Origin of the sequence: Rossellomorea vietnamensis (genome assembly GCF_001305855.1) — a bacterium.
Taxonomy (GTDB): domain Bacteria; phylum Bacillota; class Bacilli; order Bacillales; family Bacillaceae_B; genus Rossellomorea; species Rossellomorea vietnamensis_A.
This window is the reverse complement of record NZ_LIXZ01000003.1, coordinates 1-57,671: the sequence shown is the minus strand read 5'-3', so window position 1 is coordinate 57,671 and position 57,671 is coordinate 1. Positions and strand designations below refer to the sequence as shown.

The window sequence follows — 57,671 nt, the reverse complement described above, 5'->3', positions numbered from 1 at the left end:
TTTATACGGACCGGTTGCCTTCCTTTGGATCGTCCTCGGGGCTATTTTTGCCGGAGCGGTTCATGATTACTTGACGGGAATGATTTCAATCCGTAACGGAGGAGCTCATTTACCGGAGCTTGCCGGAAGGTTCCTTGGTAAAACGATGAAGCATGTGGTGAACGCATTTTCGATTCTTTTACTTGTATTGGTAGGGACTGTGTTCGTGACAGCACCTGCAGCCTTGATTGCGAATCTGACTCCGGCGTGGATTTCACTAGGTGTCATCATCGCAGCGATTTTCATTTACTATATTGTTGCAACGCTACTTCCGATTGATAAAATCATCGGTAAAGTTTACCCGCTTTTCGGGGCACTGCTTTTGATCAGTGCAGTAGGAATCGGAGCGGGATTGGTGATCACGGGAGCGGATATTCCTGAAGTATCCCTAACGAATATGCATCCTGATTCTGTCGCTATTTTTCCTTTATTATTCTTGACGATTTCGTGTGGGGCGCTTTCAGGCTTCCACGCAACACAGTCACCGATAATTTCCAGAACGACTCAAAACGAAAAGAACGGACGCAAGATTTTCTACGGAATGATGATTTTAGAAGCAATCATCGCAATGATCTGGGCAGCAGCAGCAATGAGCTTGTTCGAGCCTGGTGAACTGAATGCGATCTTGAAAGACGGAGGACCGGCAGCGGTCGTGAGTGAAGTGTCTGTTCTGATGCTTGGTTCCATCGGCGGAACGCTTGCCATCCTTGGAGTCATCGTTCTTCCGATCACATCCGGTGATACTTCATTCCGAAGTGCACGGATGATCATAGCGGATTACATCAAAGTAGGACAAGTGAAAATATCCAGCCGTCTTTGGATCGCTGTTCCACTGTTCTTGATTTCAGTTGTGCTGACACGTATGGACTTCAATCTCTTATGGAGATACTTCTCATGGGCAAACCAATCGACGGCGATGATCGCTCTTTGGGTAGGTGCCATGTATCTGGCTCTGCAAAAGAAACCACACTGGGTCGCAACGATCCCGGCCATCTTTATGACGATGGTGACATTCACGTATATCCTGAATGCTCCGATCGGATTCGGTCTTTCAATGGGCACAGCCTATATGGGAGCTACAGTCATAACGATTGTGTCAATAATTGCCTTCATCTACACATTAAGAAAGCGCTTAAACGATGGAACCGTCATCCAGGTCGACGAAGACGTTCCACAGCCAGCAGCGTAAATGGAGAGTTTTCCGGTTATTACCGGGAAACTCTTTTCTTTTTTTGTACAAAATAATAAGGATTCACAAACTATGTCTTAGGAGTGATTCAACATGACAAAGAAAACGAAAAAAGACGGCGGTACGAAGCAAAACGGGAAACATACACCGAAACAAAAAACATCCGGTTCTGCAAACGGACAGAATGGATACCACTAGAAACCTAAGCCAATCCTTCAGAGGATTGGCTATTTTATTTTTCAGGCAGATGTCTTTATTCCGTGGGATGTATTATAATGGAGATAGTTTCAAAAATTTAGTAGTCTCAAAAGGAGATCCCATTATGTCGAATACTAATGACCAACAAATACAGCCTGAAAAGAAAAAAATCAGCCTTCAGGAAGCCATGAAGCAGCAGCTTGCGAAGAAGAAAGAAGCACAGGCAGGCGGCAAGCAGGCAACAGGCGGAGTTGCATCCAACCAACGCATGCAAAGTCAGCAAACGAAGAAGCCCAGCAATACCCGCCGGAAGATGGGGAGCTAATGTGGGGAGGAGCGCTCGGGTGGAGTGCTCTTTTTTTGTGGGTTTTTTTTAGGGAGGGGTGAATCGGTTGTGGGTGTTGTGAAATTTGTCGTTTAATGCAATAACCATCGATATATTTCTTTAGAGGTTGATAAAATCAAATTGAACTCTCCTTAGGATACCACCCTCCCTTTTCATAATCCGTCCAATAAAGTCTTTTCCCTCTTTACACTTTCCCCTTAATTATGCTACCATAATAAAAATTTCAAAAAAATGCCATGAAGAGAAGAGTATATATCCCGATTTCTTTAAAGAGAGCCCTGGAAGCTGAAAAGGGGCAGGAAGGACGGTATTGAACCAAGGCTCTGAGCAGCGCATCGGAACCGGGAACGGGGATGGTGTGACGGGAGCTCCCGTTAAGGAGCTAGGGTATAAGCCGAATTGGCCGTACCCGAAAAGGCCGGTATGGTGACATGCTGGCGAACTGGGGTGGCACCGCGATCTATAATCTCGCCCCCAAGACCAATGTCTTGGGGGTGGGATTTTTTTGTTGTACTAAAATCGCGGGGAGGAATAGTGGATGAAAAAATGGAAAGATCCTTTGTTGCTTTTATCGGGTATCGGGATTTCGAGTATCGGGGGTTGGATTTATCTGATTGCCCTTAATTTGATTGTATTGGATGAGTGGGAATCACCGGTGGCGGTGGTGATGTTATATGTGTTGAAGCCGGTTGCGGCGCTTTTCACAAACGGTTGGGCCGGGAGTTTGATTGACCGGGTCAATAAGCGGAATCTCATGGCGGCACTGGACTTTTTCAGGGCGATATTAATCGCAGTGTTACCTTTCATTTCAGCAGAGTGGTGGATGTACGCCGTTGTGCTTTTGATCAATATGGGAAGTGCGATCTTTTATCCGGCGTCGATGGCGTATATCACGACCTTGATTCCGAGGGGGAACAGGCAGCGGTTCAATGCTCTTCGGGGACTGATCGGGTCGGGGGCGTTTCTGATCGGACCCGGGGTGGCGGGGCTCATGTTCATGCTGGGGACGCCGACGTTTGCCCTTTATATAAATGCCTTTGCCCTATTATTATCGGGAATGATCACTCTCTTTTTACCGAAGCTTGCGGATGGGGATCCGGTTCACATAAACGGTATCAACTGGGAGATGGTGAAGGGTGATTGGCGAGTCGTATGGGGGTTCAGCAAGAGAGCCGCGTATGTGATGATCCTGTACGTATTGTTCACCTGCATGCTCGTAATGACAGCGGTGATCGATTCCCTTGAAGCAGCTTTTTCTAAAGAGGTGCTGCATCTCTCCAATAGCACCTACGGATATCTTGTAAGCATTGCAGGGGGAGGGTTTGTACTGGGATCCCTCCTGAATGCGGCGCTGTCTAATAAACTTCATCATATGCGCCTTATGGGTGGCGGCTCTGTGGTCGTTTCATTGGGATATATCATGTATGCATTTTCATACGACTTCATGACAGCTGCGGTTGGATTCGCTCTTTTATCCTTTGCCCTGGCGTTTGCGACAACGGGGTTCGAGACTTTCTATCAAGAAAATATCCCCGTTGAGATCATGGGACGGGTGGGGAGCCTGTATGGGTTGCTGGAAGGTGTTCTTGTCATCATTTTAACGGTACTGATCGGAGTGGGGGCAGAGGTGGTGTCAGTTCGGGCTGCCGTCGTTGCAGGTTCGCTTGTCATGATTGGGGTCACCCTCGTTTTAGGGGGAGCGTTAAGGAAGAATTCTTGGAAAAAACAGTTAAATTATAATTCTGAATGTTATAATAAATAAAAACAGAATTCTTAAAGGGGGTTCGCGGATGAAGATGACGGTGGATCAATATTGGGATAAATGGGAAGATTTGATGAGTCGGGAAGAAGCGAGCTTTGAGAAGTGGGATGGGTTGGAGGATCTGTTGTTCATCGCCCAAAAAGAAGGGGATCTCTATAAGGAATTCTGCTGTCGGTTCGGAATCATGAGAACCGTCAACTATCTTGGGGAATATGAGGAATTATTCGATCATTTCGAGTGGTGCAACGGGTTCTTTTTAGATAATGAAGAGAACCTGGAGGATTGGTTGGAAAGCTTCCTCTGGATCTATAAATGGATGGCGGAGCATCTGGTAAAGATGCCGGGCATTGAAATGGAACTTCTGAATGCTTTTTTCAGTGATTTTCAGGAAGCGTATGACCGCTACGGATACAGTCTGCGCCCTTATTATCAACATCAGCATAAACGGGCTTTGAAGACAGGCAAAGCGGAGGATGCTCACGCCTATTATCGTAAATGGCTCGCCGCAGAACGGGATTCCCTGTCGGACTGTGAAGCGTGTGAATATCAGACACAGCTTGAGTATTTCTATTTTACCGGGGAAAAGGAAAAAGCGGCTCCCATCGAAAAGCTGTTATTATCCAAAGAAGTGTGCTGCGGGGAAATTCCGCATCTTACGTACAGCAAGCTGCTCCTTCCTTATTTTGAGGACGACCGGGTGGAGGAAGCCTTACGTTACCAATCCGAGGGATACTTCTTCATCTACGATAAGCCCCACTTTCTTGTGGAGGCATCAGAACATATCCGGTTTCTTGCTTTAACGGAACCTCTTAGGGGCATCAAAGTATTGGAGCGCCACATCGAGTATGCCGACAGCGGGAAAGATCCGTATGGGATGTTCTATTTTTATATGAGTGCAATCGTCCTCCACCGGAAGCTCCTGGAAGCGGGGCATCGCCCGGGGTTCGCCGTTGATGTGATGAGTGAAGTGGCCGAGGAGATTGCGGGGGATTTTGATGCAAGGAATGGGAATGATTTCTTTGAGCGGGAAATGGAACGGTTTTATTCCCTCTAACAGATATTGACACTCCCATCAAATCTCTATATAATCATTTCAAATAACTGAAACATTGAAGAGGATCAGTAAAGGGATCTTGTCTTTAAAGAGAGGGAGCGGTTTGGTGAGAAGCTCCCATTGATGAACCTTTGAACCTGCCTCTAAGTTCTGTATCGAATGAAGATATCAGCGGTCCGAAACCGTTATCATGGAATGAGTGTAAAGCTTTGCTTTGAATCAGGGTGGTACCGCCAGAAATGGTCCTTGATGAGAAGCAGGGCTTTTTTTGTTTCTTCCGGCAGTTAGCTGATAAAACAATCCAATAAAAAATGAGGTGCTCAAAATGGCTAAGCAATTTGTAAAAGATGTAACGGGCATGGATGAAGATTTTGCCCAGTGGTATACCGATGTCGTGACGAAGGCGGAGCTGATCGACTACTCGAGTGTCCGGGGTTCGATGATTATCAGACCTTACGGATACGCCATTTGGGAAAATATCAAGAGTGCCCTTGATGCGAAAATCAAGGAAACCGGCCATGAAAATGTGTATATGCCACTTTTCATCCCGGAAAGCCTGCTGCAAAAAGAGAAGGATCACATCGAAGGGTTTGCGCCTGAAGTCGCATGGGTGACCCATGGCGGTGATGAGGAGTTGGCGGAAAGACTCTGCGTCCGTCCGACGTCCGAAGTGTTATTCGGTGAGCATTATAAAAATATCATCCATTCCTACCGGGATCTGCCAAAGCTCTACAATCAGTGGGCGAATGTGGTCCGCTGGGAAAAGACGACCCGTCCATTCCTCAGGACGCTTGAGTTCCTGTGGCAGGAAGGGCATACATGTCATGAAACGGACCAGGATGCACATGATGAAACGGTGAAAATGCTCGAGGTATATGCGGAGCTTTGTGAAGAGATGCTTGCGATTCCTGTCATAAAGGGACAGAAAACGGAGAAAGAGAAGTTTGCCGGTGCGAAATATACGTACACGATCGAGAGTTTGATGCATGACGGGAAAGCTTTGCAATCAGGGACCTCCCACCATCTTGGGGGCGGATTTACGAAATCATTCGGCATCCAGTTCACGGATCGTGACGGCAAGCTCCAATATGTACAGCAAACATCATGGGGACTCACGACCCGCATCATCGGGGCGATGATCATGGTGCACGGGGACGACCGGGGTCTTGTCGTACCGCCACGGATTGCTCCGACCCAGCTCATGATCGTGCCGATTGCCCAGCATAAAGAAGGCGTCCTTGATTTTGCCTATAACCTGAAAACACAGCTTTCAGGTGTGGCCCGCGTCGGGATTGACGCCAGTGACAAAAAGCCTGGCTGGAAGTTCAATGAGTACGAAATGAAGGGGATCCCACTCCGCCTGGAAGTCGGTCCGCGGGACATCGAAAATAGGCAGGTGATTTTAGCTAGACGTGATACCGGTGAAAAAGTCACGGTCACGATGGAAGAGCTGGAAGGGAAAGTCGCTTCACTTCTAGAAGATATCCAGCGCAATCTATTGGAAAAAGCGAGAGAACACCGTGGAGAAAAAACAACAATCGCCATAACCTTTGAAGAGTTCAAAAAGACGGTTAATGAAAAAGGCGGTTTCATCAAAGCGATGTGGTGCGGGGATCGAGCCTGTGAAGATAAGATCAAGGAAGAAACGAGCGCCACATCACGATGCATGCCGTTTGAACAGGAGCAGGTGTCCGATACATGCGTGTGCTGTGAAAAGGATGCGAAGCACTTGGTGTATTGGGCGAAGGCGTATTGAGTTCCGGATGAGCAGGGGACTTTCGGACCTTTCCGGACTTTTTCTGACTAAAGTCTTCTTTTTTCTATGTTTACTTAATAAATATAGGTAAAGGAGGCGTCGATTAATATGGATGTGGGACTCATCGTCATCTTTTTCATGGTATTCGTGGTAATCAGCCTATGGATCGTACATTCCAAGCTCAACCGGATCACCGAGCATGTTCAGCAGCTGGATGAGGAGTATCTATCCGATGAAGAAATCGAGAAAGAATTAGAGGAAGAGTGGAATAATGAAAAATAATGATGAAGGCGTTTCTCCGTAGAGAAGCGCCTTCCGCTTGTTAAAATAGTACTATTAGCCAAGAAAGCAAGGCCTGACATTTTTTCTGTTGTAGTGAAAAAAGTACGCTTGGACAGTTGATTGGAGCGGAAGGTGCTCGACTCCTGCGGGAAACGCTGGACAGGTGAGACCCCGCAGGGCAAAGCCCGAGGAGGCTCACCGCCAGCCCCGCGGAAAGCGAGCACCTGGAGCGGAAATCAACCACTACACGCTTCCTCACCAGCAACAATTTTTTCGACACCAGCTTTTGAAAAAGAACTACCATTCTACTTAAGTGGTTGGTACTATTAACATATTACATAAGAGGGAGGGCGCAGAGGATGAAGCATAAGGACTTAACCATCGAAACACCACGATTGGTGATCAGGCCCTTCGTGAATCAGGATTATGAAAACTGGTTAAGGGAACATCTGAACAGGCTCCCGTCACAGCATAAATATGATGTCGGCAATCAGGATATGAGTGAGTGCACGGAGTTTTGGTTCAGGGAGATGCTTGAGAAGCATGACGAGATGATCGAGGGAGATCAAGTATATATCCTCGGGATCTTCCTGAAAGAGAATGGCGCGAATATCGGGACGATCGATTTCTCGACGCTGATGCGGTACAACTTTAACTGGGGCAGGGCCGGCTACACGGTCCATAATCGTTACTGGAACCGCGGTTACGGGAAAGAAGCGATGAAGGCAGCTCTACAGCTGGCATTCGTGAAATTGAATTTCCACCGGATCGAAGCCCATATCAATTTGGACAATACGCCTTCGATCCGACTTGCGGAAGCGGTGGGCATGAAGTATGAATGTACGCGAAAAGGGTTCATTTATGAATTTGGGGAATGGACGGATAATCTGGTGTACTATGTGAATGCGGGAGAATAGAGAAAAGGCCGGAATCAGACGATTCCGGCCTTTTCTTTATTGTTGTAATCCTTCGATCGACATATCTTTCACAGGCAGGAATGCCTCACCTGTATCCATATATGTGACGTTTACCTTGTCATTTTCCTTTAAGTAGATCGCAAGTAAGCTGTTTTCAGAAGAAACGATATAGTTCTTCCCGTTGTCGAGGAGGAAGGAGACGACGGTGTAGTCACCGGATTTTTCTTTGTAGACACGGACGACCGTGCCGTTTGCTTTCTTCTCCTCTGCTTTCGAGCTGCCGTTGACGCTCCCGCCACCGCGTTGAAGAGCGGTCTTATAGGCTTTCAGTGCCTGATTCGGAGTATTTGCATAGGCAGAGATTTCCGGATTGGCTGCCGAGACGATGAAGTAGTTCTGTAAGAAACCATTCGCATCAAGCACCGGTGTCAGCCAGCTTGCTTCACCGTAGAAGTTATAGAGAACAGGCATTTCGCCGTCCCATTTTTTCTCGATGAATTTCTTCTGGATGATCTGCAGGGCTCCCTGGGAATCCATGTACGATTCCTCCAGGTTACCGGTATAGAACGTTGCTTCTCCGGTCCGTGAGTTCGTCAGGGAGTATCCGAGCATGGAATCGACGCCTTCTTTTGGTGACGTGAAATCAGTGAAGTAGTACATGTCACCATTTTCGTCGAAAATAGGGCTCACGTTCGCTTCCGTTCCTTCATCTGAAGGAAGTTTTACATCCGATTTACCGAAGCGGCTGTTCCAGAAACCTTTCACATAGTTACCGAAATAGCTGTTCTGCAGGCTGACCGTTTCAGGTGAAACCGCACCGTCGATGAATGCCGGTACGTCTCTGATGGCATAGGCCTTCGTTTTACCGGATTGCGGGTCGACCATAACGATTCCTTTCACTTCAAATCCGTTACGGGCGGAGATGAAGTTTCCGTATGTCTGGATATAGAACGGTTTGCCATCATCATCGATTTCAAGCTGGACATCCCCTTTGAAAATTTCCTTCGGATAATTCAAACGGATGTGACGCTCCACTTTTTTATTGAAGAAAGAAGAAGGGGTGTACACCATTTCCTCTTTGATGAATTTAGGGTTCGCGTTTGAATCCGTGGCACTCAGCTTGAAGTACCCTGGTGTCTGGTCCCCTTTGAACCATTTGAAGAAACCGGAAAATTCAACAGGGGCGATGTATACATACTCACCGTCCACTTTCTGGATCTGAAGGTTGCCGAGTTCATAATAACTTGTATTCGGAACCTGACCGAACGCTTTCTTCATTTTGTTCCGGGCGAATTGAGGAGGGACACTTGCAGGCGTCTCTTTCTCATCAAAAGCCTGGATCTCTGTTTTGACTTCCATTTTGGCCGATTCGAATTTCTCATCTGCATTGAAGACGAAAGCCGTCAGGAAGTAAGCACCGATGAAGATGCTCGCCAGGAACAGAACCCCTTTTGCCATCCGTTCTTTCCCCGTGGCAAATGCTGCCCCGAATCCCGAGGCGATGATCAGGAGGATCCATATACTCGTAAAGTTCTGATCGAGATTCGAAAGATAATAGAAGAGAAATACGACAATGGTAGTGATGAGTAATGTGGCTCCAAACAGGGCCGGGAAGGATGGATATCCCTCTTTTTTATTTTGTTTTTTCATGATGGCGATCGGTACGAGCAATAAGGCCATGACCAATCCGACAGTCAATGAAAATAGTAAGATGTTTCCCATAGTGTTCCCCTTTCAAGGTTGTGATTCTGTTTATAGTGTATATACGGATGAGGAGGCGGAGAGGTTTCATTTGTTTTTTTGCCGCATAACCCATTCATCATCCGTTATAATAGGAAGAAGCAACCATTGGGGAGGATACTATGGATATATTTGATATTGCGAGACTTGCGGGAGTGTCGCGGAAGACGGTACAGCGCGTCTTGAATGATTCGCCCCAAGTACGGACCGAGACCCGTGAGCGGATCTTGAAGATCATGGAGGAGCATCAGTATCAGCCGAATGTGTCAGCGCGGAGACTGGTGATGAAGAAGACCCATACGATCGGGCTGTTCATCATTCAGGACCCGGGGAAGGATCGGATCTATTCGGATGATCTTTTTTACAGCGTGGTGATCGGGGCGGTGATCAATGCCTGCTCTCTTAGGGGATATAAAGTGCTCGTGACGATGGCAGAGGTGGATGACCCGGCTCCTGTGTTAAAGCTTTACCGGGAAAAAAGCATCGATGCAGGAATCATCATCAGCTGGAGCAACGTCCAGTCGATCGTCGATGAAATCCTTTCCGCCGACTTTTTGGTCGGAGTCTTCGATCAGAACAATGTGACCCATCGTACCCCTTCCATCCCCATGCCTGTATTGCAAAATGAAGCGGGTGCCAGGGAGGCCACCCATCACCTTCTTCAGCTTGGTCATGAAGAGATCGGCATCATTACGGGTGAGGAAGATAACCCTGCAGCGGTGGAGCGCCTCAATGGCTATCAAAAGGCATTGAAAGCAGCAGGGATCAAGGTGAAGCCGGAGCACATATACAGGGGCAGGTTTGTGGAAGAGTCGGGAAAAGAAGCCGTCCATCATTGGATCCGGCAGGGGGAACTTCCTTCCGCCATCGTCTGTTCAAATGATCATATCGCCTTCGGGGCCCTCAAGGCATTGAAGGAAGCGGGACGGGATGTACCCGGTGACGTTTCTCTCATCGGTTTTGATAATATATTTCTGACAGAATACACGTCACCTGCACTCTCGACCATGAACGTTCCGAGAGTGGAGATGGCGGTTGCGTTGGTGGAGCAGCTGATACACAGGGTGGAAGGAAAGCCTTATGAAACGATGAATCCTTTTCAAGCTTCCTTGGTCATCAGGAATTCCTGCGCAGAGAAAAAAGCCTGATTCCCCTTGGGACGGGCTTTTTTTGGTGGGCTGAGAAATCATTATGGTAGAAAAATGTTGTCAAACGATCGTGATGGTTTTATAGTTAAATACAAATGTCCCACGTGAGACATAAATGAAACCAGGAGGAGTTCACATGTTAAAAAAAGCAGTCACTTCGTTTACCGCTGCATGTCTCATCATGACTCTGCCACCCGCGAACATAGGTAGTGCCGCACCACAAAAAGACAAACCTTATCACCTCAAAGACTCAACCTTAAAAGATAGAACGATAAAAGGAGACCTCGTGATAACTCCGGATGCTGGAAAGGATATTACTCTTGAAAATGTGACGGTACGTGGAAGAACGTTGATCAAAGGGGAAGCACCCGATACTCTTCAATTAACAGATTCCGAGTTAAAGAGCCTTTCAGTTTCAGGACCTGGTCACCTGTCGACGATCACGGTTTCCGGAGAATCGGTCGTTGAACAAACCCTCTTGGATGGAAATGTGTTATTGGAAGAAAACGAGATTACGTCTGAAGGATTTCAAGACGTTACGGTCTCGGCATCACATGTGAAAACGAAAAAAGCCGATTTGAAAGGTGAATTCAATACGATCACGACGACAGGGAAAAAGGGAGAAGCGAAGGTAGGGCTTGACGGCATTGCCGAGCGGGTAGAATTGAACGCGCTTTCAAATGTCTCCCTGACGCCTGATGGGGTGGTGAAGGAGCTTTTTGTTTCGAAAGCTGGGAAAGGGTCAGCCATCACTGGAGAAGGTTCCATCGAAAAAGCCACGCTGGATAGCGTCATCGTATGGAATGGAAAAGAAACGAGTGAAGCGTCTTCTGTTGTCACGCCATGGTCCCTCGTGTGGAATGATGAATTCAATGAGGATGAGATCGATCGTGACAAGTGGACGTTCGATATCGGCAACGGATATACCGATGCCAATGGTACTTTCATTTCAGGATGGGGGAATAATGAAAAACAATACTACACGGACCGTCCTGAAAATGCGAGGACAGAAGACGGGAAGCTTCTGATTACGGCTAAAAAAGAAAACTATCAAGGGTACGGCTATACGTCCTCCCGATTGAAGACGAAGGGCCTGTTTTCCAAAACATATGGGAAATTTGAAATGAAGGCATCCCTCCCGGTCGGAAAGGGTTACTGGCCGGCGTTCTGGATGCTTCCGGAAGATGACCGGTATGGCGGATGGGCTGCTTCAGGTGAGATTGATATTTTAGAAGCACAGGGCAGCAATCCGGGTGAAGCGATTGGGACGCTTCATTACGGGGAATCGTGGCCGAATAATAAATACACCGGTGATCACTATAGCTTTGAAGATGGATCGACGATCGCAGACGAGCATGTATACTCCGTGGAATGGGAGCCGGGGGAAATCCGCTGGTATGTGGACGGCAAGCTCCGACAGACCCAGAACAATTGGTACAGCAAAGGGACCGGCAACGCTGCCAACTTCACGTACCCCGCGCCGTTTGATCAATCCTTCCATATGCTGCTGAATTTAGCGGTCGGCGGGAATTTTGACGGTGATCCGACGGAAGAGACGATGTTCCCTCAATCGATGGATGTGGATTATGTACGCGTATATGATTTGACGGGAAGACCGTATCAAACGCCGGAACTCCCTGAATTTGAACAAGCTCCATTACCTGACGATGCGAAGCAGCCACTCGAAGACGGAAACCTCTTGTACAATACCGGATTTGATCAGGAATGGGAAGACGTTGACGGGATTCCGGGAGTGGAAAACACGGATTACTGGTACTTCTTGTCGATCCCTGATTTCGGCGGGAAAGCCAATGTCTCCCTCGATCAGATCGAGGGTAGAAATTTTGCCAAAGTGGATGTGGAAGAACCGGGAAGCCAGCCTTATTCCGTTCAGCTCATCCAGGACGTATCACTCGGGAAGGGTCGTTATTACCGAGTATCCTTCGATGCAAAATCGACAGGATCACGCCCAGTCAATGTAAAAGTCGGCGGGGGTGAGAAGAGGGGTTACAGTGCCTATTCAAACAGTGAATCCTTTTCACTGAAAGATGGGGTGGAATCCTATGAAATGGTGTTCCAGATGACCGAGGAAAATGATTTGGCAGCCCGTGTGGAATTTAATCTCGGATTGTCCAAGCTACCTGTATGGCTCGGAAATATCCGGGTCGAAGAAATCCCGCCTGTTGAAGTGGATCCGGATGCCTCCAAGCCTGAACTGCCGACGGGGAACCTTATTTACAATGGGACGTTCGACCAGGGATTCCCTGACCGCCTACTTTATTGGCATCTGATAGGTTCCGGGAATGCCTTGGGAGTGGATCCTGACGAGCGGGTATTCTCAGCCAAGCCTTCCAGCGAAACGGACGAGGCCGGGCTTTCGCAAAAAGGCATCCAGCTTAAGGCGTTGAATGAATATGAATTGACGTTTGACGGAGTGGCAGAAAGTGGTCGTGATATTCAGATAGAGATGAGAAGCAAAGATGGGGAAGAGGTGTACGCAACGGAAACAATTCCTCTCGCAGCTGATTGGGAGAAGCATGCTATGACGTTTACGATGCCGGATGTGACGGATATGGAGTCACAGCTGGTGATTGATCTTGGTGGCAGTACCGAGGAAGTGAAGATCGATAACCTCTCGTTAAAGAAGAAAGCGGGACCTCCAGGTGCGAATGTCATCCAGAACGGATCGTTTGATTCCGATTTAGAATTCTGGGCAAATTACATCCATTTCGATGCTGCTGCCGGTATTTCTTCTGAAGACGGACAGGCAAAGATTTTGATCGGAAACGAAGGGAACGAACATTGGAGTGTTCAGCTTTTCCAGGAAGGAATGAAGCTTAAGCCGGGAGTGGAATACACCCTTTCCTTCGATGCGAGTTCGACAGTGGAACGGACGATGGAAGTGACGATTGAAAATGCTTCGTATACGCGCTATTTATCGGAAGTTGCTCAGTTGGGTGGAGAGATGACGCATTATGAGTATACGTTTACGCCACCTGTGGGCGAGGACACGAGCCTTAAATTCCTGATTGGGAAGAATAGTGGATCACCGATTGGTGTTCATGATGTCGTGATTGATAATGTGGAATTAAAGTAGGAGTGTGGAGCACGGCGTCTTGTTTTTGGGGCGCTGTGTTTTTTGTGGAAGAGAGGGGTGTTGACTGAGCGCTCGGTCTGGATGAGGGACGGGTGCGGATTTTATCGGAAAATGGAGAACGGTCTATATCCAACCCTGTCACCTTAAAAAAAGAAGCAGCCGACACCAATCGGCTGCTTCTTTCCATTATGATAACGCCTTTTCCGGCTTGATCGGATGCAGTCGTCCGTCTTCATCCCTGAATACGATGTGCTCACGCCCGAATTTCGTCGGTGTATCGATTCCCGCAGCTGCGGCCAGGTTGTACAGGCCTTCGCGGAGGGAGATGATGTAGTTGCAGACGCGGAATGACTTTTCTTCGACGATCAGTGCCCGCTGCAGTTTCTTGTCGGTTGTGGCAACGCCGACGGGACAGTTGTTCGTGTGGCATACTTGAGCCTGGATGCAGCCCACGGAGAACATCAGTCCCCTGGCAATATTGACAAAGTCGGCACCGAGGGCGAGTGCAAAGGCAATCTTGTCTGGTGTTAATAATTTTCCGGAAGCAAAGATTTTCACTTTGTCCCGGACCCCGTATTTCACGAGGGTGTCGTGAAGGAAGGGAAGGGCCGATTTGATCGGAACCCCGGCTGAAGCCGCCAGTTCCTGATATGATGCACCCGTTCCTCCTTCTCCGCCGTCCACTGTGATGAAGTCGGGGTGTTTTCCCGATGTGGCCATATAGGATGCGAGGCTCTCGATATCATCCGTGTTCCCGACAACCAGTTTGATCCCGACGGGTTTGCCGCCTACTTCCCGGAGTTGTTCGATGAAATCCAGCATCTGTTCGTTGTTGCTGAATTCCTTGAATCGATTCGGACTGTCGATGGATTTCCATGGCTCCACATTCCGGATGCTGGCGATCTCTTCTGTCACTTTCTTTCCGTCAACGTGTCCGCCTCGGGTCTTTGCACCCTGTGCGAGTTTCAATTCGAAGGCCTTCACTCCCTTGAGATCACTCTTTTTCTTGAATTCTTCCCATGAAAATTCGCCGTCTTTCGTTCTCACGCCGAATAAGCCGGGGCCGATCTGGCAGATGATGTCGACTCCGCCTTTCAGGTGATGCTTGGATAATCCGCCTTCACCGGTGTTCATCCAGGAACCTGAAGCGAGTTTCAAACCGGTTGACAGGGCGGTGATGGCCTGCCCACCAAGGGACCCGTAGCTCATGGCGGATTGTCCGATGAGCCCTTTCACTTTGAATGGATGTCTGCAGGTTTGTTGCCCGATGACCTGGGCATCTTCGTCTTTCAGGAGAAAGGGATCTGCTTCAGATTCTTCGCGATGTTCCCTTCGGCTGAGCAGATTATCTTTATCAAGTTTGTAAATTTTGGTTTTGACTTTTTGTGAGTTGTCGATGCGGAGTTCGTCCCGTTGGACAGGGAAAAGGGTGTTGCGAATATAGTAGCCTTCCTTTTCGAAGTCCCGCTCGGATCCGAAGCCGAGCATCCGGGATTTATATTTACCCGCCATGACCGTATTCGTGTATTCAAGTCTTGAGAAGGGTTTTCCTTCGTTGTCATTATGAAAGAGGTATTGTCTCAATTCAGGACCGATCTTCTCGAGGATGTATCTCATTTTTCCGAGGACCGGGAAGTTCCTTAACACTGCATGCTCTTCTTGTTTTTCATCCGTCATCCATAAATAAAGAATAAGTGCGGCCGGGATAAGTAATGCGAGAGTGATGACGGTAAGAAGAATCCACTGAATGATGGATATACTGTTCATATTCATTCCTCCAATAGGGAAAGTGAGCCCTTTTAAAGGCTCACTTCGTTAAAATAATCGTTTCATCGCTTTGCGTAATGGTGGCATCTCGGCCTCGTGCTTCTTGAAGAATTTTTTCATGACATGCTTTGAGTAACCTGCCGCCTGTTCGAAATTGATCTTACCGGGCAGGGGAGGCTGATCTTCAATGACACAGTCGATGATGACCGGCTTATTTGATTTCGAAGCCATTTCAAATGCTGGCTGAAGGTCCTCATGTTTGATCACACGATAACCTTCCCCTCCGCATGCTTGGGCAAACTGGGCGAAATCAATGTCCTGAAGATCGGTTTCATATTCGAGATGACCGATGGATTCCTGTTCGTACTTGATCATGCCGATCTTTCGATTGTTCATGATGACCACGATGATCGGCAGCTTGTATTTGACCGCTGTGACAAAATCATGCATCACCATGGTGAAACCGCCGTCTCCGCATACAGCAATCGTTTGACGCTCAGGCTCCGCCAGGCCGCTTGCGATCGCCCCTGGAAGTCCGCAGCCCATGGTCGCCATCCAGCTCGAAATAATCATTTTCTGGTTGGTCATTTTAAAGTGTCTGGCGGTCCAGACGGTCACATTGCCGACATCGACGGACAGGATCGCATCGTCGTCTGCAATCTTCTGAAGAGCCGCGATGACCTGTGGAGGCTTGATGGGAGTCGTCGCTTCGACTTCGTCTTTTTCAATATGCTTCCACCAGTTCTTCATATTGTTCTGGCATTCTTCCAAAAATGTTCGGTCCTCTTTGACAGGAAGCTGTTTATTCCATTGCTTCAAAACAAGGTTCGAATCTCCGACGATCCCGACGGAAACAGGGTATCTCTTTCCGATTTGTGCCGGATCCGCATCGATCTGAACGGCGGGCGTATCATCGGGAAGGAAATCACGATAAGGGAACGACGTACCGATCATGATGAGAAGATCGGCTTCTTCCATGGCTTCATATGCTGGCTTCGTCCCGATTTGACCGAGCTGTCCGAGATTATGGGGATGCAGGTCGGGGAATATCCCTTTAGATGGAAGCGTAAAGATGACCGGAGCCGCGATCTTTTCGGCGAATGCCTCGAGTTCACGGGCGGCATGCCTGGATCCCGTTCCTGCAAGGATGACCGGACGTTGTGCTTTATGTACGTAGTCCATTCCAGTCTTCACGTCTTGTTCAAGGGGAGCGGCGATGGTCGCAGCCGGAATGCTGGATGTATCTTTTATCGTATCCTTGATTTTCTGCCCCGGGATATCGTCCGGGATGATCAGCACAGACACGCCTTTTTTTGCGTAAGCGGTCCTGATCGCCTGATTCATGAGGTCGGGAAGTGATTCAGGTGAAGAAACCCGTTCGCAGTATACCGAAACGTCAGCAAACACACGGTCCAGATGAACCTCCTGGAATGAATCCATACCAAGCTCTTCTGTTGCGACCTGTCCGGCCAAAACCAATACGGGTGCTCCGTCGGCCTTCGCGTCATACAATCCATTCAGCAGGTGGATGGCCCCGGGTCCGCCAATGGATAAGCATACCCCGATGTTGCCTGTGAGTTTCGCATACGAGGAGGCGGCGAGTGCCCCGACTTCCTCATGTCTGACCTGGATGAACTCAATTTCCTCTTTCTCACTTCGTAGCACGTCGACAAAGTGATTGATGGAATCACCGGGGAGACCAAATACATGCTTGATCTTCCATTGTTCCATAATGTCTGCAGCTGCCTGTCCTGCGAGTTTATGTCCCATAGTTGAACCTCCTTCTTGTGTATAGTGATTTTTTACCACTGATGGGGATTTGTTAAACGTGGGGGGAGAGGGAACGGGTTAGAGAATTGAGAGAACATGGATTGGACGTGTTAGAGGGATCGAAAGTTATTCACATGTGGATAAAGGTGGGAAGAGAGGGTGTGGATAATTTGGTCGCTCCATACAAAAAGAGCACCCAACCAAGGTTGGATGCTCCCCATCATTATTTCAATAAACGTAATCCATTTAAAATAACCAATATCGTACTTCCTTCATGTCCGATGACTCCATAGGGGAGGTCGAGGATCTGCAGGAAGTTGGAGGCAATCAAGAGCATGATGACGGCGATGGAGAAAACGACGTTCTGCTGTACGATGCGCTTCATTTTTTTCGATAGCTTGATGGCTTCAGCGATACGGGTCAGGTCGTTTTTCATCAGGACGACATCGGCTGTCTCGAGAGCGACGTCGGTTCCTTCTCCCATGGCGATTCCGACGTTGGCCGTAGCGAGGGCCGGTGCGTCATTGATTCCGTCCCCGACCATACCGACTGTACCGAATTGGTCCTTCAATTTTTTCAGTTCGTCTACTTTCGTTTCCGGCAGGCATTCGGCAATAAAGGAAGCGACTTTAACTTCTTCTGCGATGGCACGGGCCGTTTTTTCATTGTCGCCTGTCAGCATGATCGTCTCGACGCCTTCTTTTTCAAGAAGCTGCAGTGCTTCGATGGTTTCTTTGCGGACAACGTCTTTCAGGGCGATCAATGCGACGATTTTATTTTCTTTTGCCACAAAAACGGTCGTCTTTCCTTCAGAGGCGATTCTTCCGTATGCTCCGTTCATGAAGCGTTCTGCCAACATTTTATCCACAAAGTCGGCTTTCCCGATTTTCCATTCTGATCCGTCCACAAGGGCTTTGACTCCCCATCCGGATACATCCTCCAGGGAATCAGGCTGGAAAAGTCCTATGTTGAACTCCCGGGTTGCGTGCCCGACGATGGCCTGTGCGAGTGGATGGTTTGATTGATTTTCAATGGAAGCAACTGCGCTTATCACATCTCGCTCATTCATCGTGTCTGCAATGAGGATATCCGTCACGACGGGTTTCCCTTTCGTCAAGGTTCCTGTTTTATCAAAGGCAATCGCTTTGATGTTACTCAAGTTCTCCAGGTGGGCGCCGCCTTTGAAAAGGATCCCGTGACGGGCACCGTTTGAGATGGCCGAAAGACTTGCCGGCATGATGGCTGCAACCAGGGCGCAAGGTGATGCGACCACAAGGAGGACCATGGCCCGGTAGAATGTTTCCGTCCAGCTCCAACCAAAGAGGAAGTGAGGGAGGAACATCATCAGGAATACTACGGCGAGGACGACTTTTACATAGGTTCCTTCGAAGCGTTCGATGAACTGCTGGGAAGGGGATTTCTCGCTTTGGGCCGACTGGACAAGGTCAATGATTTTTTGGAAAAGGGTTTCGCTGCTCGGCTTGGTCATTTCAACCGTGATGGCTCCGTTGATATTGACCGTTCCAGCGAAGACTTCATCCTGTTGTCCTTTAGTAACAGGGACGGCTTCACCGGAAATCGCTGCTTCATCGATGGACGTGGTACCTTTTACGACCACACCGTCCGTCGGTACCCGTTCACCCGGTTTGATCAGGATATGATCACCGATTTCAAGGCTTGCAACCGTGACTTTCTTTTCGCCTGAACCTGTGACAAGCCAGGCTTCTTCCGGCTGAAGCTGCATGAGGGCTGAGATTTCCTTTTGACTTTTGTTCATCGTATATGTTTCAAGGGCGCCACTGACGGCGAAGATAAAGATCAGGATCGCACCTTCCGTCCAGTACCCGATGATGGCGGAACCGACAGCGGCAAAAATCATCAGCATTTCCACATTGAGTTCTTTGTTTTCGATGGTTTCTTCGATTCCTTCTTTTGCTTTGGCAAAACCTCCGATGGCAAAGGCAAGGAGGTAGAAGATGATGCTCATGCTTGAGTCATCATTTGATGTCAGCCATCCGAGTAATATGAACACACCGCTGATGAGGGCAGCGATCAATTCGGCGTGAGGCTTTATTTTTTCAAGAAAGTGCATGTTATCTTTCGGTGACCCCATGGGTAGTGCTTTGGATTGTGAGCTCATAGGTATTCCTCCTTTGTAGTAAATGAAAATGGGGGTTTCTCATTGAGAATAATAATCAACGTCATTACCCCTATAAAACGACGAAAGCTGCCACCAGTGAAAGGTGACAGCAAAACGGCACGTGCTCTTAGCTGAAAGTATATGAAGTTAGTAATTTATAATGATTATAATCTAATCCTATCACATGTATATGAGGATGGGAAGCATTTTGTGCTAGTTATTCTGGGTTATTTCTCCACGCCGATTTTGCAGGGAAAAGACAAGGAGACTTACAAAAATCATCATCATCATGCCGGCGATCAAATAGAAGAAGCTTGATCCTTTGAACCAGTCAATGGTGATTCCACCGATGAATGGACCGATCATGCTGCCGAAGCTGAAGAAGATCCCGCACATGATGTTCCCGGCAGGAAGCAGTTCCTTTGGCAGGAGGTCCGTCATATAGCTGATGCCGAGGGAAAACGTCGATCCGACGGCCATGCCGGCTAGTGTGAAGCAAATGAACAGTCCGATCGTGGACTCAGAAACGATTCCGGCAGCCGAGAAACACAGGAATCCGATCATCATGACAATGAGGAGGATTTGCTGTCTGCCGTATTTGTCACTCAATATGCCCAAGGGCACCTGTGAGATGATGCTTCCCACTGCAAACGCAGGAAGGAGTATGGCCACGGCTTCAATGGAAAGACCGTTTCGCAGGGCGAAAACCGGGAAGTTTCCATTTAATGACGCTTCCAGGAAACCATAGCCGAGAGGCGGCAGCAAAGCGACCCAGGCATATTGTAGAACCTTTCCGAAACGGTGGAATGACCCGAGGAACGAGGCACTGCCGATGTTCTGCTGTTCGGGAAATTCATTTTGTAAGCGAAAGACGAACATCCATACCGTCAGGCTTAATAAGGAAGAAATGATGAACGGTAACGCTTGATGGATCGTGATGAGCTGCGTCATCATCGGCCCGACGGCGAATCCGATCCCAAAGGATACCCCGTAAATGGAAATGTTCCGTCCCCGGCGTTCTTTCGGCGAAAACGACGTTATCCACGTCTGGGTGGCAAAGTGAAGCATGTGATCCCCGATTCCAATCAGAAGGCGAAGGGCAAACCAGAACCAGAAGGATTTCCAGACCGGGAACAGTAAGAGTGATACGGCGACGATGATTCCACCGATGATGATCATCGGTTTATAGCCGATTTTCTGCAGTGGTCGCTCCATTAAAGGTGAGGCCAGCAGGATTCCGATGTAGAGGGCCGTTGCGTTGAGACCGTTCAGGGAAGAGGACAGACCATCCTGTTCGAAAATGATGGCGATGAGGGGAAGGAGCATTCCCTGTGAGAAACCGGAAATGGCGACGATCCCGACAAGCACCCTGAAACGGAAGGCTAATGTTTGATTCATATTGTCAAAACTCCCAATCATAGTAAATATCTTCTTTGATGGTACCCTCAATTGCATTGTTTGGCAATACGGGAGGGAATAGAGTAAAATCAAAACATCTACTAGCATATTAAGGAAGGAATGATGAAGAAATGGAATACAACATGCAAGAAGGAGGATTTTACAGTGATTTAGGGTTTGGGAAGCTGGAGGTATCGGGTAACGAAGAGTATGGTTTCCGCCCATTTCAATTATTAGTGTCATCTGTCGCCGTATGCAGTGGGGGAGTGCTCCGCAAAGTATTGGAAAAAATGCGCATTCCCTTCGACGACATCCACATCAAAGCAGACGTCACCCGCAACGAAGACGAAGCCAACCGCGTCGAAGCCATCTCCCTCCACTTTACGATCCGAGGGACGGACCTTGACGAGGCCAAGATCGAAAAAGCCATGAAGCTCACACGCAAGAACTGCTCCATGGTGCAATCGGTGCAGGACAGCATCAAGATTGAAGAGACGTTTGAGTTGGTGGGGTAAAGAATTGGGAGGGACGGACCTCTAAATGGAAAGAACGCGTGCATGCGTCTGGCCATTTGAAGGTCCGTCCCTCAAGAAGTCCCTACAGCTCCTGGGGTTCGCTGCCGGGTTTTGAGTAGTAGAGGATGGTTTTGGGTGTGAGTTTGAGGAGCAGGTATTCGGGATCATCGGGGCTTGCGATCCAGTGTTTGAGCTCCTCTTTCCAGAATTTCGCTTTCAGCTCCGGAGATTCTTCGACGGTCGCCTCTGCTTCGATTTCTACATAATGTTCATGATCGGAATCACGGTCACAGCCGAGAAGGATGTGCACGTGAGGGTTTTCTGCAATGTCTTCTGCCTTGTGGGCATGTTCGTTGGTTGCCGTATACAGAGTAAGATCGTCGTGATCGAACATCATAAATCGTGAGTACGGCTTGTTGTCACGGATGGTGGCAAGGGTGCCGATTTTATGATGGGAAAACAGCTCTGTTATTTTATCTTTTAAGGTTTGTGCCATGGATATTCCTCCTAATCAGGTTCTATCTATAATGTGTCTAAACAGGACTGTTTTAACCAAATTTCTTAAAAAAGGATGGATCATAAACGTGAATAAAGTATTTACGCTGCTTGTATTTGCAGGGGTTCCGGTTTCTGTGATCGGTTCTTTGCTTCATTGGCCAAGTGTCATTATGTTCGTCATTTATTGCGTCACAATCATTGCCCTGGCGGCGTTTATGGGAAGGGCGACGGAAAGCCTGGCCGTTGTGTCGGGTCCCCGTATCGGTGGACTTCTGAATGCCACATTCGGGAACGCAGTGGAACTGATCATTTCTATTTTTGCCTTGAAAGCGGGATTGATCGGCGTGGTTTTGGCCTCGCTGACCGGGTCTGTCCTTGGGAATCTTCTCCTGGTTGCAGGATTGTCCTTCTTTGTCGGAGGCGTGAAGTTCAAGCGTCAGAAGTTCAATGTGTTCGATGCCCGCCACAATTCAGGGCTCCTCATGTTCGCCATCATCGTCGCCTTTGTCATTCCGGAAGTGTTCTCAATGGAAATGAATGAAGGGAGGACGATGAGCCTTTCTATCGGGATTTCGGTCATCTTGATTCTCCTTTATTTATTCGCCTTGTTCTTTAAGCTTGTGACACACCGCGGTGTGTATCAGAGCGAGAACAGCGAAGGAGGTCACGATCATGATGAGGAACCTGAATGGAGCAAGGGGAAAGCTTTACTTATCCTCGCTCTCTCGACCGTTGCCGTCGCTTATGTATCGGAGCGCCTTGTCCATACTTTTGAAGAAGTAGGGGAAGCCTTCGGTTGGAGCGAGCTCTTTATCGGGGTTATCATCGTAGCGATCGTAGGAAATGCGGCGGAGCATGCTTCAGCCGTGATCATGGCGTATAAAAACAAGATGGATGTCGCTGTGGAGATTGCTGTAGGGTCCACCCTGCAGGTTGCCATGTTCGTCGCACCAGTGCTCGTGCTGGTTTCATTATTCTTTGAAAAAAGCATGTCACTCGTTTTTACATTACCGGAACTTGTGGCCATGGTGTCAGCGGTCCTGCTCACTGTGATCATCTCAAATGATGGTGAAACGAATTGGTTTGAAGGATTGACCCTTCTTGCCGCTTACTTCATCATGGGAATCGGATTTTATTTATTATAGTTGTCACGGTAAGACCCGGCAGACTTTCTGCCGGGTCTTTTTGCGGGAAAATCATTTCCGTGAGAACCGCCTACTCATTCTTGAATAAGATAACAGGAGAGTTTTTGTGCAAAGGAATGAGTAGTGTGAGAAAAAAGAAAAAACCGATGAACGGTAAAGTCATTGATTGTAAAATTGATTTACCTCCGAGAGGATGTCCAGGGATTTTCCCTTTTGAAGGATGCACGAATCCAACCATTCAACTCGATGATATCGGCATCATCAGCTGTGAAGGCATCATCAGCGGAAGGGTCCTGTGTGATTATCAGCCCCTGCAAGGTGTGACGGTCACGCTTAGCTCCTCGTTTCCGGGTCTGGTCTTTGAGAATTCCACACCGGTCACGGACAACACGGGCCGGTTTTCGACGAGGGTGACCGTGCCCCCCGGGACACCAATTACCCCGAACGTTTCGATAACGGCAACGGCCATCGTAATTGGAAAGACCATCAGTGATACGATTTATGTAAGAGTAGATTGTATTCTATGTAAAAATCCAGTGTTGACGCTCGACAAGATTCCTTGTCCGGTCGGGTGCAAGGGCACACAAATCATGGGAAGACTTGTATGTGACGGCCAGGCAATAAGGAATGCAGCCATATCATTTATCATCGAATCCGCCTCCAACCGGGTCGTCATCACCCCTAATCCCGCGATTACACAGAGTGACGGAAGATACACGGCAACACTGGTTCCGTTTCCCGATGTGGATGAAACGATCCGAATCACGGCCGTGACGAAAATCGGGGGATTAAAGGTCGTGTCGAAAACGAGGGAAGTGGCTGTGAGATGTGTGAAATGCAAGAACCCGTCCATCAAGCTAAACAAGTTGAAGAAAATCGACTGCCGCTCAACCATTTCAGGCCAAGTCACATGTGACGGAATCCCGCAGGCAAATGTACCGGTCACATTGTCAGGTTCATCCATCCTGATGTTCCAGACACCGAACCCCGTTACGGATGAGAACGGAAGATTTTCATCTGTTGTCACAGTGAAGAAAGGGACACCGTTTCAAACCGCTTCCTATACAGCGACAGCCGTGATTGATGGGAAGACCATCAGTGCCACGGATACCGTCATAGCAGGATGCAAAAAGTGCCGTAATCCTAAGTTGACCCTTGAAGTCCCATGTGAGACCGTCACATGTCATGGAACGAAATTGACGGGAAGGCTGACATGCGACGGGGCACCTATAAAGAATGCCAGGATTTCGTTTACGGTCACGGCTTCTGAGCCCGATGCAGTGGAGATCGATCCGAATCCGGCATTTACCGATGAAGAAGGAAGATGTGTCACCGAGCTCTGCCCACGACTCGGAGTCCATGAAACGATTATGATTAAAGCAACGGCAACCGTCTATGGGGAGCAGGTCGTCGCGTCCCGGGAGGTCACCATCGATTGCCGATGCAAGCATCCAAAGATTCATATCAAAGAGAACAAAAAGCTGAATTGTAAGGGGATCATTTCAGGCTGTCTTTCCTGTGAAGGATTTCCATTGGCGAATAAAGAGGTCTCATTTTCAAGTCCAGTGCTGACCTTTAAGCCTTCTGTTGTTACTACTGATGAGAACGGGGAATTTTCAACCCTTGCCTTCGTTCCTCCGAATACCCCATTCAGGGAGGTGCCATTTACGGCGACGGCTGTGGTAGATGGAAAAGCGGTATCGGAAATGGTGTTCGTCTACGCAGGATGCCTCAAATGCGAAAAGCCAAAGCTGACATTATGCGTACCGGATTGTGTAGAATGCGAAGGAGCTGCGATTACCGGGAAATTCACCTGTAATGGAAGGCCAGTCGCCAATGTGGGGATCGAGCTGAACGTCACCCCGGAAGTTGCTAGCATCACCCCCGATAAAATTAAAACGAATGCAAAAGGGGAATATGAAGCAGTGCTTACCCCGGATTCACATGTATCTGGAAAAGCTGTGGTCCAGGCAACTGCCTTGATCGAGGGTAAGGAAATAATCGTAGAAAAGAAAATCATCAACATTCACTGCACATGCCCTCATCCAAAGGACGACCGGGATGAAATGGAACCAATCGACTGCTCTGAAGAAAGTAGCGGCGATGGTGAGTGTGACAGCGGTGCCCGGGACGACGGTGAAGGTGAATGGATGCGTCCGCTTCTTGAAAAAAAAGCTCATGAAAATACAAATAGTGACTTCACAGTGACTTCAAGTGAAGAAGATGAAAGTATTCCTGCAGGACCTGAAAAAATCTCTATCGAATCCAAGGATCTCGTGAATCCGGTTGTAACCCTGGAGGTTCCGGTGATTGTAAGCTGCAGGGGAGGCTGCCTCACGGGGAAAGTACAGTGTGAAGATATGAAACAGATCGAAGTATACTTTGAAGTATTGGAAGAACATTTGAAAAGCATCATCAAACCGAATCCTGCGATCCCGGATGAAGACGGGAATTATTCAGCAGACATCACCCCAAAACACGGAATGACCGATTGCATCACGATCAGGGCATTCATCTTTTGGAAAGGGAAGAGGATCGTTTCCCACCCGGGTTGCACGATTCTTGTATGTTCTTCGAAAAAAATGGATGACGATTAAAAAAGCCATGGAATCTTAGGAGATTCCATGGCTTTTTTTAGGGAATACAGGAATGATCGGAAACGCCGATTTGCTTTGTAGGAAAAGCTCGGACGTTCCCGCTTCAATAATGCTAGTATAAGATAAAATGTGAATTTTTTAAATATTCTTTCTAATGAAGTTTTTTGGATAAGCTGCACCTTCTAGGAAAAACTAACGGCAAACCCTTATATGCTTGAAAGGAGTATCAACTACATGAAACTAATGCGCACTGCTCTTATGGTCATACTCGCATTTTTCGTTGCAACTACAGGGATTCATGCCCAAAACAGTCCTAAAAAGGAAACAAAGCCAAAAACGGAGAAGGCTCCGGAGGCAACTCAGGATTCGAGCGTAAAAATTCCGAACTCAGTACTGAATATCGCCAAGGAAAATACGTATCCAAATTCTACACAGGATCAGCCATATCTGCAACCGAGCGAATGGAGTCAGGAGCTAATTGAAACTTCCAATGTGAGGATCGAAAACCCGAACCTGATCCGCATGCTGAACGAGTCCACGGTCAATAAAGCACCGACGATCGGACTTCGAGCCACCATTTATCTTGGGGAATGGCCGCTGAACTATGCATCAACGGAAACCTCCCCGAACTGGGAGTATCAAAAGGTCAACACGAATTACTTTGATAACCGCGGAGGGAAATCCAACTATCAAATTCATTACGTCCAGGAAGCACAAAAGGTCGTAAAGGGTGGGCTTACGGCAAAGGTTCCCCATGCAGATGATGTGGAAAAAATGATGCTCATCAAAGCCATGGATAAATCAAAATTGCCACTCGCCTTCCAAACCATCGTGGGGGCAGGGACAAAAAAGGATCAAGTGTACAACATCTCCCCTAAACGACTGGGCTACCTCTATGCTTATGCACCAGCCATCAACGAAAAAGGGAAAGTAACCTATGGGGAAGTATTCCTCGTTATGAAAGGGACGAAACGCTCCATCGTCGTGAAAAATGTGACCTCTCAAGGAGTCGGAGCCTGGATTCCGGTTCAGGATCACGTCCACTTCGGATTCATGGCAAGCGAATCTCCTAGATAAAGGTTTAAAGAAGAGTGAAATCGGGTAAAACCTTATTTCACTCTTTTATTATTTCTGTGCATATGTTATAATAATTAGAATATTCTGAATTGAAGGAGGGATAATATGGAGTATCTGTTACTATTCGGCGGGCTGCTGGTGGCATTCATCACACTTCGCGTATGGTTCGGCGCCAGAAGAGCCAGAATCTATGCAGAAATCAAGAAACAAAAATACAACGTCATGGACCCGGCACTCGAAAAAATCACCACCCCAAAAAATGACCGCAACCCCATAGGGTAAAAAGCACTTCGGATGAATATCCGTGGTGTTTTTTTGTGTGTCCAAAAAAAGCCCAAATCCATAATAGATTTGAGCTTTCACCTTCATTTTATCGGGAAATCTTCGCTTCACGCTTCGAAAAGTCTACATCCTTGTAATACATGGACTTCACGAGTACGTTTGGTCCAAGACAGCGGGCCATGGGACAGTGGCAGTTCAATTCTTTCGCAAGAGGCTGATTCTTCCACTTTTCGAAAATATCAGGGAGTGTATCTTTGGTGATATTCCCGAGTGGCGGGGTGTCCCCGAAGTCGGTGACGATGACATCGCCGGTGAAAATATTCACGTTCAGACGGGAACGGCCGTCTGGATCATTTCTCACGCTCACTTTTTTCGCAGAATAAAGCTCCTTCAGAAAGTCCAAGTCTTCCTGTGAAGAGCTGCATGGATAAAATGGCAGAGTGCCGAATAGCATCCACACATTTTCATCGCGGAACCTTAGAATATCCCGGATCGCTGCACGTGTTTCTTCCAATGAAAGAGTCTCAAGGCTAGAAGCGAAGTCGGAAGGGTACATAGGGTGAATTTCGTGACGGCCGCACTTCATTTCATCGACTACCTGACGATGGATTTTTTCTAAATAAGGCAATGTGTTTTTATTTAACATGGTTTCCGCGGATACAAGAACCCCGCGTTCTGAAAGCGCACGGCTGTTTTCGATCATGCGGTCAAACAGCTTCCGGCGCTGCTCCCTCGTTGGCTTCCGTTCCATATTGGCAAAACCGACATCGATGAATTCGTCGATCGTTCCCCAGTTGTGGGAGATGTGCAGGACATCGAGGTACGGGGCGATCATCAAATAGCGGTCAAGATCCAGGGTCAAGTTCGAGTTGATCTGGGTATGTACACCTCTGGAATGTGCATACTTAAGTAATGGCAGAACGTAATTTTCAACGGATTTCTTGGACATCATCGGCTCTCCGCCGGTAATACTAAGGGAACGGAGCGTTTTGATTTCGTCAAGTTTCTGCAGGATCAGTTCAATGGGCAGGGCACTCGGGTCCTTCGGTGACAGCGTGTAACCGACGGCGCAGTGCTCGCATCTCATATTGCAAAGCGTTGTGGTGGTGAACTCGATATTCGAAAGCGTAATGTCGCCATGTTCATCCACATCTAAATAAGCCTCCCAAGGATCGTGGTCTATCGACATTTTCTTGGTGAGAGTTTCAGTTTTCATTTTGTAAAAACTCCTTTATGATCAGGTCATCTATCCATTATTGAGAAAGGGTATGCCCTTGTCAATCGGAAAGTTATTGGTTACCATAGTAAACGTATTGAAAGGAGAGAGAACTCTTGGGTAAAGCTATCAATGATAAAGACTCACAAGTAAGCTATTTGAAACAACGCCTGAACCTGTTCGTCGACGTACTGGATTCGATCGACCCGGAACAAGCGGACATTGACGATATCGATCGCCTGATCGCCATGATCGATGACATAGAAGTGAAATGCGAACAATTTAAGAAGAGTGAGTAGGAGTCCTGGATGGGGCTCTTATTTTTTTGAGGGACGGACCTTGGGGGAGGCGGTTGCTCGGTGCCTTGTGCGGAATTTGTCGTTTTTTAGGATGGTCCCGATATCCCCCTCTCACACATGCCCTTCGAATCCACAAGCAGGAATTCCCCGCTGAAACGTCAAACCTTAATACAAAACCAACTATTAAAGGAGCGACACCCCATTGATCATCTCACCCATCGAAAAACACCAAAGCGAGCAGGCGAAGAACGTGATTTTGTCCGGATTCCTCGAACGTTTCGGATTCATCGATCACACGCTGAACCCGGATATCCACGACATATCACTTGAGTATGACGGTACGAAGCATCACTTTTTTGTCGGGAAGGAAAAGGATCGCATCATTTGTACGGGTGCAATCAGAAAAGAAACAGAGGATACATACCAGATCGTGCGCATGTCGGTGCTGGCCTCCTACAGAAAACGGGGACTCGGTCGCATCATGCTCAACTATTTGGAGGGAAAAGCGCACTCCCTCGGTGCACAACGACTCATTCTCGAAACAAACAAACAGTGGGCGGACGCCATCAATTTTTATAAAAATAACGGGTTTACTTATATGGAAGAAGACGAGGTTTCGTGTTATTTCGAGAAGGAAATTCCCTTGTGAAATCCCTTTCAATCTTATTCTTATAGGAGTATAATGATGTATGAAAATTACGACTGTTATTGAGATCTTTAGAGGGGGAGAACGATGAATAAAGAGACATTACAGCAAAGTATGTACGATTTGATTGTGGAGACGTCCACGAATCTGCCTAAGGACGTGCGACGTGCGATCCGCTCGGCGAAAGCCCGTGAGAACGCAGGGACCCGTGCGGCGATGAGTCTGGACACGATTTCGAACAACGTAAAGATGGCGGATGACAATGTATCCCCGATTTGTCAGGATACAGGTCTTCCTACATTTAAAATAAAAACACCGGTTGGCGTGAATCAGCTTGAGATCAAGGAAGCGATCTATGCTGCCATGGTACAGGCGACAAAGGACGGAAAGCTTCGTCCGAATTCCGTTGATTCATTGACTGGGGCAAACTCAGGGGACAACCTTGGTCTTGGGACGCCTGTCATCAAGTTCGAGCAGTGGGAAAAGGATTATATCGATGCGCGCCTGATTTTAAAGGGTGGCGGTTGTGAAAATAAAAACATCCAGTACAGTCTCCCTTGTGAGCTTGAAGGACTTGGCCGTGCCGGACGTGACCTTGACGGAATCCGCAAATGCGTGATGCATTCTGTGTACCAGGCACAGGGGCAGGGCTGCAGCGCCGGATTCATCGGTGTCGGGATCGGCGGAGATCGTTCTTCCGGTTATGATCTTGCAAAAGAACAATTATTCCGTTCTGTGGAGGACGTAAATCCGAATGAAGATCTTCGTAAACTGGAAGAGTATGTGATGGACCATGCGAACGAACTTGGAATTGGTACGATGGGATTCGGTGGGGAAACGACGCTTCTTGGTTGTAAGGTTGGCGTGATGAATCGTATTCCAGCAAGCTTCTTCGTATCGGTTGCGTATAACTGCTGGGCGTTCCGTCGTTTAGGCGTGAAGCTGGATCCTGCAACCGGTGGAGTCGATGAGTGGTTCTATCAGGAAGGCGACAAAATCGATTTGACTCAAGGCTCAGAGGCCGAGCTTGAAACGGCAGCGGCAACTTCTGGTGAACAGCCAAACGTTGTGGTTCTTGAAGCCCCGATCACCGAAGAGAAAATCCGTGAACTGAAAGTGGGAGACGTCGTTCATATCAACGGCCGCATGTACACGGGCCGTGACGCGATCCACAAGCATTTGAGCGAAAACGATGCGCCGGTTGATCTCGACGGTCAGATCATCTATCACTGTGGCCCCGTGATGCTGAAGGACGATGAAGGAAACTGGCACGTGAAAGCCGCCGGTCCGACGACATCCATCCGCGAGGAGCCTTATCAAGGAGATATCATGAAGCGCTTCGGCATCCGTGCCGTCATCGGTAAAGGCGGGATGGGACCGAAAACCCTTGCTGCCCTGAAAGATCACGGCGGTGTGTACTTGAATGCCATCGGTGGAGCCGCTCAGTATTACGCTGATTGTATCAAAGGTGTAGACGGAGTGGACCTGATGCAGTTCGGTATTCCGGAAGCGATGTGGCATCTGAACGTGGAAGGCTTCACGGCGGTTGTGACGATGGATTCACATGGAAACAGCCTGCATGAAGAAGTCGACAAATCTTCTCTGGAAAAACTGGCTCAGTTCAAAGAAAAGGTTTTCAAATAAGAAATTGGGACCATCCCGTACGTGCTGCGGGGTGGTTTTTTTATTGGTTATTTATGTTAAAATCAGGATGAAACTTTAAAGAGCACTCATTCGTATAACATACAAACAGGAGCTGGAGGGCGAGTATGATTTTTAATAAATTATTCGGTATGTTGATACTTACTTTGATGGTACTTTTAACGGGATGTGCGGCCAATCCTGAAAAAGAAGCGGATATCACCTCGATTGAAGATGTAAGTGTGAATACGTTAAAAGAAAATAGCGGAACATACGTAGGAGATAACTCGAAAGTGCAGGCGATCCTGCAAGAGCTGCCGGGTGGCGAAACGATCAAGGAAATCGATCTTTCCGGTGAAATGGTGAGGGTCACATATGGCTATGAGAAAGAAGGGAAGCTGTCTGAAAGCGATTTGAATGAATACTGGTTTGACGGCACCAACGTCAATCGGAAAAACTTTTACTACAACGCCATTTATTTGACGCTTCTTGTCCCGAATGCGAAAGAGTATCACTTCACCGTCGATGAATCCATGGTATCGGTCTCCAGGGATAAAATGGTCGCAGGTTTATCCAAAGAATTCAGCGATTTCCCGAAAGGCGACGAAATCTGGGACAGAAAAACCGTCTCCACCTTCATCGAAGAACACGAAGGCAAACTGACCGAAATGGCAACCAAGTATCAGACGTTTTTTGAATAGAGGGACGGACCTCTGGTTTAACCGGATAAGTGAATACAACGCAATGTGATGAAGTGCCTCAACAAAGCGCAAAAATGCACCGTCCAGCTTCGGTCCAGAACATGAACACCCATTTATGGATACTATTAGTACACATGAATCCTTCCCGTTCTCAAAAACTAAGGGAAACGCAAGGGAAAGAAGGGTTCAATTTTGCGAAAATCACTAAAAGTGTTCACCATAGCGGCAATCTTAGTATTGCTCATCCCTGCCGAGGCTTATGCAGTATCCAATAATCCGATCGGCTGGGGTTTCAAAAAGAGTCAAAATGAAGTGCAGCCGGAAGCAGGCGCTGCCTATGACGAGCTTCTCGATAAGTACGATGCCTTCTATAAAGGCTCACCGGATAAAAAGGTGCTTTATGTCACATTCGACAACGGATATGAAAACGGCTATACGGAAAAGATTCTCAATGTGCTGAAGCAGGAGAAAGTACCGGCCACCTTCTTCGTCACCGGTCACTATTTGCTCAGTGCCGAGGATCTCGTCAAGCGGATGGTGAAAGAGGGACATATCATCGGGAACCATTCGTGGCATCATCCGGACTTCACTGCAAGCTCTGATCAGAAGATCCGGGAAGAGCTTCAAAAAGTGAAGGTGAAAACGAAAGAACTGACCGGGCAAAAGGAAATGAAGTATCTTCGTCCGCCTAGGGGCGTCTTCTCTGAACGTACACTTCAAATCGCGAAAGAAGAAGGCTACACCCACGTCTTCTGGTCCCTTGCCTTCATCGACTGGAAGACTGACCAGCAAAAAGGATGGAAGTATTCCTATGACAACATCATGGCCCAGGCTCATCCCGGTGCCATCATCCTCCTGCACTCCGTCTCCAAAGACAATGCAGACGCACTCGAAAAAGCCATCCAGGACCTCAAAAAACGGGGCTACACTTTCAAAAGCCTCGATGAGCATCCGATGATGAAATAAGAGAGGGACGGACCTTCATTCCTAGGACTTGGTCCTAGGAATGAAGGTCCGTCCCTCTTCTTGATGCGTTACACTACGCATGTGCTATAATACACATACAAGTTTTGTGCGGAAGGGTGAGGAGTATGGCATGCAGGAATGTTAAGATTGAAGGTCCGTATGATTTCGACCGGGTGCTGGACAGGCTGGCGCTTGATCCGTTGAGTGCAGTGGATCAGGAGAATCGAAGCGTGAAGGTCCCGTATTATCACGGCGGGGAAAAGGGTGAGGTCATCGAGATCCAGGCAACGGGAACAACGGAGGAGCCAGAATTCATTATCACGTTTGAAAATGAAGAGAATCTGGATGCGAAGCAAAAACGCATCTCAGACATCTTCCAATGGCAAACGGGTCTCCACGACATGCACACGCATTTCCTGGAAACCGACCTGAAACCGATCTTTGAGGAGCATGTCGGAACACCTCTTGTCCTGGAGTTTGATCCCTTCGCCACCATTGTCAAAAGCATCATCCATCAGCAGCTGAATCTGAAGTTCGCCTTCACCCTGACCCATCGATTCGTCACCACATACGGCTGGGAAAAGGATGGAGTCTGGTTCTATCCTTCACCGGAAAAAGTAGCGGGACTCACAGTGGAAGAACTCAGGGAGCTCCAGTTCAGTCAGCGAAAAGCGGAGTATGTGATCGGAATTGGTGAGAAGGTGTCAACCGGCGACCTCGACCTGAATCAACTGGCGGAGCAAACGGACGAAGAGGTCATCAAGGAGCTCACGAAGATCCGCGGCATCGGACCCTGGACGGCACAGAGCTTCCTCTTATTCGGGCTCGGAAGGCCGAACCTTTTCCCGAAAGCGGACATCGGCATCCAAAACGCCATCAAAAAATTATTCCAGATGGAACAGAAGCCGACCATGGACGAGCTGGATGAATTCAGCGCGGCCTGGCATCCTTATTTAAGCTATGCATCACTGTATTTATGGAGAAGTATCGAATAGAACGGACGTGAACCAATGAAAAAACAATACGCAAAAAAACCACAACATAATGACGTGAAAATCGAGCTGAAACAACAGTTTCCTCTGACCATAAAGAAAATCGGCATCAACGGGGAAGGAGTCGGTTTCTTTAAGCGTAAGATCGTCTTCGTACCTGGAGCTCTTGCAGGGGAAGAAGTGGTCGTGGAAGTGACCAAGGTCCACCCGAAATTCACCGAAGCCCGCATCAAAAAGATCCGGAAAAAGTCACCACTGCGTGTGAAAGCACCATGCCCGGTCTATGAGCAGTGCGGAGGCTGTCAGCTTCAACATCTATACTATGAAGGACAGCTTGACGCAAAACGCGATATCCTTCTTCAATCACTCGAGCGCCATACAAAGCTCAAGCTTGAAGACATGGATATCCGTACGACGATCGGAATGGACAACCCGTGGCACTACCGGAACAAAAGCCAGTTCCAGGTCGGTACGCAAAACGGCAAAGCCATTGCAGGCTTATACAGCATGAATTCCAACAAGCTGATCGACATCGATGAGTGCATCGTGCAGCACCCGCTTACGAATAAAGTGACCAACGAAATCAAGCGGATCATCAACGACTTCAACATCCCTGTTTTTGATGATGAAAAGAAAAAGCCGATCCTGAAAACGATCGTGACGCGTGTCGGCTTCGAAACAGGGGAAGTTCAGGTCGTCCTAGTCACGTCCGAGAAAAAAATCCCTCGGAAGGAATTGCTGATTTCGGAAATCCAGAAACGTCTTCCTGAAGTGGTTTCCATAGCTCAAAATATCAATCCACAGAAAACGGCGCTCGTATTTGGGGACGAAACGATCCATCTGTCCGGAAAAGAAAGCATTGAAGAACGTCTGGAAGAGTTCACCTATGAACTGTCCGCACGTGCCTTCTTCCAGCTGAATCCGATTCAGACGAGCAAGCTGTATAACGAAGCGAAGAAAGCAGCGGCCCTTACTGGTGAAGAAAAAGTCGTCGATGCTTACTGTGGTGTCGGTACCATCGGACTATGGCTGGCAAACGGAGCGAAAGAAATCCGAGGTATGGATGTGATCAAAGAAGGGATCGATGACGCGAAGAAGAATGCGGAGAAATTCGGTGTGAGTCATGCTGAATACTTCGTCGGCGGTGCCGAAACCCTTATGCCAAAATGGAAAAACGAAGGCTGGCGTCCCGATGTCGTCGTGGTTGATCCGCCGAGGACCGGCTGCGACAACAAGCTTCTGGATACGCTGAAAGAAGTGAAGCCGAAGACGTTCGTGTACGTATCGTGCAACCCGTCGACCCTTGCGAAGGATATCGACTATTTGAAGAAACAGTACCGGGTGGACTATTTGCAGCCAGTGGATATGTTCCCGCAGACTGCGCATGTAGAGGTTGTCGCGAAGCTGGTACTGAAATAAAAATATAGTTCTGAAGTAAAAGGGTGTCCCTCTGTCATAGGGGGATTCTCTTTTTTAAATTGTGGTGGACCTTGATATAAAATCGAATGAAAGGCAGGGGGATACAGGTGAAGAAGACAGATAAAAAGACAAGGGATGCGCTGTTAAGAGGTTTGCAGGGGATGATGGAGATGCAGCGCAAAATGGATGAGAAACGAGCACATGAAATTTGGAAGAATATCGATCCGGGAGCTACATTAATAGAAGTTCTGAATACTCTCAAGAAGGATGAAGTAGACTCGATTCGTAAAGCCTATGAATTCCAAGGAATGAGCGCACTGAAAAAAGCTGATATGGCTTTGGAGGTTTCCATCCTGGTTCCTCATTCTTTCCAGAAGATGCTTCACCGGTTGGACCAGGAAAGATATGATTTACTGAAAAGAATCGTGCAATCAGATGGTTTTTTAATGGTGGATCAAGATTTCTCTACTAGAAAATTGAAAAGCCTTATGACTGGATGCCTTGTGTTTGGAAGCTGTCATAACGGACAAAGAGCATTGGTGGTACCTCAGGAGTTACAGGATTGTTTCCGAAAACTTGACGGTCCTGACCTCCGGAAAATCATCAAGAGAAATACGGAATGGATTCTGTTTACAAACGGTCTTCATTATTATTATGGGGTCATGAGTAGCAAAGCACGGATTGAAACCATTGAAAGACTCGCGAATGACCCACTGGATATCCGGGAATACTCTTCTGTCATCCATGAGTCTATGGAATATTACGACAGAATCAGTTTTTCCTCAAATTACCAATATAAAGATACCAGAGTGATGTATGAAGAAAAGCTAAAGGATAGAAATCATATCGACTATTACCCTTTCTCCAAAAAGCAGATCATGGAGGCAGGGAAGGAACACCATTTCGATGCTACTCCGGAAATGATCGACTTCCTTGCGTTCCTCGATCACTTCTATGACTTAGAAGATGACCACCTGATTGAAATAGCGCATAAAGTGGTTACAATGATCAATCAAGAGTATACCTTGGGGGATCTTATGGACTACATCCAGTCTATTCTGGAAATTCCATCGAAGGATGTATTTGAGCAACTGACTGATCGCGTTGTGAATGTATGGAATAATACCCGTCTTTGGGCATTGAAGGGGTACACTCCGATTGAAATAAGGCTGAAGGCAGAAACTGAACAGCCTGTAAATGTGATGAATCATGGAGCCTCTTCCAACGATACAGATTTACATAGCAGAAGCAAAAAGGTTGGGCGCAATGATGCTTGCCCTTGTGGAAGTGGGAAGAAATATAAGCAGTGCTGCGGTAGAAAATGAAGAAAAAACGACACACATCAACACCCCGGCATAAAAGAATGAACCGGCAGAGCAGGCTGCAGGCTGCACCACACTGGATCCCGAAATATGATGGCAAAAACCTTGTTCACGGATATGCCAAACATTTTGGTGTGAATAAACTTGCCGCGGTGGTAGAACTCGAATTATTGGGATATCCTATTGACGTGCAATATAAGCAGTTGCTCAAGCAGGATGAAATCAGAAAAGAAAAAGAAGCTCATAGGCGGAAAGCAAAGGCACTTGAGGGTGAAGAAATTGACGAATGGTGGTGGGACGAGGACGGACCGTTCTTTTAGTATAAGGAAACCACCATATCCAAAACCATCCCCCAAGCAGATGTCTGTTCAAAAAGCCCTTCTTCTATTAATATTTCCCTTGAACAACAACAAGGAGGCAAAATCATGAACAGCAAATATAAAGAGTTGGTATCTCCCTATACATTTAAAAATGGAGTCGAATTGAAGAACCGGATCATCATGGCACCGATGACGAATTTTTCTTCGGATGAGGATGGAAACGTCACGGATGCTGAGGTTACCTATTATGCAAGACGTTCGAAAGATGTGAGCATGGTCATCACAGCCTGCACCTATGTAACGCCTGATGGAAAAGGATTCCCTGGTGAATTCGGCGCGGATTCCGATGAAATGATCCCAAGCCTTGAACGTTTGGCGAAAGGAATCAAGGATCAGGGGGCAAAAGCCGTTCTCCAGATTTTCCACGGAGGTGTACAATGCCCACCGGATCTCGTTCCTGATGGGGATGTTGTCAGTGCCAGTGACGTCATGGGTGAAAATGGTGAGAAAAAAGCGAGAGGCTTATCTGAAGCAGAGATCGAGAATATCATCGAAGCATTCGGTGAGACGACACGTCGCGCGATTGAGGCAGGGTATGATGGTGTCGAGATTCACGGGGCAAATGGGTATCTGATTCATCAGTTCTTTTCACCGATGACAAACCAGAGACAAGACCGTTTTGGCGGCAGCCTTGAAAATCGTATGACCTTCCCACTTGCTATTGTGGATAAAGTGAAGAGTGTGGTCGCTGAGCATGCGGATCCATCGTTCCTTGTCGGATACCGTTTTTCGCCAGAAGAGCCTGAAGAGAATGGATTCACGATGGGTGAGACCCTTACCCTTGTCGATGCCCTTGCAGACAAGGATCTTGATTATCTTCACGTCTCCCTTTTCGATTTCTTCTCAAAGCCGAGAAAAGGCGTGGAGGACTTGGACAAAACAAGAATGGACTATCTGCTGGAAACGATCGGCGACCGTACACCTCTGATCGGGGTAGGTTCGATTTACTCTGCAGACGATGCCCATAAAGCGTTCGCGTCAGGCGTCCCGTTACTGGCTCTTGGCCGCGAACTCATCATCGATCCTGATTGGCTGAAGAAAATCACAGAAGGAAAAGAAGATGAAATCGTGACGGAGATCGACAAAGGAAAGCAGAAAGAATTGGTCGTTCCTGATCCGTTATGGAATGCGATTGTGAATACTCCTGGCTGGTTCCCTGGGGTATAATTTGAAAAAGACGTCCTGTGATTGGTTCACAGGACGTCTTTTTTGTGAGATGTTTTATTTCCAGGCGCAAACCATCCAAGAAGAGCAATCCCAACGAGAACGCCGTAGAAAATCAAGGTCCACAGTGTGCTATGAGGAAAATCATGATCCAGTACCCCGATATCTTCATGGGCAAGGGTGATGACCGCAAGCTTCACACCGACCCAGGCGACGATGGCATAAGCCGTTGTTTCGAGTGCAGGCCGTTTTTCCAGGAGTTGAACGAACCAGGTGGCTGCGTATTTAATGAGGATCAATCCTGCGATCCCGCCAAGGACGACCACGATGAATTGTCCCCCGTCCATGCCGCCGAAATCTCCCAGTGGTGAATCAGGCAGGCCAAGGGCAAGGGCGACAGCGGCAAGGATGGAATCAATGGCAAAAGCAAGGTCTGCCAGGGCGATTTTCCCAACCGTCGGCCAGAATCCTTTGCCGGCTGCTTCTTCTTCCGTTTCCTCCTGATTCTTCTCGTTATCCTTCCCAAACTTCGCTTTGATGACATGTTTAAGTCCCAAATAAAGCAGATAGGCTGCCCCAACCGCCTGAATCTGCCAGACGTTTGCGATGAAGGAAATGGCAAAGAGGGCCACAAACCGGAAGGCGAATGCCAGGAAGATTCCATATTTGATGGCTTTCTTCTTCTCTTCTTCGGATAAATGTTTCGCAATCACGGCCAGGACAAGGGCGTTATCTGCTGATAATAAACCTTCGAGGCCGATGAGGACTAATAAAGTCCAACCGTATTCCAACCAAATTGATTCCACATGAAGCGCTCCTATCCATAATGTAAAATCCCAGGATTTACTGAAAAATTAGTTCTTTCGCTTATCTTACCACTTATTTTCCATCTAATACGAATCTAAAATGGTTTTGCACCCACGGAGGTTTTCATGGTATAGTAAATTTACTAAATATGACAGGAGTGATGGGTGGACGATGAAGAACTAATCTTATTTTCGAGACGTTTGAAATTCCATATTTCAAATCAACCTAAATAGGATTAGTCTGCCCATTTTTATACATGTTTTTAGCTATTGTTCATTCATAGCTTACTTTGTGCGCGCAGTGCTAATCCTTCCAGAACCAGTGGGAGGATTTTTTGTTCTCCCTTTTTTAAGAGAGGGGAAGATAGTATGAGAGAAATTATGAAATTATTGAATATAAGCTATGAAATGATGGAAGAGAAGATATTTGAAGAGGTGAATGCCAGCGTGCAGGAAGGGGAGGTCATCGGGATCATCGGGAATAACGGTGCCGGGAAGTCGACGCTTCTCCAATTAATCGCCGGTGACAGAACGCCGACGGAGGGAGGGATCCGGTGGCTTCATCATGATTTGACGATTTCCATGGTGGAACAGGAAACGGAAACCCATTCCTCTGAAGGAATGACCCCTTCTGAGAGTAAATTGCTTGAGAAATGGCAGGTGCCAAACCATGATTTTCGGCAGCTGAGCGGGGGTGAAAAGCTGAAGGCGAGGCTTGCTAAAGGTTTCTCTCAAAAGGCTGACGTGCTGTTATTGGATGAGCCGACGAATCACCTTGATCAAGAAAGCCTGAAATCCCTAACCAACCATATCAGGGACTACAAAGGTACCATCATTCTCGTCTCCCATGACCGTTTTTTCCTGGATGAGGCTGTGACGAAGATCTGGTCCATCGAAGGAAAGAAGCTCATTGAGCATAAAGGGAATTATTCCAGTTACATGGAAGCCCGAAAGCAGCGGAGGCTGACGCAGCAGCGGGAGTATGAAAAGCAGCAGAAAATGGTGGAGCGGATCGAGAGCCAGATGAAGGAGCTCACCTCGTGGTCCGAAAGAGCCCATGCCCAGTCCACGAAACAGGAAGGGTACAAAGAACATTACCGCGTCAAGGCAAAACGCATGGACACCCAGGTCAAATCCAAGCAAAAACGACTGGAAAAAGAGCTTGAAAGAACAAAGGTGGAAGCGGTCGAAGAAGAGCATACCGTCCGATTCTCCATCCAGAAGAACCACAAAACAGGGAAGAGATTCCTCGAAGTGAAAAATCTCAAAAAATCCTTTGAGGGACGGACCTTATTCGGAAATGTTCACTTTACGATCCAGCATGGGGAAAAGGTTGCGGTCACGGGACCGAATGGAAGCGGGAAAACGACACTGCTGAAGATCATCCTGGGAGCGGAGTCGGCAGAAGGGGATGTATGGATGTCACCGTCTGCCAGGATCGGTTACCTGACCCAGGAAGTATTCGATCTGCCTCTCGACGAGACACCGGGAGAGCTGTTCCATAAAGAAACATTCGCGGAAAGAGGAAGAGTCCAAACCTTAATGAAGCATCTTGGGTTTCAGACAGCTCATTGGCAGGAACCGATCCGGAATATGAGCATGGGGGAACGGGTGAAGATCAAGCTGATGAAATATATCATGGAGGAAAGGGATGTCTTAATTCTGGATGAACCGACGAACCACTTGGATCTCGCTTCACGTGAACAGCTGGAAGAGACCCTCTCACAGTACAGCGGAACTCTGATCATCGTCTCCCATGACCGTTATTTTCTTGAGAAAACGACGGACATCAAGCTTGTGATCAGAAAAGGGACCATCAAAAAGGAGCTGGATGAGCCGGCATCTGAAAGGGATGACAAAGAGGAGCAGAGGATGAAACTTGAGACGGAGAGGCAGGAAGTGCTGGGGCGTCTTAGTTTTATGAGACATGAGGATGAGGGCTATGCAGAGCTTGACAGGAAGTTTATTGAGTTGACTGGAGAGATTAATGAGTTGAAGTAATGAGAGGCATCCGGCAGTGGTCGGGTGCTTCTGTTTTATTACTATCTTCATAATTTTCGACGAAATCGCTTGGAAATTGAAGCTCACGTCAAGAAAAATGGGAAGGAATCTCATGAAACGGGGTTTCCACCTATTTTCCAAATCAATTATACTCAACATAATGAATGTGATAGGGGATGGGGAAATCGTGCAAAAAATGGCTTTTATGTTCCTGACAGGTTCTTTACTCTTTGCAGGGTGTTCGAATTCAGAACAGGCAGATGCATACACCGTGAAGGAAGCGACGGACAATGGTGACACGCTGGTCGATGAGGAAGGGGAAGTAACCAATCTGGACAAACTACTGATGTTTGTAGATGGGGTACAGGAGAAGAAAGAGTCTGAAGTGACGGTATCCAACTTTTTCAACAACCAGGTAAGTGTGAATGAAATAACGTACGATGGAAATAAAGTGAACTATGTAGTAAAGACCGTTACCGGAGAAGAAAAGAGAAGTGCGGTCTGCGAAGGAATTGAAGAAAGGAGCGGATTCATCTCATTACAGGGGTGTGACGGGGAAGAGGATTCCATTGGGATCGTGCAGGTCTCGGAGTATAAAATAAATAAAGCCAGGGCTTCGATGAAAGATTGAACAGCAGCATCCAGATCCGGATGCTTTTTTGTGTTTTGGGAGGGATTTCTATATCGATAGCCGAATGAAGAAGAGAGTCATTGGTTTGGAGGTGAAGGTAGGTGCAGGAAAACAGCATTGGGGTCCAGATCAAGGAACTGCGAAAGCATTTTGGGATATCCCAGCGGGAACTTTGCAGGGATATCTGCAGTCAATCGTTTATAAGCAGGATTGAAAGCGGCGATCTTTCTCCGTCGGCGGACCTTTTGTATCGACTATCCATGAGGCTGGGGGTGGATATGAATTATTTCCTTGAAAGAGTCTATGTTCCCCGCATGGACTATGTTCAGGAGGTTCTCCTGCAATTAAGCGAGTCCTTAAAGAAGAAGAATTATGAACAGCTTAAAGAATTGGTCAATCATGAGCGGAGAAACCCTCTTTTTATACAGGGGAAGAACAGGCAGCAGCTGCTTTGGTATGAAGCGATCTATTTTTATAAAATTCACGGTGACTTCCATCGGGCCATAATGCTTCTGGATGAGGCACTATCCATGGGGCATACCACTTTAAAGAGTCACTCCGAGAAAGAAATCGAAATCTATTTAACGAAGGCGAATATACATACTGAACGAAAGGAGTTGAATGAAGCGATTTCCATGTATAAAGACATCCTTACTTACCTTCATCGGCTGCCTGTCATCCGGGATAAAGAACTATTAATCAAGGTGTATTACAACTATTCACGTGCCTTGTATTTGAATGGAGAGTTGGGGAAATCACTTCTGTTTGCTCAAAACGGAATCAGGGAGTGCCGTGAAAATAGAATCCTCTTCGGTATGGGAGAGTTATATTTTCAAATGGGGAGGGTGTATCGGGATCAATCAGAGAATGAACTTTCCAAAGGCTTTTTTGAAAAAGCAGCGATGGTGTCTCAGTTGATGGAAGATGAAAACCTGAAGAGAATGTCTGAATCACAGATGGAACATATAGGCGAGGCGGAGTTATGTCTTCGGGACCTCCCATTCCGACATCATAATAAGGAGGGGATTTGATGAATGGAAGAAAAGAAGTGCAGACGATAAACTGGACCTTGTTTGGGGTGCTGACATTAGCTGGTCTTGTTTCTGCAGGGAGAACCCTCACCAATTTGAAGAACATGACACCGGAACAAGAAGCAGAGGGACAATCAAGATTCCAGGTTCAGTGGGAACAGCCAGAGACCATTTTTGCTTTGATTCTGGGGTGCATTACCCTTCTCCTGATTCTAGGATGGAAGAGGCTTTTTCCTTATAATGTTCCACTTGCGATGATAGTGGGTGGGATTTGTTATGCCTTTCTATTTCAAGTGACGACTGTTGGATGGGCAGGTCTGATCGGGTTCGTGGGCTTACTGATTGCCATGGTGGCAGGGTTATTGATGATAATTATTTATGCGTTCGGTGCACGAAAGTGGGGATTGAGGCGTCGCGAAGAATGAAACAAAAAAAGGGCCTGATCACAGCCCAAAAGTAACCATTTTATCACTACCGTCCGCCTACTAAGTACTTCAAATGATTGGACTCACCACGGCAATGAGCATCATACCCCTCACCCCTATAGGTATCATAACAATCACCTTTAAGGTACCCTTGGGAGAAATAAGTTTCCTTGATACTGCCCACGATGACGACTCCGACCATGAACGAAATGGGGATCAGGACGAATAACCAAACCATCAGCACAACCTCCTTTTTATTAGGAAAAGCAGGTGAACTTCCAAACGTTGACATATCTGATACTATCGTACCATACAAGATATGGAAAAATATAGATAATCATTCCGGAAAAGACATCACATTGTGCCCGCATACCCCGAGACGTTGCCGAATATGTTTTTTAACAGGTGGTCCTTTCCCGCAGCCATCTGGTATATAATGAACCTATAACCCTCAGGAGGTACATATGAAACAGCAAAACTATGAAAATCACAGTAAGATCGATCCGGTGTTTCATGTAGGGATTGCCCTGCTATCCCTTATCACGCTGATTTTGACGATTATATTTTTCGTCAAGAATGTAGGGACTGAGACGCTGCTCAGCTTTATCGTACTCCTGGTTGTCATCACGTTGATCCTGGTAGGAGTAAGGCTCCGGACGTATGCCCTTCAGGTACAGGACCGTGTGATCCGAACGGAAGAGAATTTCCGTTACTACCGTCTCACAGGGAATGAGCTGGATGGCAGGTTATCCCTGAAGCAAATCATTGCCCTCCGATTCGCACCGAATGAAGAGTTCCCTGCGTTGGTCGAACGGACAATGGTGGAAAACTTAACACCCAATGACATTAAAAAAGCAGTGCAGAATTGGCGTACAGATCATCATCGCGTATAAACAACAAGGATTGGACCGCTCATTTATGGGCGGTTACGTTTTTTTAGAAGGAGGTTCGTTATGTCGGAAATCATGGTGGATGTAAAAGAGTTAGTGAAAAGGTATGGTTCCTTTACGGCGGTGAAGGGCGTCCGCTTTCAGGTGGAGAAGGGGGAGATCTTCGGATTGCTCGGGCCGAACGGGGCCGGGAAGACGACGACGATCGAGATGCTCGTGGGACTCCGGAAGCCTGACGCGGGGACGGCAAGCTTAGCCGGCTTTGACGTTAGAAAAGATGTGAATAAGGTGAAGGAAGTGATCGGGGTCCAGCTCCAGTCGACTTCGCTGTTTGAACTGCTCAAGGTGGAGGAGATCCTTCATTTATATGCGAGCTTTTATCCTAAAAATGTGGACATTGATCAATTGATCGAGGATATGCTGCTGACGGAGAAGCGGAAGGACCGGATCAAGGGGTTATCCGGCGGGCAGAAGCAGAGACTGGCGATTGCCCTTGCATTGATCCATGATCCGAATATCGTGTTCCTCGATGAACCGACGACAGGACTGGATCCCCAGGCGCGCAGGACGCTGTGGGACATTGTGCTTCGTTTGAAGGAGCGGGGGAAGACGGTGATCCTGTCGACTCACTATATGGATGAAGCCCACGTGCTTTGTGACCGGATCGGCATCATGGATCAGGGGGAACTCATCGCCCTCGATACACCAGGAAATCTTGTGAAAACGCTGCAGTCGACCAGTACGATCGAATTCCATTTGGACAATCCTCCCGAACAGGAGTGGTTCATGAAGATGGAGGGAGTCGAAGAAGTCGCCATCAAGGATACATTCGTACAGCTTTACACCGATGAGCTGCAAAGGGCGTTGACTTCCTTGATCACGTTATCGACCGAGCATGACTTAAAAATCGAGGACCTTCAGACGCGTCAAGCGACATTAGAGGATGTCTTCATTCATATGACAGGAAGGAGGCTGCGGGAATCATGAGAGCGTATTGGCAGCTGACACTGGCACAGTTACGGATATTTGCACGAAATAAACAAGTATTGTTCTTTACCCTGCTCTTCCCGGTCATCCTGATGGTGGCCCTCGGTTCATTCGCAGGCGGAGGGAACTCGGTTTCCCTGACGGTGGGGATGATCGACAGTGATCAAACCGATGCCTCAAAGGATTTAAAGAACTTATTCAATAAAAATGAGGGAATTGAAACAGCTAAATTTGATAGCGTCAAAACGGGAAAAAAAGCAGTAAAAAACGGTGATATCCAGCTTCTGATCGAAATCCCGAAAGGATACGGGGATAACGTGAAGGACAGGGACGAGGCGTTTTCGATTCCTGTTTACTATAATGAGAAGAACCTGACGACGGCGGAACTGGGACTGACTGTGGTGAATGGTATCATCGATCAATACAGCAAGGACCTCGTCGACTATAAGCCCGTCGTGACGGTCGAGAAAGTCGGGATCGAGGCATTGAACATACGCTATGTCGATTTCCTTGTACCGGGGATCGTGGCCATGATGATCATGAGCAATAATATGAACGGCGTGGCGGGTCAAATTTCTGCCTGGCGCGAACGGGGCATCCTCCGACGCATGCAGGGGACGAGGCTGAAGGCTTCCACCTTCATTGCAGCCCAGATCACAGCGCGCCTTATGCTGAACGGAACGCAGGCCCTCCTTGTCGTACTGATTGCCGACCTTATTTTTGACATTAACGTAGCCGGCTCGTGGATTGCGATGATATTCTTCATCATCCTTGGAACCCTGGCGTTCATGTCCCTCGGCTTTATCATTGCGGGTATGGCGAAGAATCCGGAAAGTGCAGGGCCGATTGCGGGTTTCGTGACGTTTCCGATGCTGTTTCTTGGCGGTGTGTTTTTCCCGATCAACAATATGCCGGATATCATCCAGCCCATCGTGAAGGTGCTGCCGATCGCTCACCTCAGTTCCGCCCTGCGGGGGACGATGAATCTCGGGACGCCGTTTTTGGAGCTTGGAACGGAGACGCTGATTCTTGGAGCGTGGCTCGTTGGCGGATTTGCTCTGGCTAGTTATGTGTTTAAGTGGGAATAGAGGTATTCAACAGATAAGTTAACGATATCTTCCAAGGTGGATTAGTCATGCGGGAAATGTGATAATTTTACTAATAGATGCATATACTAATTACTACTTTTGTTTGAAAAGGGTGATGGGTATGTGTGAGAAGGAGGATGGTAAAATGACTACTGAAACAGTTTCTCATCAATATAAATTGGATGAGGATGATTCCAGAAAAATTATTTCCTCTCCACGTACGGTGATTAAGAATACAGGTGTATTTAACGATCTAAAGCTTAGCAAGACGGATAGAATGCAAAATGCTGAAAGGATCCTGAAGATGCAAGTAGTCAGTTTATCAAGTTTGTTACAGGCAGCTCGAGACGAGGACGAAGTTTATAACTACCTAAGTTCTTTTCAGTGTAAGTTTTATCTTATTTAAGGTTGTAATAGATTATCAGTTTACTTAAATGGCGAAAAACTTCAGAGTTTGTAAAGGATACATAAAAAGTCCAATCGGATCATCCCGATTGGACTTTTTTCATGCCCTCTTTTCCAAATCCTTCGCCGTCTCACTCATCTCCACGTCGCTTCCTTCTTTATAGGTCCCGAACAACACATCGACAAATGGGGTGGAGACCCCGTACCAATAGTTCTCATTCTTATAGTGATGGAGGATATGGGTCTTTTTAAGCCAGCGGCCGAATCGTGTCTTAGGCTTCATTGGACGGTGTGCGACGTAGTGTTTCCATTCGTATACAAAGAACATGAAGAGAATCCCGGTGGTGAAAGCAAGGGTGAATGACATCGAACCGGTCAGGAAATAAAATAACAGACACAGGACAAAGAGGTTGGGTGCACTATACCAGACCGGTAGAAAGAGGAGCTTCAAGTCATTCGGCTTCTTATGATGATCATAGTGCAGGCGTTTGATTAAATTCAGTAAAAAAGGGTTCTTCGGTGACTTGATGTGAAAGAGGAAGCGGTGGGTGAGGTATTCACTGAACATATAGGTGACGATCCCGACGGCAAAAAATAACAAGCTGAATAGGGAAAGCTCCATCGTGAACAAAAATCCGAGTACCACCAGAAAAATGCCCACCATGACTAAAATATCAAAGTGTAAAAAGAAATCCCGATACAATCGATTCTTTTTCATCATGCATTGCCTCCATTCATCTTTTGTTTCCATAGACGTATGCTCGCTTCCATCATGTCATGGACGGTTTGTTCGGCTAGTTGAAGGTCCCCATCCAATATCCATTTAAGAAGCGTTTCGTAATAATCCCGAGAAGCGGCACGGTGTGTGGAATCGCTGAAATATTTCTCCGCCATCCTGATATACACATCCTTAAAGCTGTTCAGGATCAAGAGATAAATCGGATTCGGCGAAAGCATGGCCACCCCATGCTGGATATACCAGTCGAATTCCGCATAGGTTACAGTTGTGTTATCTATATCCTCATACGGAGCGAAGAGGGAAATAACCTTCAGTTTGTTATTCTCCAAAGCGTCCCTGAAGTATGCGGGGGTGATGGAAACGCGAAGCTCAAGCATATAAACGATGAATTCATCCGGAATTTCATCTTCGTGCTGAAGGATCGTGACGATCGTCATCAAGTTTCCCTGCTTCCAGTAATCATTCACGACAGAGGGCATTCCCTTCCGGCTCGTGATCCAGCCGTCCTGTTCCAGGCGCAGCAGTGCCTCGCGAATGGTGGGCCGTCCCACTTTGTAATGAGCCGCCAAATCCCTTTCTGATTGAAGGGGTTCCTGAATCTTCAGTTCCGCGCTAAGTATGGAACGGGTAATGTCACGGGCGATGAGATCGGAAGAACGTTCTTTCATTGTGGTACCTCCTGATTGGTAATACCATTTTAAATTGTGGTAATACCATTATATGATTCTAGTAGATATATTTGTCAATAAATTCTGAAATTTAACAACGGTAATTTTTCAGGCACCTTATTTCTTGACTCTAACTAGTTGACCCCCTAAACTATAAAGTAGAATAATTAGTTTAGGGGGTCAACTAGTTGGATAAGCGGTTAATTGAAGCAGTCGAGCTGTTCGAGGATGTGATGGTATTCGGAACAGATCGGGTGCTGAAGAATGTAAAGGCTGATGTGTGGCAGGAATATTCTCCTGAACAGATTCAGGTGCTGAAGCTTGTCAATAAGAACGGTCCGCTTGCAGGAGGTGTGATCGCCGAGCTCCAGGGGGTTCATAAGAGTGCGATTTCGAACCGTTTGAAGAGGCTTGAAGAGAAAGGGCTCATCGAAATCGTGAAGGCGGAAGGAGATCAACGAAGCAAGCTTGTATGCCTGACGGAGGATGGGCAGAGGGTCGTAACCGAGTCCGATCAAGCGGTCTATGCTTATATCGAAGACTTATTTGCCGATCATGTGAAGGACGAGGAACTGGATCAATTCCTGACGATGTTCAGGAAGATCAGATCGATTTTGAAATTGGAGGGTGAAAAAGGATGAAATCAATCATCAAATTCAAGTGGCCGATAACAATTGGCCTGCTTATCATAACGGCATTATTATTTGTCATCTCACCAAACCTCACAAAGCAGGCAGAGGAAGCGGGTACTTTCCAGCTTCCGGATGACGCCGCATCAAAGAAAGCCATGGAAATGCTGAATGATGCCGGTGCCGGGGAAGAGACGATTTCCCTTGTCTATTCTTTAGATGAGAAAAAGACTGATTCGACGAAGGATGACATTGCGTCGAATGTAGAGGAATTAAAAAAACTTGGTGATCCGGTCAGTTCGGTCCTTGATCCTTTTGAAAGCGAAGAGCTGGAAGCCCAGCTTGTTTCAAAAGATAAAAAGACCGTCCTCGTTCCCATCACGGTAGACGGAACCCAGGAGGAAGTGGTGGAACTTGCTGACTCCATCAAGTCAGATATCCTGAAAGACCAGTCATCCGTGTACCTGACAGGGGAAGCCATCATCAATAATGATGTGAACCTGAGCGCGCAGGAAGGATTGAAGCGGACGGAAATCATTACGGTCGTGTTGATTTTTGCCTTATTATTAGCCGTTTTCCGTTCCATCGTGACGCCACTCATCCCGCTTGTAGCCGTAGGGATCACGTATTTACTCAGTCAATCGATCGTGGCATTTTTCATTGATTGGTTCGGATTTCCCGTATCGAACTATACGCAAATTTTCCTTGTGGCCATCCTGTTCGGGATCGGGACGGATTACTGTATCCTGTTACTGAGCCGGTTCAAGGAAGAACTGGGAGCAGGCCAGCCCATCAATGAGGCGATCATCCGCACGTATAAGACCGCGGGACGTACGCTTTACATAAGCGGGCTCGCCGTGTTCATCGGATTCTTTGCCATCGGTTTTGCCGACTTCCCGATCTTTAAATCAGCCGTTGCCGTAGCGGTGGGAATTGCAGTGCTGCTATTGGTGTTAAGTACGGTCATGCCATTCTTTATGGCCACTTTGAAGGAAAAATTATTCTGGCCATCGAAGAAATCCGTTTCTCACAATGATAGTAAGCTATGGGCATGGATGGGCAAGCTTTCGGTCAATCGTCCCTTGTTGTCCATGGCCGTGGTGGCCGTCATCACGGTTCCACTATTATTCACCTACGACGATGCACTTTCTTTCAACACGGTGGATGAAATCGGGGACAGCTATGATTCAGTCAAAGGTCTTCAGGCGATTGAAGACGGATTCGGTCAAGGAGACTCCCTGCCGGTCCAGGTCCTGCTTTCAAGTGATGAAAAACTTGTGACCGAGGATACCGTTCCTTATGTTGAAAAGCTGAGCCGTGAGCTTGCGAAAGTAGACGGGGTGAAGAGTGTACGTTCGATCACACGTCCTGCCGGCGATGCGATCGAAGAATTCAATGCGGACTATCAGCTAGGGAAAATCGCTGAAGGGGTGAACGGGGCAGCCGATAGTCTTGATCAAGCTGTGAAAGGTCTCAGTCAGCAGGCAGCCATGGCCGGTCAGGGTCAGGCTCCGCAAACAGGCGCGCCGAGTCCACTGGACGGGCTGAACCAGATCACAGGTGGATTGAACCAGGCCGGAGATCAGCTTCGAGGGATGAGCAACAGCGAGACCATCCGCGATACCGGGTTGTACTTACCACCGGGTACTTTGGAAAATAAAGAATTTGCCCAAGTGATCGACAGGTATTCCTTCGGAGAAGAAAAAGGAATGAAGCTCGAGGTCATCCTGTCCGATAATCCGTATTCACCGGAAGCCATCAACACCGTGGACCGGATCAATGAAACGACAGAACGGGTCATCAAAGATACGCCTCTTGAAGATACCGAGGTTGCCATCGGAGGGGTCTCAAGCATCAACCGTGACCTTAGCGATATTTCAACGAGTGACTTCACCCAGACGGTGACGATCATGCTCATCAGTCTGTTCGTCGTCCTGGCAATCCTGTTCCGTTCCTTCATCATGCCGCTTTACATGATCGGATCCCTGCTTCTGACGTACTTCACGTCTGTGGCCGTAGCCGAGTGGATCTTCGTGGAGGGACTTGGATATGACGGCATCAGCTGGGCCGTGCCGTTCTTCGGATTCGTCATGCTCGTGGCCCTTGGGGTCGACTACTCAATCTTCCTCATGGACCGTTTCCGTGAACAATCAGCAGAGGGCATGACGGTGACCGACGCCATCAAAGCATCGATGGCGAAGATGGGAACCGTCATCATCACGGCAGCCATCATCCTCGCAGGTACATTCGGGGCCATGGTACCATCTGGCGTGCTCAGTCTCGTGCAGATCGCGACGATCGTCATAACCGGACTGCTTCTGTATGGACTGATCGTTCTGCCATTATTGATACCGGCCATGACTGTGTCTTTCGGTAATGGGGTATGGTGGCCGTTCCGACCGAAGAAGGGAAAGTAGATTGATGGCAGCCCGTTCTAAAAAAGAGCGGGCTGTTTTTTGAGTGAAAGACTAGTTTAGGTAAAAAGGCGAAAAACTCTGAATTTTAGTTCGATTAATATGAAAAAATATTTTTCTGAAAAACTAATCAGAATCTCTACTGATGTTGTCGGGTTTCTCTTTGACATATAAGGGTTCGGAGAAGGTGAGGGTACTTTTAAACCTTTGTCACCAAGCGTTCATGACACTCTTTTCACTTTTGTTTTTTCGTAAAACAGTTTATAATAATCAGATAATACTAGATATTTTACCCTATGAATCATTATAATAGAAGATGGTATGGTTTTTTTTGACACATGAAGGTGCTGAGTTGAAAGCGCCTGCAAATATAGTGGATGAGGAAGGTTATAATGAGCAGCTTACAGAAGAAAACAGATGTTATCTTAATTGGTGCTGGTGTCATGAGTGCGACTTTAGGAGTGATCCTGAAAGAGTTGGCGCCGGAATGGGAAATCACAGTGTTTGAAAAGCTCGCGAAGCCTGGGGAAGAAAGCTCGAACGAATGGAACAATGCCGGAACGGGACATTCTGCACTATGCGAGCTCAACTATACATCCGAAAAGCCTGATGGATCTATAGACATTACGAAAGCAATCAAAGTCAATGAACAGTTCCAACTATCAAGACAGTTTTGGTCTTATCTCGTCAACCGCAATCACATTGGTCAACCACAGGACTTCATCATGCCGATCCCGCATATGAGCATGGTTCAAGGTGAAGAAAATGTGGAGTTTCTGAAAAAACGTTTGGAAGCGCTCTCAGCGAGTCCTCTCTTCGAAGGTATGGAATTCTCCGATAATCCGGAAAAATTGAAGGAATGGATTCCGCTGATCATGGATGGCCGTGAATCGGATGAACCGATCGCGGCGACGAAGATCGATTCAGGGACGGACGTCAACTTCGGGGCGTTGACCCGCAAAATGTTCGATCACCTAAGTGATAAAGGCGTCGCAATCAACTACAACCATAGTGTGGAAGATATTAAACGCAAATCCGACGGTTCATGGGAAGTGAAGGTCCATGACATCGACGGCATCAAGATGGAATATCATACGGCGAAGTTCGTCTTTATCGGCGGCGGTGGCGGAAGTCTTCCGTTATTGCAAAAAACAGGTATCCCTGAGTCGAAGCAGATCGGTGGATTCCCTGTATCTGGGCTCTTCATGGTGTGCAATAACCCAGAAGTCATCGCTCAGCATCACGGGAAAGTGTACGGAAAAGCCAAGGTCGGAGCTCCCCCGATGTCGGTTCCGCATCTTGACACCCGTTACATCGATAACAAGAAATCCCTTCTGTTCGGACCATTTGCCGGGTTCTCACCGAAGTTCCTGAAGACGGGATCGAATATGGATTTGATCACATCGGTCAAACCGAATAACCTTTTCACCATGCTTGCTGCAGGAGTTAAGGAAATGGGATTGACCAAGTATCTGATCCAGCAGGTTCTCCTGTCCAATGAGAAACGCATGGAAGAATTACGCGAATTCATCCCGAACGCCAAGAGCGAAGACTGGGATATCGTCGTTGCAGGCCAGCGTGTGCAGGTCATCAAGGACACCGAAGCAGGCAAAGGAACCCTTCAGTTCGGTACAGAAGTGGTCAGTTCCGCCGACGGCTCCGTCGCTGCACTCCTTGGAGCATCACCGGGTGCTTCCACAGCCGTTCACGTCATGCTGGAAGTCTTGGACAAGTGCTTCCCGCAGCACATGAAAGAGTGGGAGCCGAAGATCAAGGAAATGATCCCATCCTATGGAGTGGCATTAGGGAAAAACCCTGAACTCTTCAGGGAGATTCATACGTCAACTGCGAAGGCGTTGGGTTTGAGGGATAAAGAGGTTGCGTATAGCTAAGTGAATAAGAAGGAATGCCCTGTGGATGCAGGGCATTTTTTATATGCAGAATGGGGGGATGGGGTTGAATACCAATCTCATTATCATTGAAGGGATACCGGGGTCAGGCAAGTCGACCACGGCCAATTTTATTAAAGAGCATTTGGAGAATGAAGGGGTCAAGGTCAAGCTCTTTCAAGAAGGAGATACCAGTCATCCTGCTGATTATGAATCGACGGCTTGTTTAAATGAGGGACAGTTTAACAACCTGCTTGAACAATTTCCTGAACAACAGGAGAGTCTTAAAGAGCATGCCGAGAAGAAAGGCAATCACTATTTTATTTCGTATCGTAATGCTCCTGATATGGAATCTTCTCCTCTTTTTGAATACCTGGCTTCTTATGATGTCTACGAATTGGATCTGGATACGTTCGAAGAAGTCGCAGCTAACTATTGGAAGGAATTCGTGGAACAAGCGGCACTTGGCGATGACGTGTACATATTTGAATGCTGTTTCCTACAAAATCCGTTTACCAAGTTCATTGCCATGCATAATGCCGAACCAAAGAGACTGGAAAACTATCTAAAGAAAATCGGCTCGTTAATCTCACCATTGAACCCTCTGCTAATCTACTTTTATCAGGACGACGTTGAACAATCCTTCCATCATGTCTATGAGGAGCGAAGTCAGGAGTGGCGTGAGTTCTTTACGGATTATCATGTGAATCAAGGATATGGGAAGGCGAATGGATTGAAAGGGTATCAAGGGATTGTGGAGTATCTTGAGATGCGTAGGAATTTGGAGATGAAGATTCTTGAGGAATTGCCGGTTAGGCATATGCTCATTGAGAATGGAGACAAAGACTGGGATACTTATTATGAAAAAATGAAGGAAGCGATTAAGTAGTTGGAGGGAAAGGTTTGTTCTTATTATTCCTAATTGTGACAGCCTCCCTCATCGGATGCTTATTGGTCCCATTACACGTATTTGGACTTGCCATCGGTTTTGGAATCATCACGGGTTGTCTGGTGAGAGGGTTGTATCTAATGCATGAGATTAATAGTAAGTTAGATAAACAGAACAGTGAAGGACAGTAGGCGGCACAAACAGATGCCGTCTTTATTTGTATTTATACCAGTAATTTGAAATAATTACAATATAAGGACTTTGGGAGAGGGGGATGCGAGTGGATGATTTAGAAAGCAGGTTGAGTAAAATGAACCTGGAGATTCTGAGCTTTGAGGAAATCGGTGGCGCCCACATGCTTGCCTGGGAAGTGGAAAAGTATTTTCAGGGGCATCTGTCAGAAAAGAGGATCCGCGAAATCATAGAGTGGAAGATCGGGGAAATTGAGCGGGTAAGAGAAGATTTAGAGACGAAGGGGTTGAATGGAAGAATATGAATGAAAAGCCGAAAGTAATGGTTCTCGGAACATTTCATATGCGCTATACGCCCGATTTGCAGAGGGTTGAGCTTGATGATGTATTGATGAATGAAAGACAAAAAGAAATCAGGGAAGTCGTCAACAGTTTGAAAGAGTTCAAGCCTACTAAAATAGCATTGGAAGTTGAGAAGGATAAGGAGGAACCTCTTAATGAAGAGTATCACAAGTATTTGAACGGTGATTTGACATTGGAAGTGGATGAGATTCATCAGTTTGGGTTCCGGGCCGCATCAGAATTGAGACATGAGCGATTATATGCTATCGACTGGATGGAGAGTGTCGGCAACAGGGGATTGGGACAGGTCATGGAGTGGGCGAAGGTAGAGCAGCCGGAAATGTATCAGCACATCAATGATACATACCGGACGAAACTCCAACTAAACGTCAATCCTCCTGACATTTATGAAATGGTCAAGCAATGCAATTCAGAGTCGAGGATTAAGCTCGATCACGAAATGTATATGGCAGTCGCACGAATCGGCAAGGATACCAACTATGTTGGAATCGATTGGGTGAGATGGTGGTACCAACGGAATTTAATCATATACTCGAATCTGGCTGAAATCACATCTTCCCCTGATGACCGGACCTTGTTGATCATCGGGTCGGGGCATGTTCAACTGGTGACTCAGTTTTTGGGGGAGAGTGGGTTGGTGGACTTAGTTTCTCCTAATGATTATTTGAAATGATCGAAGAGATAAATAGGGGTGAAAAGGATGAACGTTGAATATAATAATAATCACTTTACACTTCATCAAATCAAAGACGGTATCTATGCGGTTCTATCAAAACCGGGTGGCGGGGCAGTTGCTAATGCAGGATTCGTCGATTTAGGTGACGGGGTAGTGGTGTTTGATACGTTTAACACACAACAGGCGTCTAAAGCTTTGAGAGATGCCGCAGAAAAAATCACCAATCAGAGAGTCACGTGCGTTGTTAATAGCCATTATCACGGAGATCATATCCGGGGCAATCAAACGTTTAAGGACACGACCATTATTTCAAGCGGGGTCACCTTAGAAAAAATGATAGAAATCCATCCTCCGAGAATAGAGAAACAGAAAGCAGACATCGAAGGACTCGCACAATATATTGAATCTCTTGAAAAGCGAATTGATGAATCAGGGGAATTTACCCTTCAAGAGCAAGTGAATTTTTTATATGAAGTGAAACGGTCGTTACCTGACCTGGAGTTGACTTTGCCCAATGAAACTTTCAAGGAAGAAAAGACATTACAGGGAACAAAGAGAAGCGCAAGACTATTTACGTTAGGAGGGGGACACTCTTTTTGCGATACTATGCTTTATCTTCCGGAAGAGAAAGTGATCTTCACTGGGGACTTGGTATTTGTTCACTGCCATCCGACATTCTTTGATGAAACCGATCCAAGAAAATGGATGGATATTTTACAAAAAGTCATGGAGCTGGAGATTGAAACAGTCATTCCGGGCCACGGCGATTTGGGTACAAAAGGGGACATTGATACAATGATTCATTATCTCTCGCACCTATTATCTATTCAACATCAAGGCAGTGCTGAAATTCCTCCTCTTTATAAAAATTGGCCATCCTCAGAAGTATACTTTCAGAATCTAAAGAGTTTGAAGAACAAAATAGGGAGTTCCATTATATGAATAGAGAAATGCTGGTGCCCGTTAATAACTTCAACTTATATGCCAAGCTAATGGGTAAGAAAAACGGTAAACCAACAGTGGTGATGGATGCCGGTTATGGTGATTATTCCAAAGCATGGGATTCAGTGATCGGGGATCTATCTCAAATAACGGAAGTACTGGTCTACGACCGTGCCGGGCTTGGGAAGAGTGAAAAGAGTCCGAATCGGAGGACAAGCCGTGAGATGGTAAAAGAGCTGAAGGAACTGCTAAGCAACCTGGACATCAACCCTCCTTATATATTTGTCGGGCACTCTTTCGGGGGAGTGAATGTGAGTGTATATGCTCATGAATACCCTGAAGAAGTCGAGGGCTTGGTGCTGGTTGACTCAACTCCGGTTGATTATAGGGGACGCTTCCTGCCTACGATGACGAGTGATTTCCAGGAAGCATATCGTAAACAATTTGTCCGTGAAGGCAATTACGAAGAATTCATGGAAAGCCTGGGGCAGTTAAAGGAATATAGTAATACTTTAAGTATGCCGGTAATCGTGCTTGCCGCTGGTAACAAAGATCATTATTCTGAAGTATCTCAAGGATTGTGGAATGACATGCAGAGGGAGCTGGCGTTGATTTCTTCCAGGGGAGAATATGTGCTTGCTAAGAATAGCGCTCACTATATTCAACGGGATGAACCGCTGGTGGTTGTAGAAGCAGTTGAAAAATTGCTGTATTCCGAGAAGAAAGTTTGAAACCATAAGTACCATGAATCCGTATAATTAGTAAGACCCCACGGGAGGTGCAACCATGTACGAATACACATACGTCCAAACCAGCTTAGGCGGATTTTTCACTGAGCCGAAGCACAGGGAGATCATTGAGGAGTATGCCGCTGACGGATGGCGGCTCGTCCAGGTGCTTCCGCTCAGGTATAACGGCCACGGAAAACCGACGGATTATGAGATTATATTTGAAAGAGCACTGTCTTAAAAAAAGCGGATTTCTCACTTAGAGAGATCCGCTCTTTATTAGGGTGTGATTTTCGAATTGACTGATTTGATCGCTTGATTGAGTTCTGTCAGATCGACGTTTCCAGTTTGGGTATCTTTCAGATGGTACTTTTGTTTGAGATGGATGATTCTCTTTACGCTTTCATCAATTCGCTTCTCTGAGATTTCTCCATTTTTAACGGCTGATTTCAGTGCTTCCATTGCTGTCACTGCCTTTTGAGCATCGTGGGCGATGAGGATCAGGTCGCTGCCGGCTTTGACGGATTGCACCGCAGCTTCTCCCATTCCGTAGTTGTCCGCCACGGCTTTCATGGTCATATCATCCGTGATGACGACGCCCTTGTAGTTCAGTTTCTCCCGTAAAAGGTCAGTCACAATTGCCTTTGATAATGAAGACGGATAGGTGTCATCCAGTTGAGGAAGAAGGATATGGGCGACCATTACCAAATCGGCTCCATCATTGATGGCACGCTTGAATGGAATCAGTTCCAGCGAGTCGAGTTCTTGCAGGCTCTTGTTGACTACGGGAAGCGCCAGATGCGAATCGACGGAAGTGTCTCCGTGACCAGGGAAGTGTTTGATCGATGACAGGATGTTCTGGGATTGAATCCCTTTCATCGTCTGGATCCCTAGTTCGCTCACAATATCAGGGTCGGGGCTGAAGGAGCGGTCGCCGATGATCGGGTTATCCGGATTGCTGTTTACGTCCAGGACGGGAGCGAAGTTCAAATTGAATCCGAACTCTTTCAGCTCCTTGCCAAGTAGGGTCCCCACTTCATAAGAAACGTCCGGATCGTTCGCGTCTCCAATTTGTTGATTGGTAGGAAAGTTCACGAGTCCTCCGGGAAGTCGCGTCACGTTGCCGCCTTCCTGATCGACGCTTAATAGGAGGGGAAGAGGGTTATCGGCGTTTGCTTCTTTCACTTGGTTAACAAAACGGACGGTTTGCTCCGGACCTTTCAAATGGTCCGAGAAGAAGATGAATCCTCCAACTTTATGCTTCTGGATCAAATCCTTCGTCGGTTCATCCATTTGTGTGCCATTTACACCGGCTATGAGCATCTGGCCGATTTTTTCCTCGAGGCTCATGTTGAAAATCAGACTTTGGGAGTCTGCTTCACGATTTTTACCCCCGATCGGGTTGATGGCAAAGTAGGACAGAATGAGTACAAGAATCATGACGATTAAGAGGGAATAGCCAATCTTATTTTTCGACATATCAGATGTTCCTTTCGATATTGGATACTTGGTATCATTCTGTTCGTAACTGATGTGCCGTAAACGGAAAAATAGAAAAAGACCCGGTGGGTATCGACCCCCAAAAGTTAGAGTAGAAAACTAACTTTTGGGGGTGTTTTTATGGCTAAATATAGTGAGGAATTTAAACTAAAACTTGTCACCGAGTATCTGGATGGCCATCTTGGATATAAATCATTGGCGAAAAAATATAACCTACCCTCTAAGACACCACTACAAGATTGGGTAAGAGCTTATAAAACACAAGGAATAGAAGGTATAAAGCGAAGAGAAATAAACAAAGCGTACTCTGTTCAAT

At 47.2% G+C, this 57,671-nt stretch carries 55 protein-coding genes and 2 other annotated features (1 of these 57 running past the window's edge); of the genes, 43 read left to right on the top strand and 12 right to left on the bottom strand.

All coding sequences use genetic code 11. The features are described 5' to 3' along the window. The 7 genes from AM506_RS05015 to AM506_RS04990 form a co-directional block, all read left to right on the top strand. Positions 1-1,228 carry the 3' portion of a carbon starvation CstA family protein gene (locus AM506_RS05015; protein ID WP_060671401.1) on the top strand. 221 nt of this gene lie to the left of the window's left edge, so the window shows 1,228 of its 1,449 coding nt (coding positions 222-1,449); its start codon lies off the left edge, out of view; it ends in the stop codon at positions 1,226-1,228. Positions 1,229-1,550: 322 nt separating this feature from the next. After that, positions 1,551-1,751 (top strand): hypothetical protein, encoded by a 201-nt coding sequence (locus AM506_RS05010; protein WP_060671400.1) that lies wholly within the window; start codon positions 1,551-1,553, stop codon positions 1,749-1,751. A 248-nt stretch (positions 1,752-1,999) separates the two neighbouring features. Next, positions 2,000-2,251 (top strand) — a binding site (T-box leader). 59 nt (positions 2,252-2,310) lie between these two features. After that, positions 2,311-3,534, top strand: a complete 1,224-nt coding sequence (locus AM506_RS05005) for an MFS transporter (RefSeq protein WP_082386244.1) — start codon at positions 2,311-2,313, stop codon at positions 3,532-3,534. Positions 3,535-3,562: 28 nt separating this feature from the next. Further along, the gene (locus tag AM506_RS05000; RefSeq protein ID WP_060671399.1) at positions 3,563-4,588 is read left to right on the top strand and encodes a hypothetical protein; all 1,026 of its coding nucleotides are present in this window, start codon (positions 3,563-3,565) and stop codon (positions 4,586-4,588) included. A 46-nt stretch (positions 4,589-4,634) separates the two neighbouring features. Continuing rightward, positions 4,635-4,839, top strand: a binding site (T-box leader). A 74-nt stretch (positions 4,840-4,913) separates the two neighbouring features. Then, complete coding sequence (gene proS, locus AM506_RS04995; RefSeq protein ID WP_060671398.1) at positions 4,914-6,344, top strand: proline--tRNA ligase; 1,431 nt, start codon at positions 4,914-4,916, stop codon at positions 6,342-6,344. 108 nt (positions 6,345-6,452) lie between these two features. Further along, the gene (locus tag AM506_RS22660) at positions 6,453-6,626 is read left to right on the top strand and encodes a hypothetical protein (RefSeq protein WP_156030071.1); all 174 of its coding nucleotides are present in this window, start codon (positions 6,453-6,455) and stop codon (positions 6,624-6,626) included. Positions 6,627-6,985: 359 nt separating this feature from the next. Continuing rightward, positions 6,986-7,543, top strand: coding sequence for a GNAT family N-acetyltransferase (locus AM506_RS04990; RefSeq protein ID WP_060671397.1), 558 nt, complete (start codon positions 6,986-6,988; stop codon positions 7,541-7,543). Positions 7,544-7,579: 36 nt separating this feature from the next. Here the strand turns inward: AM506_RS04990 and AM506_RS04985 are convergent, their stop codons facing one another. Further along, the gene (locus AM506_RS04985) at positions 7,580-9,265 is read right to left on the bottom strand and encodes a YrzE family protein (RefSeq protein ID WP_060671396.1); all 1,686 of its coding nucleotides are present in this window, start codon (positions 9,263-9,265) and stop codon (positions 7,580-7,582) included. 140 nt (positions 9,266-9,405) lie between these two features. Between AM506_RS04985 and AM506_RS04980 the strand changes: the two genes are divergently transcribed. Both AM506_RS04980 and AM506_RS04975 read left to right on the top strand, forming a co-directional pair. Further along, complete coding sequence (locus tag AM506_RS04980; RefSeq protein ID WP_060671395.1) at positions 9,406-10,431, top strand: LacI family DNA-binding transcriptional regulator; 1,026 nt, start codon at positions 9,406-9,408, stop codon at positions 10,429-10,431. Between the two features lie 136 nt (positions 10,432-10,567). Further along, positions 10,568-13,528 carry a carbohydrate binding domain-containing protein gene (locus tag AM506_RS04975; RefSeq protein WP_060671394.1) on the top strand — a complete coding sequence of 987 codons (2,961 nt, stop codon included), beginning with the start codon at positions 10,568-10,570 and terminating at the stop codon, positions 13,526-13,528. A 186-nt stretch (positions 13,529-13,714) separates the two neighbouring features. On the opposite strand, the gene AM506_RS04970 is transcribed toward AM506_RS04975, so the two are convergent. The 4 genes from AM506_RS04970 to AM506_RS04955 all read right to left on the bottom strand — a co-directional run bounded on the left by AM506_RS04970 (position 13,715) and on the right by AM506_RS04955 (position 20,624). Then, entirely contained in the window at positions 13,715-15,295 is a 1,581-nt protein-coding gene (locus AM506_RS04970; RefSeq protein ID WP_060671393.1) for an FMN-binding glutamate synthase family protein, read from the bottom strand. A gap of 48 nt (positions 15,296-15,343) precedes the next feature. Then, positions 15,344-17,065 carry a pyruvate oxidase gene (locus tag AM506_RS04965; RefSeq protein ID WP_060671392.1) on the bottom strand — a complete coding sequence of 574 codons (1,722 nt, stop codon included), beginning with the start codon at positions 17,063-17,065 and terminating at the stop codon, positions 15,344-15,346. Positions 17,066-17,288: 223 nt separating this feature from the next. Further along, entirely contained in the window at positions 17,289-19,205 is a 1,917-nt protein-coding gene (locus AM506_RS04960; protein ID WP_060671391.1) for a heavy metal translocating P-type ATPase, read from the bottom strand. A 213-nt stretch (positions 19,206-19,418) separates the two neighbouring features. Beyond that, complete coding sequence (locus AM506_RS04955; RefSeq protein ID WP_440480339.1) at positions 19,419-20,624, bottom strand: MFS transporter; 1,206 nt, start codon at positions 20,622-20,624, stop codon at positions 19,419-19,421. Positions 20,625-20,734: 110 nt separating this feature from the next. On the opposite strand from AM506_RS04955, the gene AM506_RS04950 reads away from it, so the two are divergent. Continuing rightward, complete coding sequence (locus AM506_RS04950) at positions 20,735-21,118, top strand: OsmC family protein (protein ID WP_060671389.1); 384 nt, start codon at positions 20,735-20,737, stop codon at positions 21,116-21,118. An 82-nt stretch (positions 21,119-21,200) separates the two neighbouring features. On the opposite strand, the gene AM506_RS04945 is transcribed toward AM506_RS04950, so the two are convergent. Beyond that, positions 21,201-21,614 carry a pyridoxamine 5'-phosphate oxidase family protein gene (locus AM506_RS04945; protein WP_060671388.1) on the bottom strand — a complete coding sequence of 138 codons (414 nt, stop codon included), beginning with the start codon at positions 21,612-21,614 and terminating at the stop codon, positions 21,201-21,203. 88 nt (positions 21,615-21,702) lie between these two features. Between AM506_RS04945 and cax the strand changes: the two genes are divergently transcribed. The 4 genes from cax (at position 21,703) to AM506_RS22655 (ending at position 26,717) form a co-directional block, all read left to right on the top strand. Further along, complete coding sequence (gene cax, locus AM506_RS04940) at positions 21,703-22,761, top strand: calcium/proton exchanger (protein ID WP_235576042.1); 1,059 nt, start codon at positions 21,703-21,705, stop codon at positions 22,759-22,761. A gap of 125 nt (positions 22,762-22,886) precedes the next feature. Further along, positions 22,887-25,358 carry a hypothetical protein gene (locus tag AM506_RS04935; protein ID WP_152968530.1) on the top strand — a complete coding sequence of 824 codons (2,472 nt, stop codon included), beginning with the start codon at positions 22,887-22,889 and terminating at the stop codon, positions 25,356-25,358. Positions 25,359-25,592: 234 nt separating this feature from the next. Then, positions 25,593-26,435, top strand: coding sequence for a YfkD famly protein (locus AM506_RS04930; RefSeq protein ID WP_060671385.1), 843 nt, complete (start codon positions 25,593-25,595; stop codon positions 26,433-26,435). Between the two features lie 105 nt (positions 26,436-26,540). Next, entirely contained in the window at positions 26,541-26,717 is a 177-nt protein-coding gene (locus tag AM506_RS22655; protein ID WP_160316847.1) for a hypothetical protein, read from the top strand. A gap of 88 nt (positions 26,718-26,805) precedes the next feature. Here the strand turns inward: AM506_RS22655 and yfkAB are convergent, their stop codons facing one another. Beyond that, positions 26,806-27,933 (bottom strand): radical SAM/CxCxxxxC motif protein YfkAB, encoded by a 1,128-nt coding sequence (gene yfkAB, locus AM506_RS04925; protein WP_060671384.1) that lies wholly within the window; start codon positions 27,931-27,933, stop codon positions 26,806-26,808. A 116-nt stretch (positions 27,934-28,049) separates the two neighbouring features. Here yfkAB and AM506_RS04920 point away from each other — a divergent pair, with 116 nt between their 5' ends. The 10 genes from AM506_RS04920 to AM506_RS04875 all read left to right on the top strand — a co-directional run bounded on the left by AM506_RS04920 (position 28,050) and on the right by AM506_RS04875 (position 37,466). Continuing rightward, positions 28,050-28,232 (top strand): SE1561 family protein, encoded by a 183-nt coding sequence (locus tag AM506_RS04920; RefSeq protein ID WP_034761313.1) that lies wholly within the window; start codon positions 28,050-28,052, stop codon positions 28,230-28,232. A gap of 202 nt (positions 28,233-28,434) precedes the next feature. After that, positions 28,435-28,881, top strand: a complete 447-nt coding sequence (locus AM506_RS04915) for a GNAT family N-acetyltransferase (protein ID WP_060671383.1) — start codon at positions 28,435-28,437, stop codon at positions 28,879-28,881. An 84-nt stretch (positions 28,882-28,965) separates the two neighbouring features. After that, positions 28,966-30,522 (top strand): fumarate hydratase, encoded by a 1,557-nt coding sequence (locus tag AM506_RS04910; protein ID WP_060671382.1) that lies wholly within the window; start codon positions 28,966-28,968, stop codon positions 30,520-30,522. A 125-nt stretch (positions 30,523-30,647) separates the two neighbouring features. Then, positions 30,648-31,220: a DUF4825 domain-containing protein gene (locus AM506_RS04905; RefSeq protein ID WP_060671381.1), complete on the top strand. Its 573-nt coding sequence runs from the start codon at positions 30,648-30,650 to the stop codon at positions 31,218-31,220. 210 nt (positions 31,221-31,430) lie between these two features. Then, on the top strand, positions 31,431-32,186 hold the full coding sequence (gene pdaA / locus AM506_RS04900) for a delta-lactam-biosynthetic de-N-acetylase (protein ID WP_440480340.1): 756 nt from the start codon (positions 31,431-31,433) through the stop codon (positions 32,184-32,186). A gap of 125 nt (positions 32,187-32,311) precedes the next feature. After that, positions 32,312-33,181 (top strand): DNA-3-methyladenine glycosylase family protein, encoded by an 870-nt coding sequence (locus AM506_RS04895; protein WP_060671379.1) that lies wholly within the window; start codon positions 32,312-32,314, stop codon positions 33,179-33,181. A 15-nt stretch (positions 33,182-33,196) separates the two neighbouring features. Beyond that, complete coding sequence (rlmD, locus tag AM506_RS04890; protein WP_060671378.1) at positions 33,197-34,597, top strand: 23S rRNA (uracil(1939)-C(5))-methyltransferase RlmD; 1,401 nt, start codon at positions 33,197-33,199, stop codon at positions 34,595-34,597. 107 nt (positions 34,598-34,704) lie between these two features. Continuing rightward, the gene (locus tag AM506_RS04885; RefSeq protein WP_060671377.1) at positions 34,705-35,922 is read left to right on the top strand and encodes a YecA family protein; all 1,218 of its coding nucleotides are present in this window, start codon (positions 34,705-34,707) and stop codon (positions 35,920-35,922) included. Next, positions 35,919-36,239, top strand: a complete 321-nt coding sequence (locus AM506_RS04880) for a hypothetical protein (protein ID WP_060671376.1) — start codon at positions 35,919-35,921, stop codon at positions 36,237-36,239. The genes AM506_RS04885 and AM506_RS04880 overlap by 4 nt, the downstream gene beginning before the upstream one ends. A 105-nt stretch (positions 36,240-36,344) precedes the next feature. Next, on the top strand, positions 36,345-37,466 hold the full coding sequence (locus tag AM506_RS04875) for an NADH-dependent flavin oxidoreductase (protein ID WP_060671375.1): 1,122 nt from the start codon (positions 36,345-36,347) through the stop codon (positions 37,464-37,466). Positions 37,467-37,492: 26 nt separating this feature from the next. Here the strand turns inward: AM506_RS04875 and AM506_RS04870 are convergent, their stop codons facing one another. Continuing rightward, entirely contained in the window at positions 37,493-38,269 is a 777-nt protein-coding gene (locus AM506_RS04870) for a TerC family protein (RefSeq protein ID WP_060671374.1), read from the bottom strand. Between the two features lie 369 nt (positions 38,270-38,638). Here AM506_RS04870 and abc-f point away from each other — a divergent pair, with 369 nt between their 5' ends. From abc-f to AM506_RS04850, 4 genes are all read left to right on the top strand, one after another. Further along, the gene (gene abc-f, locus AM506_RS04865) at positions 38,639-40,270 is read left to right on the top strand and encodes a ribosomal protection-like ABC-F family protein (protein ID WP_060671373.1); all 1,632 of its coding nucleotides are present in this window, start codon (positions 38,639-38,641) and stop codon (positions 40,268-40,270) included. Positions 40,271-40,457: 187 nt separating this feature from the next. Continuing rightward, a complete protein-coding gene (locus AM506_RS04860; protein ID WP_152968528.1) occupies positions 40,458-40,901 on the top strand; it encodes a hypothetical protein in 444 nt (147 codons plus the stop codon). Positions 40,902-41,002: 101 nt separating this feature from the next. Further along, on the top strand, positions 41,003-41,932 hold the full coding sequence (locus AM506_RS04855; RefSeq protein ID WP_082386240.1) for a helix-turn-helix domain-containing protein: 930 nt from the start codon (positions 41,003-41,005) through the stop codon (positions 41,930-41,932). After that, positions 41,932-42,357 carry a hypothetical protein gene (locus AM506_RS04850; protein ID WP_060671370.1) on the top strand — a complete coding sequence of 142 codons (426 nt, stop codon included), beginning with the start codon at positions 41,932-41,934 and terminating at the stop codon, positions 42,355-42,357. Before AM506_RS04855 ends, AM506_RS04850 begins: the two co-directional genes overlap by 1 nt. Positions 42,358-42,403: 46 nt before the next feature. Here the strand turns inward: AM506_RS04850 and AM506_RS04845 are convergent, their stop codons facing one another. Next, complete coding sequence (locus tag AM506_RS04845) at positions 42,404-42,595, bottom strand: hypothetical protein (protein WP_060671369.1); 192 nt, start codon at positions 42,593-42,595, stop codon at positions 42,404-42,406. 226 nt (positions 42,596-42,821) lie between these two features. On the opposite strand from AM506_RS04845, the gene AM506_RS04840 reads away from it, so the two are divergent. The 4 genes from AM506_RS04840 (at position 42,822) to AM506_RS04825 (ending at position 45,728) form a co-directional block, all read left to right on the top strand. Further along, complete coding sequence (locus AM506_RS04840) at positions 42,822-43,250, top strand: DUF6526 family protein (RefSeq protein ID WP_060671368.1); 429 nt, start codon at positions 42,822-42,824, stop codon at positions 43,248-43,250. Positions 43,251-43,310: 60 nt separating this feature from the next. Continuing rightward, the gene (locus AM506_RS04835) at positions 43,311-44,234 is read left to right on the top strand and encodes an ABC transporter ATP-binding protein (protein WP_060671367.1); all 924 of its coding nucleotides are present in this window, start codon (positions 43,311-43,313) and stop codon (positions 44,232-44,234) included. Continuing rightward, positions 44,231-45,322, top strand: a complete 1,092-nt coding sequence (locus AM506_RS04830) for an ABC transporter permease (protein WP_060671366.1) — start codon at positions 44,231-44,233, stop codon at positions 45,320-45,322. The genes AM506_RS04835 and AM506_RS04830 overlap by 4 nt, the downstream gene beginning before the upstream one ends. Before the next feature lie 145 nt (positions 45,323-45,467). Further along, the gene (locus tag AM506_RS04825; protein ID WP_060671365.1) at positions 45,468-45,728 is read left to right on the top strand and encodes a hypothetical protein; all 261 of its coding nucleotides are present in this window, start codon (positions 45,468-45,470) and stop codon (positions 45,726-45,728) included. A gap of 99 nt (positions 45,729-45,827) precedes the next feature. Here the strand turns inward: AM506_RS04825 and AM506_RS04820 are convergent, their stop codons facing one another. After that, a complete protein-coding gene (locus tag AM506_RS04820) occupies positions 45,828-46,445 on the bottom strand; it encodes a sterol desaturase family protein (RefSeq protein WP_060671613.1) in 618 nt (205 codons plus the stop codon). Beyond that, on the bottom strand, positions 46,445-47,134 hold the full coding sequence (locus AM506_RS04815; RefSeq protein WP_060671364.1) for a GntR family transcriptional regulator: 690 nt from the start codon (positions 47,132-47,134) through the stop codon (positions 46,445-46,447). The genes AM506_RS04820 and AM506_RS04815 overlap by 1 nt, the downstream gene beginning before the upstream one ends. 188 nt (positions 47,135-47,322) lie before the next feature. On the opposite strand from AM506_RS04815, the gene AM506_RS04810 reads away from it, so the two are divergent. The 10 genes from AM506_RS04810 to AM506_RS04770 all read left to right on the top strand — a co-directional run bounded on the left by AM506_RS04810 (position 47,323) and on the right by AM506_RS04770 (position 56,096). Beyond that, a complete protein-coding gene (locus AM506_RS04810; protein ID WP_060671363.1) occupies positions 47,323-47,775 on the top strand; it encodes a MarR family winged helix-turn-helix transcriptional regulator in 453 nt (150 codons plus the stop codon). Next, positions 47,772-50,180, top strand: coding sequence for an MMPL family transporter (locus tag AM506_RS04805; protein ID WP_060671362.1), 2,409 nt, complete (start codon positions 47,772-47,774; stop codon positions 50,178-50,180). Before AM506_RS04810 ends, AM506_RS04805 begins: the two co-directional genes overlap by 4 nt. Before the next feature lie 389 nt (positions 50,181-50,569). Continuing rightward, the gene (locus tag AM506_RS04800; RefSeq protein WP_060671361.1) at positions 50,570-52,069 is read left to right on the top strand and encodes a malate:quinone oxidoreductase; all 1,500 of its coding nucleotides are present in this window, start codon (positions 50,570-50,572) and stop codon (positions 52,067-52,069) included. Between the two features lie 64 nt (positions 52,070-52,133). After that, on the top strand, positions 52,134-52,955 hold the full coding sequence (locus tag AM506_RS04795) for a hypothetical protein (RefSeq protein ID WP_160316846.1): 822 nt from the start codon (positions 52,134-52,136) through the stop codon (positions 52,953-52,955). Positions 52,956-52,969: 14 nt separating this feature from the next. Next, the gene (locus AM506_RS22650; RefSeq protein WP_160316845.1) at positions 52,970-53,146 is read left to right on the top strand and encodes a hypothetical protein; all 177 of its coding nucleotides are present in this window, start codon (positions 52,970-52,972) and stop codon (positions 53,144-53,146) included. A gap of 89 nt (positions 53,147-53,235) precedes the next feature. Further along, entirely contained in the window at positions 53,236-53,451 is a 216-nt protein-coding gene (locus AM506_RS04790; RefSeq protein WP_060671359.1) for a hypothetical protein, read from the top strand. Next, a complete protein-coding gene (locus tag AM506_RS04785; RefSeq protein ID WP_060671358.1) occupies positions 53,448-54,182 on the top strand; it encodes a DUF5694 domain-containing protein in 735 nt (244 codons plus the stop codon). Before AM506_RS04790 ends, AM506_RS04785 begins: the two co-directional genes overlap by 4 nt. A 27-nt stretch (positions 54,183-54,209) precedes the next feature. After that, positions 54,210-55,127, top strand: a complete 918-nt coding sequence (locus tag AM506_RS04780) for an MBL fold metallo-hydrolase (RefSeq protein ID WP_060671357.1) — start codon at positions 54,210-54,212, stop codon at positions 55,125-55,127. After that, positions 55,124-55,858 carry an alpha/beta fold hydrolase gene (locus AM506_RS04775; protein ID WP_060671356.1) on the top strand — a complete coding sequence of 245 codons (735 nt, stop codon included), beginning with the start codon at positions 55,124-55,126 and terminating at the stop codon, positions 55,856-55,858. Before AM506_RS04780 ends, AM506_RS04775 begins: the two co-directional genes overlap by 4 nt. 55 nt (positions 55,859-55,913) lie before the next feature. Further along, the gene (locus tag AM506_RS04770; protein ID WP_060671355.1) at positions 55,914-56,096 is read left to right on the top strand and encodes a DUF4177 domain-containing protein; all 183 of its coding nucleotides are present in this window, start codon (positions 55,914-55,916) and stop codon (positions 56,094-56,096) included. 38 nt (positions 56,097-56,134) lie between these two features. Here the strand turns inward: AM506_RS04770 and nagZ are convergent, their stop codons facing one another. Continuing rightward, on the bottom strand, positions 56,135-57,334 hold the full coding sequence (gene nagZ / locus AM506_RS04765; RefSeq protein ID WP_060671354.1) for a beta-N-acetylhexosaminidase: 1,200 nt from the start codon (positions 57,332-57,334) through the stop codon (positions 56,135-56,137). Positions 57,335-57,475: 141 nt separating this feature from the next. Here nagZ and AM506_RS04760 point away from each other — a divergent pair. Next, a partial coding sequence (locus tag AM506_RS04760) for a helix-turn-helix domain-containing protein (protein WP_152968527.1) occupies positions 57,476-57,671 on the top strand: 196 nt, incomplete at its 3' end.

Bases quoted from the DNA above. Each gene is read 5' to 3' on its own strand.
- AM506_RS04770 (WP_060671355.1), top strand. From the start codon at position 55,914: ATGTACGAATACACATACGTCCAAACCAGCTTAGGCGGATTTTTCACT.
- AM506_RS04825 (WP_060671365.1), top strand. From the start codon at position 45,468: ATGACTACTGAAACAGTTTCTCATCAATATAAATTGGATGAGGATGAT.
- AM506_RS22655 (WP_160316847.1), top strand. From the start codon at position 26,541: ATGGAGTATCTGTTACTATTCGGCGGGCTGCTGGTGGCATTCATCACA.
- AM506_RS04955 (WP_440480339.1), bottom strand. From the start codon at position 20,624: ATGATTGGGAGTTTTGACAATATGAATCAAACATTAGCCTTCCGTTTC.
- AM506_RS04815 (WP_060671364.1), bottom strand. From the start codon at position 47,134: ATGAAAGAACGTTCTTCCGATCTCATCGCCCGTGACATTACCCGTTCC.
- AM506_RS04970 (WP_060671393.1), bottom strand. From the start codon at position 15,295: ATGAACAGTATATCCATCATTCAGTGGATTCTTCTTACCGTCATCACT.
- AM506_RS04840 (WP_060671368.1), top strand. From the start codon at position 42,822: ATGAAACAGCAAAACTATGAAAATCACAGTAAGATCGATCCGGTGTTT.
- AM506_RS22660 (WP_156030071.1), top strand. From the start codon at position 6,453: ATGGATGTGGGACTCATCGTCATCTTTTTCATGGTATTCGTGGTAATC.
- AM506_RS04985 (WP_060671396.1), bottom strand. From the start codon at position 9,265: ATGGGAAACATCTTACTATTTTCATTGACTGTCGGATTGGTCATGGCC.
- AM506_RS04845 (WP_060671369.1), bottom strand. From the start codon at position 42,595: ATGGTTTGGTTATTCGTCCTGATCCCCATTTCGTTCATGGTCGGAGTC.
- AM506_RS04930 (WP_060671385.1), top strand. From the start codon at position 25,593: ATGAAACTAATGCGCACTGCTCTTATGGTCATACTCGCATTTTTCGTT.
- AM506_RS04990 (WP_060671397.1), top strand. From the start codon at position 6,986: ATGAAGCATAAGGACTTAACCATCGAAACACCACGATTGGTGATCAGG.
- AM506_RS04980 (WP_060671395.1), top strand. From the start codon at position 9,406: ATGGATATATTTGATATTGCGAGACTTGCGGGAGTGTCGCGGAAGACG.
- AM506_RS04805 (WP_060671362.1), top strand. From the start codon at position 47,772: ATGAAATCAATCATCAAATTCAAGTGGCCGATAACAATTGGCCTGCTT.
- AM506_RS04785 (WP_060671358.1), top strand. From the start codon at position 53,448: ATGAATGAAAAGCCGAAAGTAATGGTTCTCGGAACATTTCATATGCGC.
- AM506_RS04780 (WP_060671357.1), top strand. From the start codon at position 54,210: ATGAACGTTGAATATAATAATAATCACTTTACACTTCATCAAATCAAA.
- AM506_RS04905 (WP_060671381.1), top strand. From the start codon at position 30,648: ATGATTTTTAATAAATTATTCGGTATGTTGATACTTACTTTGATGGTA.
- rlmD (WP_060671378.1), top strand. From the start codon at position 33,197: ATGAAAAAACAATACGCAAAAAAACCACAACATAATGACGTGAAAATC.
- AM506_RS04775 (WP_060671356.1), top strand. From the start codon at position 55,124: ATGAATAGAGAAATGCTGGTGCCCGTTAATAACTTCAACTTATATGCC.
- AM506_RS04965 (WP_060671392.1), bottom strand. From the start codon at position 17,065: ATGGGACATAAACTCGCAGGACAGGCAGCTGCAGACATTATGGAACAA.
- AM506_RS04800 (WP_060671361.1), top strand. From the start codon at position 50,570: ATGAGCAGCTTACAGAAGAAAACAGATGTTATCTTAATTGGTGCTGGT.
- abc-f (WP_060671373.1), top strand. From the start codon at position 38,639: ATGAGAGAAATTATGAAATTATTGAATATAAGCTATGAAATGATGGAA.
- AM506_RS04945 (WP_060671388.1), bottom strand. From the start codon at position 21,614: ATGGCACAAACCTTAAAAGATAAAATAACAGAGCTGTTTTCCCATCAT.
- AM506_RS04960 (WP_060671391.1), bottom strand. From the start codon at position 19,205: ATGAGCTCACAATCCAAAGCACTACCCATGGGGTCACCGAAAGATAAC.
- AM506_RS04880 (WP_060671376.1), top strand. From the start codon at position 35,919: ATGAAGAAAAAACGACACACATCAACACCCCGGCATAAAAGAATGAAC.
- AM506_RS04850 (WP_060671370.1), top strand. From the start codon at position 41,932: ATGAATGGAAGAAAAGAAGTGCAGACGATAAACTGGACCTTGTTTGGG.
- AM506_RS05000 (WP_060671399.1), top strand. From the start codon at position 3,563: ATGAAGATGACGGTGGATCAATATTGGGATAAATGGGAAGATTTGATG.
- AM506_RS04975 (WP_060671394.1), top strand. From the start codon at position 10,568: ATGTTAAAAAAAGCAGTCACTTCGTTTACCGCTGCATGTCTCATCATG.
- AM506_RS04950 (WP_060671389.1), top strand. From the start codon at position 20,735: ATGGAATACAACATGCAAGAAGGAGGATTTTACAGTGATTTAGGGTTT.
- AM506_RS04875 (WP_060671375.1), top strand. From the start codon at position 36,345: ATGAACAGCAAATATAAAGAGTTGGTATCTCCCTATACATTTAAAAAT.
- AM506_RS04835 (WP_060671367.1), top strand. From the start codon at position 43,311: ATGTCGGAAATCATGGTGGATGTAAAAGAGTTAGTGAAAAGGTATGGT.
- AM506_RS04820 (WP_060671613.1), bottom strand. From the start codon at position 46,445: ATGAAAAAGAATCGATTGTATCGGGATTTCTTTTTACACTTTGATATT.
- AM506_RS04830 (WP_060671366.1), top strand. From the start codon at position 44,231: ATGAGAGCGTATTGGCAGCTGACACTGGCACAGTTACGGATATTTGCA.
- nagZ (WP_060671354.1), bottom strand. From the start codon at position 57,334: ATGTCGAAAAATAAGATTGGCTATTCCCTCTTAATCGTCATGATTCTT.
- AM506_RS04910 (WP_060671382.1), top strand. From the start codon at position 28,966: ATGAATAAAGAGACATTACAGCAAAGTATGTACGATTTGATTGTGGAG.
- AM506_RS04895 (WP_060671379.1), top strand. From the start codon at position 32,312: ATGGCATGCAGGAATGTTAAGATTGAAGGTCCGTATGATTTCGACCGG.
- AM506_RS05010 (WP_060671400.1), top strand. From the start codon at position 1,551: ATGTCGAATACTAATGACCAACAAATACAGCCTGAAAAGAAAAAAATC.
- proS (WP_060671398.1), top strand. From the start codon at position 4,914: ATGGCTAAGCAATTTGTAAAAGATGTAACGGGCATGGATGAAGATTTT.
- yfkAB (WP_060671384.1), bottom strand. From the start codon at position 27,933: ATGAAAACTGAAACTCTCACCAAGAAAATGTCGATAGACCACGATCCT.
- AM506_RS05005 (WP_082386244.1), top strand. From the start codon at position 2,311: ATGAAAAAATGGAAAGATCCTTTGTTGCTTTTATCGGGTATCGGGATT.